Genomic DNA, 57,671 nt, shown 5'->3' with positions numbered 1-57,671 from the left:
GCGCCCTGATGCTGATTCGGTCTTACCGTGTGCGGGGGCATCTCAAGGCCAACCTCGATCCGCTCGGCCTTGAGATTCCAAAGGAGCATCCAGAGCTTAATCCCACGACCTATGGTTTTACGGAAAAAGACTGGGACCGTCCCATATTCCTCGATAATGTTCTCGGTCTTGAGACGGGCAGCATTCGCGAAATTCTTGCCATCGTAAAACGCACCTATTGCTCAACCATTGGTGTTGAGTTCATGCATATTCAGGAACCTGACCAGAAGGCCTGGATTCAGGAACGCATCGAAGGGCGTCATAAGGAAATTTCCTTCACTAAGGAAGGCAAGATCGCGATCTTGCGCAAATTGATTGAAACCGAAGGTTTCGAGCATTTTATGAATGTGAAGTACACAGGGACTAAACGTTTTGGTCTTGATGGCGGGGAATCACTTATCCCGGCTATGGAGGGGATCATTAAGCGTGGCGGCCAGCTTGGCGTTCAGGAAATTGTCCTCGGCATGCCTCATCGTGGGCGTCTCAACGTGCTAACCAATGTGATGGCAAAGCCATTCCGGGCGGTCTTCTCGGAGTTTCAGGGTAATCCCGCCAATCCGGAAGACGTTGAAGGATCTGGGGACGTGAAGTACCATTTGGGGACTTCTTCAGATCGGGAGTTTGATGGCAATAATGTACATATGTCGTTGACGGCGAACCCGTCCCATCTGGAAGCCGTCAATCCGGTTGTTCTTGGAAAGGCCCGGGCGAAACAGGCACAGATCGGTCCAGATGTCGGCGGTCAGGTCATGCCGCTTCTGATGCATGGTGATGCAGCATTTGCAGGTCAGGGAATTGTTGCGGAATGTTTTGGGCTCTCGGAGCTTAAAGGGTACCGGACATCGGGAACTATCCATTTCGTTGTTAACAATCAGATCGGGTTTACGACGAGCCCGAAATACTCGCGCTCAAGCCCCTATCCCTCTGATGTCGGGAAAATGGTGCAGGCGCCGATTTTTCATGTCAATGGCGATGACCCTGAGGCGGTTTGTCATGTGGCAAAAATTGCTACTGAATTCCGTCAGCTTTTCCAAATTGATGTTGTTATCGATATGTTCTGTTATCGGCGTCATGGCCATAACGAAGGGGATGAGCCGGCATTCACCCAGCCGCTTATGTATCGTACGATTGCGCAACATCCAACAACGATGCAAATCTATGCGAAAAAACTTATCGCAGAGAATGTTACGACCGAAAAAGAGGTCGAGAGCTGGATCGCCGAATTCAAGGATTACCTTGAGAAACAATATGAAACGGCGAATAGTTTTAAGCCGAATAAAGCAGACTGGTTTGAGGGGCGCTGGCAGGGATTTGAACGGGCAGATGAAGGCGCTCGGCGCGGTGATACCGATGTACAAATAGATGAGCTAAAAGAAATCGGCGCAAAACTTACGGATATCCCGGAAGGCCATAATGTACACCGGACGTTGCAGCGGGTTCTCAAAGCCAAAAAGAAGATGATAGATACCGGCGAGAATATCGATTGGGCAACGGCTGAAGCGCTTGCATTTGGTACATTACTTAAGGAAAAAGTCCCGGTTCGACTCTCTGGTCAGGATTGCGGTCGGGGTACCTTTTCGCAGCGGCATTCCGTCATCGTCGATCAGGTAACGGAAGAACGCTATATTCCACTGGATAATTTGAGTGAGGATCAAGCCCGTTTTGAAGTGATTGACAGCCTTCTTTCCGAAGCAGCGGTGCTTGGGTATGAGTATGGCTACTCACTCGCCGAGCCGCGAGCACTTGTTTTGTGGGAGGCGCAGTTTGGTGATTTTGCCAACGGGGCGCAGGTCATCATTGATCAGTTCATTTCAAGCGGTGAATCCAAATGGCTTCGCATGAGCGGCTTGGTTATGCTGCTGCCGCATGGTTATGAGGGGCAAGGGCCGGAGCATTCATCTGCCCGTCTGGAACGTTACCTGCAGCAGTCTGCGGAAGATAACTGGCAGGTTGTGAACTGCACGACGCCTGCCAACTATTTCCATGTCTTACGGCGGCAGATCCATCGCAAATTCCGTAAACCCCTTGTTATAATGACGCCGAAGTCCCTGCTTCGTCACAAGCTGGCAGTGTCAACGCTTGAGGATATGGGGCCTGACTCTACCTTTCATCGCGTCTTGTATGACAACGAAAAACTCTGCGCCGACAAAGATGTAAAGCGTGTCGTTCTTTGTTCGGGCAAGGTCTATTATGATCTATATGCCCGCCGTGAAGAACTCGGCATCAAGGATACCTACTTCCTACGCTTGGAGCAGCTTTATCCCTTCCCGTATAAGGCATTGGAACAGGAAATGGAAAATTTTCGCCATGTAGAGGAGGTTGTCTGGTGTCAGGAAGAGCCCAAGAATATGGGAGCTTGGACATTCGTTGAACCGCATCTGGAAAAAGTGTTCGAAGATTTGAAGATGAAGAAGGTTTCACGGCCGCGATATGCAGGCCGAAAAGAATCTGCGTCAACGGCGACGGGGCTTCTGAAAAAACACAATCTGGAACAGAAAGCATTGGTAGATGACGCGTTAGGCGTCAAATCTGAATAGGAAAGTCAAATCATGACGGTTGAAATTCGTGTTCCCGTGCTTGGGGAATCAGTAACTGAGGCGACAGTCGGTCAGTGGTTCAAGAAAGTTGGAGAATCGGTTGCCAAGGACGAACCACTCCTGGAGCTTGAGACGGACAAAGTCACGCTTGAGGTAAATGCCACTGAAGCGGGTCGCCTGGAAGAAATTGTTGTTGCCGAAGGCGAAGACGTTGAAGTTGGCGCCTTATTGGGTCAAATCACGGAAGGTGCAGCGGGAAGCGCGCCGGAAGCAGCAAAGGAAGAGGCCGAAGAGAAACCGGCAGCAACTCCTGCTCCGGCTGCCAAGGCTGAACCCGCCCCTGCGACGTCGTCAACAGCTGCGACAAAAGTTGACGTCCTTCCGGCGGCGCAAAAGCTGATCGATGAGAACAACCTTGATGCCAGCAAAATTCAGGGCACGGGTAAAGATGGCCGGATAACCAAGGGTGACGTGCTCGAGGCGCTTGAGAATGGCGGTGCCTCTCCAGCGGCCCCGGCTGCAGCTCCCGCTGCTGCTCCGGTGTCAGCGCCAGCAGCTCCGTCAGGACCGCGTGCGGAAGAAGCGCGTGAAGAACGCGTGAAAATGACGCGGCTTCGCAAGAGTATCGCAGCACGACTTAAAGAAGCCCAGAACACGGCAGCAATGCTGACCACCTACAATGAGGTGGATATGGCCGCAATGCTGGATTTAAGGACCGAATACAAGGAACTGTTCCTGAAAAAGCACGGCGTGAAACTCGGTTTTATGTCCTTTTTTACGAAGGCATGTGTCGCAGCTCTTCAGGAAATTCCGGCAGTGAATGCGGAAATCGATGGCGAAGACCTCGTTTACAAGAATTACTACAATATGGGTATTGCGGTTGGTACGGACTCAGGCCTTGTGGTGCCAGTGTTGCGCGATGCGGATAAGCTCAGCTTTGCCGAAGTGGAAAAAGGTATTGGGGCTCTCGGCAAGAAAGCACGTGACGGTAAGCTCAGCATGGCTGAGCTTCAGGGCGGCACATTCACCATCACCAATGGCGGTGTTTACGGATCCCTGATGTCGTCGCCAATTCTGAATCCGCCGCAGGCCGCTGTTCTGGGTATGCATAAAATCCAGGAACGGCCAATGGTGATCAAGGGTGAGATTAAGGTCCGCCCAATGATGTATCTCGCACTGACTTATGATCACAGAATTATTGACGGCAAGGAAGCAGTGACATTTTTGGTTCGCGTGAAAGACGCCCTTGAAGATCCGCAGCGTTTGTTGCTGGATCTTTGATCATTCCAAAAAGATACGAGGAATAAAATGAGCGACGAAACATTTGATCTGGTCGTTGTGGGCGGTGGCCCCGGCGGTTATACGGCGGCTATTCGGGCAGCGCAGCTTGGCATGAAGACAGCCTGTGTTGAAAAACGCGGAACATTGGGTGGTGTCTGCCTGAATGTTGGTTGTATTCCCTCGAAAGCACTTTTGCAATCCTCAGAACTGTTCGAGGAAGCGCAGCATAGCTTTGAAGGTCGCGGCATATCGGTTGGCTCCCTCAAACTTGATTTGAAGAAGATGATGGGCCAGAAAGACACGACCGTCGAAGGCCTGACGCAAGGCATCGAATTTCTGTTCAAGAAAAACAAAGTCACCTATATCAAAGGCACGGCGACGCTGGAAGGCGGTGGTCGGATCGAGGTAACGGGCGATGAGTCAAAGACCCTGAAGGCGAAAAATATCCTGATCGCCACAGGGTCCGAGGTAACACCGCTTCCCAATGTCGAGATTGACGAGAAACAGATCGTTTCCTCTACTGGCGCGCTGGAATTACCGAAGGTGCCCAAGAAGCTTGTGGTTATTGGTGCGGGTGTGATCGGGTTGGAACTCGGCACTGTCTGGCGTCGACTCGGTGCGGAGGTTACCGTGGTCGAGTTTTTGGATCGCATCCTGCCCGGTACCGATAATGAGGTTGCCAAAAACACCCAACGGATTTTGAAAAAGCAGGGCATTAATTTTATGCTCGGTAAAAAAGTAACCGGTGCGAAAAAGACGAAAACCTCCGTTACTTTGACGATGGAGCCCGCGAAGGGCGGCGATGAAGAAACGCTTAAGGCAGATGTTGTGCTGGTCGCGATTGGCCGCCGCCCCTATACGAGTGGGCTGGGTCTCGATGATTTAGGCGTTGAGATGGATCGTGCCGGACGCATCGTTGTCGACAGCAACTTCAAGTCCAGTGTGGACGGTATTTATGCCGTCGGTGATGTGATCGACGGACCGATGCTGGCTCACAAGGCGGAGGATGAAGGCGTCGTCTGCGTTGAAAAACTTGCCGGACAGAAACCGCATATTGATTATAATCTCATCCCCGGCGTGATCTACACCTGGCCTGAAGTCGCCACCGTCGGCAAGACGGAAGAGCAACTAAAAGAAGATGGGGTCGAGTACAACGTCGGTAAGGTGCCGTTCATGGCAAACAGCCGCGCGCGGGCCAACGGATTTACGGACGGCTTCGTTAAAATTCTTGCCGATAAGAAAACAGATAAGATCCTCGGGGTTCATATCATCGGCCCGGATGCGGGTACAATTATTCACGAATGCGTTCTGGCGATGGAATTCGGAGCGTCATCAGAAGATATCGCCCGGACCTGCCACGCACACCCAACACTCAATGAAGCGGTGAAGGAAGCTGCGCTCGCTGTGGCCGGACGCACAATAAATAGTTGACGTATTTCTAAATAAGCTACCACAATGAGGGGTTGGAATTTCCAGCCCCTCTTTTTTTATAAACGACATCCCCAAGGAGACGCCATGAAGCTCTGTTATAACGCTCTTTCTCCCTTTGTTCGCAAGGTCAGAGTTACGGCAATGGAACTTAACCTGATGGATAAAATCGAAATTGTCGATTCTGACCATAGCGACATGTTCAAAGGTATCAATCCGGCGAATCCTCTTGGCAAAGTGCCCAGCCTAACGTTGGAGAACGGGGATGTTCTTTTTGATTCTTTTGTGATCTGCGAGTATCTCGACAGTATTGGGAGTGGCCCGTCGCTGTTTCCTGCGGCAGGACCCGAGCGGTGGCAGGTATTGACACTTCATGAAATGGCGAACGGTATGACGGATGCGGCTTATCAGCGGCGTATGGACAGTATCATGCCGGCAGGAGAAGGATCTCCAAGCTGGTGTAACCGATTGAAACTCTCCATGGAGAATTGCCTGGATGAGATGGAACGGCAGGCGGAAAGCTACGGCGATAAAGTTAATATCGGTACCATCGCCGTCGGATGCGCGCTCGGCTACCATGATTTTCGGTTTGGTGACGAACAATGGCGCAATGGCCGACCGACGCTGACCAAATGGTATGAGCGTTTCGCCGCTCGCACCTCTATGGCGCAGACAGCTCCGGCCTAACACATGAGTACGGCCATTAGCGGGCCCCGGCTGACGTTTGCACTCTGCATCGCGGAAATAGTGGCGATGTCATCCTTCGCCACCTTTCCGGCATTGACCCCCTTTTTCTTTGATCACTGGCAGTTGTCAGGGGAAGATGCGGGCTGGATAAATGCGGCCTTTTTCTTTGGCTTTACGTTAATTGGCCCGTTCGCAACGTCGTTGACTGATCGTCTTGATGCGCGTCAGGTTTTTCTAACGGGTTGTGTTTTGGCTCTTGTCGGGGCTTATGGTTTTGCTTTTTATGCGGATGGATTTTATTCATCCTTACCCTGGCGGTTTATTTCAGGCGCCGGACTTGGCTGTACTTATATGCCGGGCTTGAAACTGCTTACGGATAGACTGCCGTCAGGCGATCAATCTCGCGCTATTGCATTTTATACAGCGAGTTTTTCAACGGGCTCCGCCGTCTCTTTTCTTCTTGTCGGGCAGGTTGAACTCTGGCTGGGATGGGAAAAGGCACTAGTTTCGGTTATTGCAGGCCCGCCGATCGCGATAGCGATCATATACATCGCAACTTCACCGAAGCGTCTTTTGACACAAAGGCCCTGGTCGCAAATTTTTAATTATGCACCGGTGGTAGCGAACCGTTTCAGTATGGGGTATGTCCTGGCTTATGTTTGTCATACGTGGGAACTGGTTGCGATGCGTTCCTTTATGCTCGCCTTTCTTGCGTATTCTCATGCACTTACTGATGCGCCGGGCTGGATGGATGTGTCAGTGATAACGGCGGCGGCGGTGTTTCTTGGCCTTCCGTCAAGCGTGCTTGGGAATGAGCTTTCTCTCAAAATTGGGCGGCAACGCTCTATAACGCTGATTATGATTTGCTGTCTCGCATTTTCATTCACCATCGGGTTTACGGCAAATATGCCTTTTGTTTTTGTTGTGGCGATGGCCGCTCTCTACGGCATTATGATCACGGCTGATTCTTCGTCCCTTACGGCTGGTGCAGTGAGTAGTGCGCCTGCCGACCTTCGGGGAGCGACCATGGCGGTACATAGTTTCCTCGGATTCGGCGGTGGCATGATCGGGCCGGTTGTTGCCGGTATTGTGCTTGATAAGGCAGGCGGTCCGGAAACCACCATGGGCTGGGGCCTGATGTTTATCTCCATGGGGGCGATAACCTTGCTTGGCCCATTCGCCCTTCGGCTGACAAAGAAATAGCAGGCTTAAGCTTTGGGATGCGCCTTGTCATACACAGCCAGCAGCTTTTCCGTATCAAGATCGGTATAACGTTGAGTGGAAGAGAGTGACGCATGGCCCAACAGATCCTGAATAGACCTTAAATCACTACCGCCACCAAGTAGGTGGCTGGCAAAGCTGTGCCGTAACGCATGCGGCGTTGCCGTTTCCGGAAGACCGAGGTTACGGCGAAGTGTTTGCATCTTCAACTGAATGCTCCGGGCGTTCAACCTTTTACCCTGACGGCCGACAAAAAGAGGCCCTGAACCGTACAGGGGAAATGGACATTCCTTGATATAAAGGGAAAGGGCATCTCGGACTGCCGGCAGAACCGGCACCATGCGCTCTTTGTTTCCTTTACCGATAACTCTCATGATATCGCTAGTCGGCCTCTCACTGAAATTAAGCGACAGCGCTTCACCAATACGCAAACCGCAACCATAAAGCAATGTCAGGACAGCCAGATCCCGATAACGTATCCAGTTGGTCTCAAGGGAGTTTGAAGTATCCTCAAGTAACTTCTTGGTATCGACAACGGAAAGGGGGCGGGGCAGCTTGTTGCCCGCCTTAGGCGTTCGCAGGGATTTAAGATATGGATTATGTAAAAATCCATCCCGTTCTTGGCGCTTGAAAAAGCTGCGGATTGAGGAAAGCACCCGCCGGAGGGAAACTGCGGTCAACCCTTCTTGCCGTCGATATGCCAGATAAGCACGAAAATCAGCAGCACGCAGTTTTTCCAGATCTTTCAGGTCAGGCTCATTACCAATATGTCCGGTGATAAAGCCCAAAAAATCCCGCATATCCCTTTCGTAAGCCTGGACAGTGTGGGGGCTAGCTTTCTTCTCATGAACAAGCCAGTCGATCCAGTTGTTAAAAGCATGACTGAGGGGCGGGGTTGTTGCCATGCCTATGCCGGTTTCTGCTCCAGCCACATTTGCAGGCAGGATTGAATGGCAATAGCGAGGAACAGGAGCAAGTCCGTTGCTTGATCTTCGTGAAAATGACCTTCCTGACGACTGCCGAAGGCGATCATTGCCTGGGCATGAAGAGACGGAACTTCGAGTTTTATCAGGGCATCAGATTGAACAAGATCCTTGGCGGGCCCGAAAATTGCCTTTGATTTTGGGGCATCCGGCCGCAGAAGTATGACCTGGTTACGCCACGGAGCCCGATCGATACTACCTTCTTTCAGGCGCTGCAATCCGGTCATGTCAGGAAGTGGGATCGGGCCATCTTCCACACAGAGCGTGATGACATCGATCTCCAATAACTCCGGTAGATCCTGAGTAAGTATATGGACAAAATGTGCCAGGCTGGACGCACAGAGGATCGCCTGTATAGAGGCATGCACCATATCCTGTGTGTGCATATTGATGCGCGCAGCTTCAACAAAATCGTCCTGAAGCATCGTTAGGTGAGTTACTTCTTTTTGAAGGCGATTTACAAGAAAGGACTGCATATCGACAACGCTATCACCTGAAACGCGCTCTGGTGGGATCACGGTAGTGAGCAGATCAGCATTATTTGTGAGGAAGTCCGGATGATTGATCAACCAGTTCCGCACCTCCTCTTCTGTCAACTGACGGGTTGCGGTATCACCAGCGCTGACTTTCTTGTCTGAAGTTTTCGTCACAAAATCCACTCACTCTTGACTGTTACCCGAGGATAGTTTGGCCTGTTTTCTCCCAGTCCGCAAGAAAGGCAGCGAGTCCCTTATCCGTTAGCGGATGTGAGACCAGCTGTTTTAATACACTAGGTGGAATGGTGCAGACATCCGCTCCCATCAGGGCGGCATCTACGATATGAGTTGGGTTGCGGATAGACGCGACCAGAACTTCGGTTTTAAGATCCGGATAATTGTCATAGATTTGGACAATATCGCCAATGAGATCCATACCAGTCTGGCCAATATCGTCCAGGCGTCCAACAAAAGGAGAGACAAATGTGGCGCCAGCTTTTGCCGCCAAAATGGCTTGGGCCGCGGAAAAGCATAGGGTTACATTTACCTGTGTGCCCGCCCGGCTGAGTTCGGCGCAGGTTTTAAGGCCAGCCATGGTCAAGGGTACTTTGACGGCAATGTTTCCTGCGAGGTCAGCGAGCTTTTTCCCTTCTTCCAGCATGTCCTTGAATTCAGTCGCCGCAACTTCGGCACTTACCGGACCATCGATGAGGCCGCAAATCTCCCGTATAACTTCAAAAAAATCGCGACCAGTCTTTGCGACGAGCGATGGGTTGGTTGTCACGCCGTCCAGAAGGCCGGTGTCGGCAAGCTCGCGAATTTCTTCCGTATCCGCTGTATCAACAAAAAATTTCATGGGTAATTCTTAAATCCTAATCCTAATCACTGGTTCAAAATGCCAGAATAGTCTATCGCATAGATATGAGCAGCACAATTAAACATCGTCGCGTCCGCGTTCTTCTACCTCTTTCAATTGGGGACGTTTATGATTATCGCGCGCCTGCCTCTCTGGATGTAGAAATCGGGCATTTTGTGACCGTTCCTCTTGGTCGGAGAGAAGTGACGGGGGTTGTCTGGGAAGAGGCGATTGATTCTGATCTTGCAGAAGAGAGGATGAAAGATATTCTTGCCGTTCTTCCTTGTGCAAAACTTCCACAACAAAGCCTGAAGTTTATCAATTGGGTTTCCCAATACACGATGCAGCGTCGGGGCAAGGTGCTCCGTATGGCAATGAGTGTGCCGGATGCTCTTTATCCTAAAGCACCGCGCACCGGATACCGTTTTACAAATAAGGTCCCGGAAAAGCTCACTGCAGCGCGGAGGCGGGTTCTGGACATTGTTTCCGAAAGCGGGGCGCAAACAGCGACCGATATCGCCGCCATCGCAGGCGTAAGTGTCTCTGTGATCAAGGGGCTCGCAGAAAAAGGCGTTTTGGAGACTGTGGATTTGCCAGCGGAAAGCCCAATCGAGGTACCCGACGGACAATTTGCCGAAGTTGAGTTATCGCCCGATCAAGTATCGGCTGCAAATTTTCTTGCTTCTGCTGTCGGAAGTCATGAATTTGGGGTTTCCTTATTGGAAGGGGTGACGGGATCTGGCAAGACAGAAGTTTATTTTGAGGCCATCGCCGCCTGTCTCAAAGAGGGGCGTCAATCACTGGTGCTCCTCCCGGAAATCGCTTTAACGGCTCAGTTGCTCGCTCGGTTCGAGGAGCGCTTTGGTGTCAGACCGGTGGAATGGCATTCGGACCTTGGCCAGTCCGCGCGTCGCCGTAACTGGCGCGCTGTGATTGAAGGGCGGGCGGGTATCGTCCTCGGGGCCCGTTCCGCCTTATTCCTGCCCTTTGCAAAGCTCGGTCTCATTGTCGTAGACGAAGAACATGAATCTTCTTTCAAGCAGGATGAAGGCGTCCCTTATAACGCTCGCGATATGGCTGTGGTGCGCGGCAAAATTGGAAGCTTTCCGGTGGTTCTCGCTTCGGCAACGCCGTCACTTGAAAGTTTGATGAATGCAAAAATGGGCAAGTATGAACATCTCAAACTTCCCAGCCGCTATGGCGGGGCGACACTCCCCAACGTTAACGTCATTGATCTGAAGCTAAATAGCCCCGGATCGCAGCGTTGGATTTCTGAACCTCTCCGCGTCGCGATAGAAGAAACACTTTCTAAAAAGCAGCAGGTGATGCTGTTCCTTAATCGGCGCGGCTATGCGCCGCTCACGTTATGTGATTCTTGTGGGCATCGCCTGCAATGCCCGAATTGCAGCGCCTGGCTGGTTGAGCATCGCCTGATGAACCGATTGCAATGTCATCATTGTGGGTATTCAACCGTTCTACCTAAAAGTTGCAGTGAGTGCGAAGCCGAAGAAAGCTTCAAAGCCTGCGGCCCGGGTATCGAACGCTTGGTAGAGGAGGCGGAGGCACTTTTTCCGGACCGAAAAATTGCGATGATGGCGAGTGATACGATTTCAAGCCCGCGTGCTGCATCGGAATTTGTCGCTGCGATGGAGAGTGGTGAGATTGAAATCCTGATCGGGACGCAGATCGTCGCAAAAGGATATCATTTTCCAAACCTGACCCTGGTCGGGATCATTGACGCGGACCTGGGGCTCTCGGGTGGAGACCTGCGCGCTGCGGAACGAACTTATCAGCTTTTGTCTCAGGTTACCGGGCGGGCGGGTCGGGAAACCAATCCTGGGACAGTATATCTGCAATCCTATCTTCCGGAACATCCTGTAATAGACGCCATTGTCCATCAGCAGGGGGATGACTTCTTCGCGCTCGAGGCTGAGGGCCGGGAAAGTGCAGGGATGCCTCCATATGGTAGGCTGGCGGCTCTGATCTTGTCAGGGGCAAATGCCGAATCAGTTGCAAGATTCGCTGCCGGTCTGGCGAGACGGGCGCCAATGGGGGAAAAAATTACGGTGTTGGGCCCGGCACCAGCGCCTTTATCGATGATCCGTGGACGGCATCGCTACAGGTTTTTAGTAAAATGCGCGAGGGACATTAATATACAGTCAGTTCTCGGGAAATGGCTGCAAGGGTACAAAGTACCGAGTGATATCCGGATGCAGATTGATATTGACCCGTATAATTTCATGTAATGATGGGTTTTTTTGCTCATCCGACTCGTAAAAGAGGAAATTTGGTGAATAAACTGGTGTGCTGCATATTGCCACCCGGATTTCCCTGTGCTAATAACCCGATGCCTCAACGATGGGGACCCGAAAGGGGCCTTGTGCTTGAGGGGGAATTCAATTTAGTTGGACGTATTTCACGTCTTTTTTTTCAGGTCTGGGGATCGTTTCTTGTCAGCTGAGAACATAACAGTTTCCGGTATCGCGGGTCGTTATGCAACGGCTCTTTTTGATTTGGCTGTTTCAGCCAAAGAGCTCGATGCCGTAGCCGCCGATCTGGCGACAATCAAGTCCATGATGGACGAGAATGAAGATCTCGCCCGTCTGGTTAAGAGTCCGATAGTCAGCCGTGCCGAGCAGGCGCGTGCGATGGGGGCTGTCCTTGAAAAATTAGGGGTAGGCGATCTGGTTCGCCGGTTCATCGGAACCGTCGCACAGAACCGCCGGCTTTTTGCGCTGCCCGGCATGATTGGAGCCTATGGGCAGTTGCTTGCTGCTGAACGTGGTGAAGTTGTCGCCCGGGTCAGTTCCGCAAGGAAACTCACTAAAAGTCAGCTAAACGCTGTGTCATCGGCCCTAAAATCTGCCATTGGCAGTGATGTCAGTCTCGAATCAGATGTTGATGAGAGCCTGATCGGGGGCCTAGTAATAAAGGTTGGTTCACGTATGGTCGATAATTCGATCCGGACTAAACTTCAGAATCTTAAGTTTGCGATGAAAGGGGTTGGGTGATGGACATCCGCGCCGCAGAAATTTCCGAAATTCTTAAACAACAAATTGCGGGTTTCGACACGCAAGCTGAAGTCTCAGAAGTTGGTCAGGTGCTTTCCGTCGGTGACGGTGTGGCCCGCGTATATGGCCTGGACAATATTCAGGCCGGTGAAATGGTCGAATTCCCTGGCGGTATTAAGGGGCTGGCCCTGAACCTTGAAACCGATAACGTCGGTGTCGTGATTTTCGGTTCCGACCGTGACATTCGCGAAGGCGATACGGTGAAGCGGACTGGTGCGATTGTTGAAACCGGTGTCGGCAAAGGCCTTCTGGGTCGCGTCGTTGATGGTCTCGGTAATCCGATCGATGGCAAAGGCCCGATCGATGCAACGGAAACCCGTCGTGTTGATGTGAAGGCACCCGGTATCATGCCGCGTAAGTCAGTGCATGAGCCGATGATGACGGGTCTCAAGGCAATTGACAGCCTTGTCCCGGTTGGTCGTGGCCAGCGTGAATTGATCATTGGTGACCGCCAGACTGGTAAGACGGCTGTTGCGGTTGACGCCATTCTCAATCAGAAATCTGTTAATGCAACGGATGATGAAAGCAAGAAGCTTTACTGCGTTTATGTGGTGATTGGCCAGAAGCGTTCTACCGTTGCTCAGGTTGTGAAAACATTGGAAGAAAACGGCGCGCTGGAATATTCCATCGTCGTTGCGGCAACCGCGTCTGACCCGGCGCCGCTGCAGTATCTCGCACCTTTTACAGGCTGCGCCATGGCGGAATATTTCCGCGATAATGGAATGCATTCACTGATTATCTATGATGATCTGTCCAAACAGGCCGTTGCCTATCGTCAGATGTCTCTGCTGCTTCGTCGCCCACCAGGACGTGAAGCATATCCAGGCGACGTTTTCTATCTCCACTCTCGTTTGTTGGAGCGTTCAGCTAAGTTGAACGAAGATAATGGGTCCGGTTCGATGACGGCATTGCCGGTTATTGAAACACAGGCAGGTGACGTTTCGGCCTATATCCCGACAAACGTGATCTCGATTACGGACGGACAGATCTTCCTGGAAACAGAATTGTTCTATCAGGGTATTCGTCCTGCAATTAACGTTGGCCTGTCGGTGTCTCGTGTGGGTTCTTCCGCGCAGACGAAAGCCATGAAGCAGGTTTCTGGCTCTATTAAGCTGGAATTGGCGCAGTACCGTGAAATGGCTGCTTTCGCGCAGTTTGGTTCTGATCTTGATGCTGCTACACAACGGTTGCTGGCACGTGGTTCACGTCTGACTGAATTGCTGAAACAGCCACAATACAGCCCGCTTACCATGGAAGAGCAGGTTGTTGTGATCTTCGCCGGTGTGCGGGGGTACCTTGACCGGATCGAAGTTGCCCAGATTGGTGACTTTGAAAAGCAGCTTCTCTCTGAAATGCATGCCAAACATCAGGATCTTCTGGATACTATCCTGAAAGAAAGCGCGCTTTCCAGTGATAGTGAAGCGAAGTTAAATGATATTCTTGACGGCTTCTCGAAGACGTTTGCGTAAAAGTTGAGCTTAGGAAAGGGATAGCCGTAACATGGCGAACCTTAAAGAACTCAAAAATCGGATCGGCAGCGTTAAATCAACGCAGAAGATCACCAAAGCCATGAAGATGGTGGCGGCAGCGAAACTCCGCCATGCGGAAGAAGCTGCCAACGCTGCGCGTCCTTATGCTGAACGTATGGACAGCATGATGGCGTCACTTGCAAGCGGAATGGCGGGGCGCGATGATGCGCCGAAGCTTTTGGCCGGTACGGGTTCAGACCAGCGGCATCTGATCATTGCCGCTACTGGCGAGCGTGGCCTTTGCGGCGGGTTTAACAACTCTATCGCCAAAGCTGTTTCGCAGAGGGTTGATAAGCTTGTCGCCGCGGGTAAGGATGTTAAAATCCTTTGTGTTGGCAAGAAAGGGCGGGATGCGCTCAAACGGAAATATGGTCATCTGATCATTGATCTTGTTGACCTTTCCGGCTCCAAGCGGATTGGCTTTAACGACGCCCAGCCGATTGTTCAGCGTGTGTTGGGTATGTTCGATGCCGACGAGTTTGACGTTTGCACGATTTTTTATGCAAAATTTGTCTCGGTCATGACGCAAGAGGTTCAGGGGCAGCAGGTTATACCGGCGTCCATACCTGAAAGCGCAGCGACAGAAACAAATGATGTTGTCTATGAATATGAGCCGGATGAAGAGGAAATTCTTGCAGAATTGCTCCCTCGTAATCTAGCAGTGCAGATTTTCCGGGCACTCCTCGAAAACGCTGCCTCTGAACAAGGTGCGCGTATGTCAGCAATGGAAAACGCAACACGTAACGCCGGGGAAATGATTGATAAATTGACCCTGCAATATAACCGTGAGCGTCAGGCGGCGATCACGAGCGAACTAATTGAAATTATCTCCGGTGCGGAAGCCCTGTAGCTTCTCCATCGATTGTTAAGAACTGAAGTGACCCTGTAGGGAGCATGAAAATGGCAAAGAATGTCGGCAAAATTACCCAGGTATTGGGCGCCGTCGTAGACGTACAATTTGAGGGAGAGCTGCCCTATATCTTGAACGCGCTGCATTGTGAAAATAATGGCCAGCGGCTGGTGCTGGAAGTGGCGCAGCATCTGGGCGAGAACACCGTCCGGACAATTGCCATGGACGCAACTGAAGGTCTGGTCCGCGGACAGGAAGTAACGGATACGGGAGATGCTATCCGCATGCCTGTTGGTCCGGAAACTCTTGGCCGCATTATGAATGTTGTTGGCGAGCCGGTGGATGAGCGCGGTCCGATTAAAACGGACAAATCCGCTCCAATTCACGCGCAGGCACCGGATTTCGCTGACCAATCAACGGAATCAGAAATTCTTGTCACTGGTATTAAGGTTGTTGACCTTCTCGCACCTTATGCAAAAGGCGGTAAGATTGGCCTCTTCGGCGGTGCCGGTGTTGGTAAAACGGTTTTGATTATGGAGCTGATCAATAACGTTGCCATGGGCCATGGTGGTTATTCCGTGTTTGCCGGCGTGGGTGAGCGGACACGTGAAGGTAACGACCTCTACTATGAAATGATTGAAGGCGGTATTATCGACCTTGAAGGCGCTAAATCAAAAGTGGCGCTTGTTTACGGTCAGATGAACGAACCTCCTGGAGCACGTATGCGTGTTGCTCTTTCGGGTCTAACTCAGGCGGAATATTTCCGTGATGTTGAAGGCCAGGATGTGTTGTTCTTTATCGACAACATTTTCCGTTTCACGCAGGCTGGTTCTGAGGTGTCCGCACTTCTTGGTCGTATTCCTTCAGCTGTGGGTTATCAGCCGACGCTTGCGACGGACATGGGCGCGCTGCAGGAACGTATTACCTCAACAAATAAAGGGTCAATTACATCGGTTCAGGCCATTTATGTTCCTGCCGACGACTTGACTGACCCAGCGCCAGCTACGTCCTTTGCCCATTTGGATGCGACAACTGTTCTGTCTCGTCAGATCGCGGAGCTTGGTATTTACCCAGCTGTGGACCCGCTCGACTCCACGTCTCGTATGCTTGATCCGGCAGTTGTTGGTGACCGGCATTATTCAATTGCACGTGAAGTTCAGGAAACACTGCAAACATATAAGTCATTGCAGGATATTATCGCCATTCTGGGTATGGATGAGCTTTCAGAAGAAGATAAGCTTATCGTTGCCCGCGCTCGTAAGATCCAGCGTTTCCTCAGTCAGCCATTCCATGTGGCCGAAGTATTTACAGGGTCTCCTGGTAAATTCGTGAAGCTTGAAGACACGCTTGATGCATTCGAGAAAATCGTCGCCGGCGAGTATGATGAGTTGCCGGAAGCTGCCTTCTACATGTGTGGTGGTATCGAAGAAGTACTTGAAAAGGCGAAGAAGCTGGCCGCGGAAGCAGCCTAATTATCTTTGTCTGAAGGAAGAACGAAATGGCTGAAATGATCACCATGGATTTGGTATCGCCCGAGAAACTGTTGCTTTCGGATGAGTTTGAAATGGTTGTGCTGCCGGGCGCCGAAGGAGATTTCGGCGTGCTTGCTGGTCATTCACCTCTCACCTCTTCCTTGCGCCCTGGCGTGATAAGTATTTACGAAGGCGATACGGAAAAAGAACGTATCTTCGTCAATGGCGGCTTTGCCGAAGTATCTAATGACAAGTTGACGGTTCTCGCTGAAGAGGCCGTCTATGTGGCTGACTTGGACCGTGGAAATCTGGAACAGCGTATCCAGAATGCGCGCGAAGATGAGGAAGATGCAAAAGACGACGAAACGCGTCGTCGTGCGTCTGAGAATAAAGACCATTTGCAACAGCTTCTCGACGCAATGATGTAATCGCATTCGGGAAATTATACGAAATAAAGGGGCCTTCTGGCCCCTTTGTTGTTGGTAGGGTCAAGGCATGTTAAGGTCATCGAAGGGTGATGGGGACTGTTTCAGTTTGTTTGACGAAGTATAAAACGTGATGACTAGGACCGTAATCATTGCAGGCGGCAGTATTGCCGGGTTGGCCACCGCAAAGGCTCTTGCCACAAAATTTGATAGAGTTTTGATCCTAGAGCCGGATCAGATTGGATGCGGCCAAAAAGTACGGAAAGGAACGCCTCAGGCGAACCATGTCCATGGGCTGCTAAAAGGTGGCGGTGATGCGCTTACCGAATTATTTCCTGATTTACCGCGTCGTCTGGAGGAGGCAGGTGCTGTCTCCTGTAATTTTTCCCGCGAAGTTCGTTGGTATATAAATAAAAACTGGATGCCGCGTTTCGATGGGGCGCTTACTATCTATTTCCAGACACGCCCGCTGCTCGAAAGCTGTATACGAGAAGAAGTCAGGGCGCTGCCGAATGTAGAGTTCAGAACCCAATGCCGGGTTAAGGACTTCATTTTAGATGATATGGGGAACAGAATTTCGGCGGTTATTGTTCAGCATCCAGCCGGGAATGATGAGACAATATTCGGAGATTTTTTTATTGATGCGATGGGGCGGGGCAGTATCCTTCCACGCTGGTTAAAACGGAATGGGTTTGGCGATGTTCCTGAAGATCACATTAAGGTTGATCTCGGGTATGCTAGTTGTCAGTTGGAGCTTCCCGCAGCGGATCGTGATTGGAAAAGTATTCTGGTTTATCCCAAGGGACCGTCCGAAATACGGGGCTGTACCCTTGTCCGTGTGGAGAATGGCAAATGGTTGCTCACCTTAGCTGGATATCATAATGAACATCCTCCGGCGGATGTGGAAGGATTTATTGATTTCGCAAAGTCCTTACCACAGCCGGATATATATGACGCGATCAAGGACGCCAGGTTACTTAGCGAAATCCGTCTTCATAAATTTCCCCACGGGCAATGGCGCCATTATGACGAACTACCAGCATTTCCATTGGGGATATTGCCTGTTGGTGATACCAACACCAGCCTAAACCCATTGTTTGGTCAGGGAATGAGCGTTGCGGCCTTATCCGTTGTCTCGCTTAGTCGATTGAGTAAAGCGACTAACTTCTGCAACGCTGATGATCTGGAAATTCTCAAGAAATCCTATTTTAAGGCTCTTCGCAAAATATTTGCAACACCTTGGGATTTGGCTTTAGGGCAAGATTTTCGATACCCGATGACAGTCGGTGAGAAACCCTATGGGCTCAGGTTAAAGAATGGCCTGAAGAGCTTGGTAATGGCGTCATCTTCCACTGATGTGATTGAACGATTTTACCAGATTGTGCATTTGGTAGAGGAGCAAAAATCGCTTTATCATCCGAAATGGCTTTTTAAGTACATTGTTGGTAAATCCGCTAAGTAATAAAGTGCTTAGAATTGAATTATGTAAATAATATCAATGATTGTTTTTCGGTGTTGCTGCTAGTTAAGCTCTTATTTAAGAGAATATTAACCACCATTCAGTATCTTTTTACTAAGATCTTTTTACGCGCAATCAGGAATGGCAGCGAAAGTGCATTTACTAGGACATTTTGCGACGATTCAATCCGTATTCGACGGAACGGAGCTTAATAGGTTCTCTTTGCGTTTTATAGATCGCGAGGTCGAAAGTGATTATAACGACGCAGCGGTCGGACGCTCACTGGTCGTGATGCGCTTGTCTTTGTTATCTGCTGTCGTTATCTACGCCTGTTTTTCAATTCTTGATTATTATGCAATTCCGGAAGTATTTGAAACTGCCTTTTTTATCAGGTTCTGCGTGGCAATTCCAATATTCCTGATTACTTTTTTCCTGACATATACTCGGTACTATGTGACCGTTGCCCAACCAGGTGCGGCATTCTGCATGCTTGCTTCAGGGGTAAGCATCATCGTCATGACCGCGATTGCGGATGAGCCGGGAAACTATCTATACTATGCGGGCCTGACGCCACTTATCATATTCTGCTGTTGCCTGCCACCAACGCGATTTCTCTATGCAACATTCGTAACGGCTTTTCTTATCGTTACATATCATATTTCAGCAATCTGGCTTAATCCGATTCCGTTACTCATCCTGATGGCTAATGACTTCTTTCTTTTGACCGCTGCCGGTATGGGGGTATTTGCTGCATATTTTCAGGAACTTGCGCAGCGCCGAGATTTTATTAATATGAAAACGCTCGACGAAGAACGGGTGAAGAGTGATATCCTGGCTGAGAAAGCACAGGCAGCTAACCACTCTAAATCTGAATTTCTCGCGATCATGTCCCATGAATTGCGGACACCGCTCAATGCCATTATCGGCTTCTCTGAAATCCTTGAAAAAGAGATGTTTGGTCCGCTTGGCAGGGACCAATATAAAGAATACTCAAAGGATATTAATGTTAGCGGGCAGCATCTCCTCAGCATCATAAACGATATTCTCGACCTATCGAAGGCGGAGGCCGGTAAATTGATGTTGCAGGAAGAGGAAGTATCCATTGTCGATATCGTCAATTCGACCTTGAGGATTATTCGAGACCATGCTGCAGAACGCGGTGTGCGCCTTGCATTTGATGTTCCAGTACAAGACTATCACATGGTTGGTGACCCGCGTCTTCTTGCTCAGGTGTTTCTCAATCTCTTCTCCAATGCCGTGAAATTTACCCATAAAGGCGGGTCGGTTGCTATCAGCTTTGAAGAAATGCCATCGGGTAATCTTTCTATTCGGATCAAGGATACCGGGATTGGAATAGATCCTGAGAACATAGAGAAAGTTTTTGCACCTTTCGTACAAATCGAAAGCTCAATGGCTCGAAACTATGAAGGAACAGGCCTGGGCCTGCCTCTCACCAAAAATATAATGGAGTTGCACAGTGGTACCGTTACTCTTGAAAGCCGACTGGGTGAGGGTACGGTTGCCATCGTAGAATTCCCAAAAAAGAGATTGGTACATCAATATTCAGGCGGAGAAGACAAGATACTGCGCGCGCGCGGATAAGGGACAGCAAAATCCTTAAAATTCTGCCGCCCCCCTCAGTTAAGCAACTATAGCGGCTTGGTGACAATCAAAAGATGGCAATGACCTGTTGAATCAATAGCTATTTCGCGCGTAGCTTCTTTTTCAAGATCATGCGCGAGTTCCAGCATTTCTTCTTCGTTGCGGTGAACCAACGTCCAGTCTACGGCATACTCGACTTGCCATTCCAAGCTTGTATCCGACGTTCTCATGCAGCCAATAATGAGTGTTCCGCCAGGTGCGAGGTTGGCATACAAGTCATTAACCATTCTCGTCGCCCTTTTCTTGCCAAGATAATCGGCAAGGCCAACAGCATAGATAAGATCCTGCTTTTCCAGTTTACGGAAAAGTTTTCCTGTCGCGAGAAACTCCAGGAAAGTTGCGTGCAGGCATTTGACAGATGCCTTGCCTTCCAGTCGGGCGACTTGAGGATACGTACTGTTATAGGCATAAGAGAGGGCATCATGATCCTGATCAATCAGGGTGAATTCCATTGTCAACGGTAGGGACATTGATCTCAGAAAGTTCGCTACTTCCTGGGCCGGGCCGCAACCGAGACTTGCAACCCTAAAACTTTTCTGGCCTCGTTCTGCCGCCTTGTTACTCAGCTTGGCGATGGCCTGTTTCGTCATGGTCATGCGCGTCGTGATAAACTCGCCCGTAGATGTCCCCAGTCGATGGCAGAACTTCGCATACGCGGTATCCCCTTCTAGGGCCAGGTTGTAGGCATAATTCATAACCTGGTAATCGCCCGGATATCCAAGCGGTTTCATATAGGACCTATTCCAGCTTGCACCGGGAAGTAGCTCCGGCGTTAAAACCAGCTCCGTATACTTTTTGGTGGCTGCTATTGCAGCGCTGTCGTCGCCAAGTTCTTTCGTGATTTTAAGGCATTTTTTGGAGATTTCTGTCCATCGGGCCAGTGCTTTTGTCTCGCAAGCGAGGATAATATCTTTTATCCGTTCGTCCCGACGGGAATCTTCCTTGTTAAGGTCTGTTTCGACTTTATCCAATACTTTATGAATAGAGCGGAGCATATAGACAGCGTCGCCTATTGCTTCTTTATACGCCGCTGGAACCAGATGTGACTGATCTGAAAGTCCAGCGGTAACGGCCTGTTGTAGGGCCAGATCATCGTGCTGATCCAGGATTCTCCGTATGTCAAGAAATCCCTTTGTGAGCTCAATAGCTACTTTATGTTGATTCTCATGCGGTTCGATACGGCGGATCTTGCCATTGCCCACAAATATTTCTGTTGCCCCAAGATTAAGCTTTAGCGGGACATCCTTATTCATCTCTTCGAGCCAGGAGAAGTTCTGCGGACTTACAAAGCTAATTCCGCTCATGCTGATGTCAAAAAGGTCAAAGGCTTTATCGTCTACCTTGACGACCGGAGAAATACTGCTCATCAGGGTTTTTGCTTCGAACCGTTCGGCGCGATAAAAAACCCGTCTTCCCTCACCCCCGGTAAGTTCTTCATAATGTTTCATGTTACGCTCACTAAACGATTACTGGATAAAATTAAATAAACCTAAATGTAGTATTCACTTTTTTCAATCGGTTAAGAATATGAATTCAACGGACTATCTAAGAAATAACAGGTAGCCGCCTGCGTATTCAAAAATTAACCATTACTGTTAACCTTAACAATTAATTACGGTTAACAATTAGTTAAGATTATAATCGTATCTTAAATGGAAAGACAACCAGATAAGATATTATTTATTAACCAAGGATATGAATACTATATATGGATATTTTTAAGCGCATATTTAAAAAATTCACCACAAATTGTAGTGGCGGGGTGCCTTGCCAGGGGGTAAGGGTCAGACAAAAGGGGAAAATTTTTCTAAAATTGTCTCATAAAGATCACGCTTAAATGGCACGATTAAGCTCGGTAAATCTGAAAATTCGGCCCACTTCCATTCAGAAAATTCCGGGTGATCCGTTTCAATATTGATGTCCTGGTCCTCACCTAAATAGCGAAACAGGAACCATTTTTGCTTCTGACCCCGATATTTTCCCTTCCAAACCTTACCAATCAGATCGTCAGGCAAATCATAGGTCAACCAATCTTCGAGTACCCGAATAAGCTCGACATTTTGTGTGCCAATCTCTTCATCAAGCTCGCGTATGGCAGCTTCTAATGGTTCCTCCCCGGGGTCGATGCCGCCTTGCGGCATTTGCCAATGTTCAGTGACCATATCGAGACGTCGACCGACAAATACCTGGCCTTTTTTGTTAAGGAGCATCATTCCCGCGCAGGGACGGTAAGGAAGATTTTCATTAAAAACTGTCGCAGTCATTTGACGTCCTTATCTTTTGGTAAGAGCCGAAACCGGCGCAAGGACCAGTCCTTTTTGATCCAAATTCTTCGCCCAAGCCATGAGGCGTCGGTATGTTTCACTATGGGGATAGGCTATCCCGATTGCTGATCCTGTCTTGTGGGCGATTGCCTCCAGTTCGGCAAGGCGTGTATCGATAAGCGCGCCATCTGCCTTATGATCCAGAAAACGGTTGTTAATGGCAACAGGAATATCGAGCTGTTCTGCAATTTTCGCGGCAACACTATTTCTTGCCGTACGGCTATCAAGATAAAGGAACCCTTGTTCCTTAATTATAGTCAAAATCGGATAAATACTCTCCGCATCCGCGGTGAATTTAGAACCCATCTGGTTGGTTATTCCCGCGTACCCAGTGAACCGGTTAAGAGCCCAGTCCAGGCGTTTGCGATTTTCGTCTTCGCTTAAATCAGTCCGCATGGCTTGTGGTCCCGGATTGATGTTTGGATAGCCGACGGGTTCCATCGGGAGCTGGAGCAGCACTTCGTGACCGGCGTCGCGCGCTTGATCGACGAGAGTTTGGAGGTTTCGTCCATAGGGATTGAAGCCGAGTGTTACGGCGGCAGGAAGATTTTCAATGGCCTCCCTTGTCCGAGATGCATTCATGCCAGCTTCACTGATTACAATCGCAATACGTGGACGGTCATCAAGAAGATTAAAGGGTGCCGCAAATTTCTGCCAGGGAGGTAATATTTTTGTGGGTGAAACTTCCGCCGCGCGCTCTGTAATTTCGGTATCTGCCGTATTCACCGCTTCAGAGGAGCTGTCTACTTCTTCTTCTTCTTCTTCTTCTTCGGGTGCCACGTCTATTCCCGGCGGAGAAAAGTGCGGCGATCTGTTCAATATGCTGACGTCAGTATGTTCCGTCTTTTCGGACGCCCCATCTGTTTCTTCTGAAATTCTCCCTGAACTCTCGGGTTCAGCATCTTCCACTGAAGATACCGGCGGTTCCATGATCTCTAAATCAGAGCTAAACGGCGTATCGGGCTCCACATCACCCTCGGATAAATCACGGGACATGTCCTCCGGCACTCCGGATTCTTGGTCTTTTTCCTCTTTTTCTAGCGATTCTGGAAGAACGGTATCCGTAGTCTGTTGCAAAGGCGGAAATGTACTGGTCTCAATTGGTGCTTCTTCTGTTAAAATATGCGGTTTTTCTATTTCTTCTGGCATCTCCGTTTGGGATGGGGTGACAGTATCCCTGTCATTAGGGGCTTCAACATCCTGCACGGGCTTGTCAGGTGGCGTGAGCTTTTCCGGGGTTTGGGATGGGATGATTTCCGGTGTAGTTGTTAATTCAGGTGCTTTGGTATCGTCCTGGTGTGCAGGCGGCTCTAAACCCGCTTCCGACATTTCGGTAAAATTGCTTTTGGCCGTTGGTGTTTTGTCAGCTTCATCCACCGTATTGTCATTATCTGCATTAGCGGGAATTTCCGGAGTGGAGGGGGTCGTATCCGGTTTTGAAGCTGACTCTGTTTCCAACTCAACTTCGCGGTCCGCAGGCTCTGGCGGAATTTGAGGCTGAGGCTCAATCGCCTTAGGCATTTCGGGAGCGGGAATCCGATCCGGCAGTACCTCGACCGGCGCCTCAATCGCTGTGCTGGCTGTTGTGACAGGGGGTATTTGTTGGGTATGTTTACCGAAGAAACTCCAGCTTATAACGCCAACAATAGCCAGGATAACCGCCAAGGCGCCTATAAATAAAACCGACACCTTGTTTTTAGGTGCCGGTTTAGAAGTATCGTCTTTAATCAGATTTCCCAAAGTAATCCGCCGGTATTTTCGATCCTGCCGGCGCAAATGATTTTGCCGGACCCTGACTAAGTCGCCGGAAGGACTATGGTTTACATGTATTTATTTGCCATCCTTTTTGGCAAAAAGCCAGACACCTTTTAAGAGATCTTTCGCGCGAAGTAGCTGATAGTCGAGTATTTCCGGCTCAGTATCACCGTCAACCTCACCGCTTATTGGCAGTTCAGTCTCGTTTCCATTTTCCAGATGGTTGCGTAGATCGGCTTCTGATCGGCCTCCAGCTTGTTCCAGCACTTCAAGCTTTGCTTGCTCTACCTCAATGTCAGGTACAATTCCTTTCGCCTGAATAGACGTGCCGGACGGTGTATAATAGCGAGCGGTAGTCATCCGCATTGCCCCGTTGCCCTGAAGAGGAACAATAGTCTGGACAGATCCCTTGCCAAAACTCTTGGTACCAAGAACAACAGCGCGGCCATGATCCTGAAGAGCACCCGCAACAATCTCCGATGCACTCGCCGATCCTCCGTTTATCAAGACGACGATCGGTTTGCCGTCGACGATATCATCAGGCTTGGCATTATAGCGTTGGGCATCATCAGATTTGCGTCCGCGGGTGGAAACAATCTCGCCCTTCTCCAGGAAGTCATCGGAGACAGCAATTGCCTGATCAAGTAGGCCACCGGGATTATTGCGAAGGTCGAGAATCAGTCCCTTGAAGTTATCTCCCGATTCGTTCTTCAGTCGTTCGATTGTCTTGCGAAGTCCATCGTCGGTCTGTTCGGTAAAACTTGAGATCCGGACATAAAGGATATCGTCACCTTCTAGCCGGCCACGAACGGATTGCACCGTGATAATGGCGCGGGTCAGAGTAATATCGAGCGGTTCTTTTTCGCTCGCGCGACGGATCGTAAGTTTGAGATCGGTATCGACAAGCCCGCGCATTCTCTCCACCGCTTCGGCAAGGGTGAGGCCAAGAACCGGTTCATCGTCAAGATGCGTGATATAGTCCCCCGCGAGAATGCCGGCTTTCGCGGCCGGAGTTTCGTCAATTGGGGCAACGACTTTAACCAAGCCGTTTTCCATAGTCACTTCAATGCCTAGCCCGCCAAACTTGCCGCGCGTCTGCACTTTCATGCCGTCATAACTTTTTGGATTAAGGTAACTCGAATGGGGGTCGAGTGAACTGAGCATCCCGTTAATAGCCGCCTCAATCAATTTCTCATCGTCGACTTCTTCTACATAATCTTCGCGAATTTTTGCAAACACGTCACCGAATAGATTTAATTGGCGGTAGGTTTCGGAACTGGCCTCAACGCGGGTCTCTGGTGTCGTAATGATGGCTATCGACAGCACTAGTACCGCCGCGGCCAACACACCTGTTACAACATGTCTCATTATCCGCTAACCTTTCTATTCGCCGCCATTAACCAGGGGACAGGGTCAATTGGCGCACCGTTGTTTCTAAGCTCCATATAGAGCTTTGGTTTTTCTTTACTACTCTTTTTCATTTGCCCAACCGGTTCCCCGGCAAGCAATAGTTGGCCTACTGTTCCGTCGATAGATCCCATACCAGCCAACAGTGTATGATATCCATCGCCATGGTCAATAATCAGCAGTAATCCATAATGCCGGAATGGACCAGCAAAGGCGACCTGACCGTCAAAAGGTGAGATTACGGCAGCCTCGGGCCGGGTTTCAATAACAATCCCCTTTTTGTGGCCCGCCTGGTCACTTTCATCAAATTTTGTAACAATTTTTCCACCTACGGGAAATGGAAGCAATCCTTTGGCGTCCATAAAGCGGGGCGCCGGGCCAAGGCTGGCCAATTTTGGCGATATACTCGAAGGGGCGACCGCTATTTCCTTTGATTTCTCTGCCTCTGCCGCCTCCCGGGCGGCCAAAGCCTGTTTCTCTTTTTCAGCGATTTCACGCTGAAGCCGTGCTTGTTCGGCAGCCCGCTGACGAGCCCTGTCTTCTTCCAACCGTAACATGAGCGCTTCGGTATCGCGTACATCCGCGGTCAGTTTTTGCAGCCTTTCTTGCTCAGTCTGGCGTGCATCTGCAATTTTTGCCTGTGCATTGCTTTTTTCGGCGAACAGTTGGTCAAGTTTATCCTGCTCCGCAATGCGCTCCTCACGTAGCGCACTGAACTCCGCTTTTTCTGCTGCATATTGTTTGCGTAAACTGGCCAGTGTATCCAGCTGCACCGAGAGCTGGTCCGCCTCTTTCTTAAGTTTAGGTAGGATCGATTGCAGGAGTGAGGAGGCTCGCAGGCTATCTACAAGGCCGCTTGGGTTCCCCATCAAAGTTCCTTCCGGCTGGCGGCTGAGATTGATTAGGGCAGAGAGAGTTACGGCAAGATCTGCGTTTCTTTTGGAAAGATCGTCAAGCGTCTCTTCCTCAACCTGCTGGATATGATCAAGGCGCTCTTCAACGTCGACAAGGTTTTGATCGAGAAGAGTCAATTTCTGTCCGGCCGTTACGAGTTTACGTTTAAGAGCCTTGATTTCACCGTCAAGATTTTCGAGCTGGCTTGCAAAGGTTTCCTGTCGGCTCTCCGACGCGGTCAATGCATCCCGTAATTTTCTGAGATCGTTATCCGGTGAAGCCGCGCCAGCGAGCGCAGGCATTACTAATGAAAGGCCTATATAACCGAGAGCAACTGGCCGAAAAATCCTACAAAACCGGGATATACTGAACTCAGGAAGCAACACGGTCGTTTACCAGCCCCCCCGCTTCATGCACAAGATTTTTACCGGTCATTTCTGATGGAATGTCCAGCCCCATCAAGGTCAAGACTGTCGGAGCCAGATCAGCCAGGGTTCCTTTGCTTAACTTGGCATCTTTTTCGCCAACAGCAAGGACGAGCGGTACAAGATTTGTCGTATGGGAGGTATATGGGGCATCTGTGGCCGGATCACGCATCACTTCAATATTGCCATGATCCGCCGTAATCAGCATTGCACCGCCGACGGCTTCTATTGCCTCAGACAGCTTGCCTATACACTCATCGATCACTTCTACGGCCTTGATGGCGGCGTCCATTACGCCAGTGTGCCCTACCATGTCCGGATTAGCGAAATTGACGACGATCAGATCGAACTTATCAGCCTGTATTGCTTCTATCAGCTTGTCCCGGACTTCGTACGCGGACATTTCCGGCTTTAAGTCATAGGTCGCAACTTTAGGGCTTGGTACGAGTATGCGTTCTTCACCGTCATATTCCTGTTCTTCGCCGCCATTGAGGAAGAAGGTTACATGGGCATATTTTTCGGTTTCCGCTATGCGTAGCTGCGTTTTGCCCGCCTTTGCCGCGACTTCCCCTAAAGTATGTTTAACGTCGACTGGAGGAAAGAGGGCCGGGACAGCGTCGGCAAGAGCCGTTGAGTATTCGACCATACCCTTGACAGCGGCGAGTTGCGGCCGCTTTTTGCGATCAAAATCACTGAAGCCATCTTCGGTGATGGCTGTCAGTATCTCCCGTGCACGGTCGGCACGGAAATTAGCCATGATGAACGCGTCTCCATCCTGAATTCCCTCATACCCATTGACTGTATGCGGCTTGAAGAATTCATCTGTATCACCAGCCTCATATGCGCTTTCAAGCGCCGCAACAGGATCGCTGAAGATCTCTCCTTCACCTAGGAAAATCGCGTTGTAGGCCTTTTCAACGCGGTCCCAGTTGGTGTCGCGATCCATCGCGAAATAGCGCCCAACAAGCGTTGCAATCTTTGCATGTTTGAGGGCGGCAAGCTCTTTCACCACATCTTTTGTATAGCCCGCGCCGCTTGTCGGCGGCGTGTCGCGGCCATCCATAAAGCCATGCAGGTAAACTTCAATACCGGCGTCATCCATGATTTTGGCGAGTGCCACCATATGATCCTGATGGGAGTGCACGCCGCCTGGCGACAACAAACCCGCAATATGGCAGCGACCGCCTGATGCTTTCAGCTTTGCAATAACATCCAGAAGGTCTGGATTTTGCGCGAGCGCGCCGGTTTCAATCTCGTGGTTGATCCGCGGCAGGTCCTGCAGAATAACGCGGCCACTACCGATGGTCATATGTCCGACCTCAGAATTGCCCATCTGCCCTTCCGGTAATCCAACATCTGCGCCAGAAGTGCCAAGCAGACTATGTGGCCGGGTCGCCAGCATGTGATCCCAATTTGGTGTATCGCCGGCTGCGATTGCGTTGTTGAGGTCTGTTTCGCTATGGCCCCAGCCGTCAAGAATGCACAGCATAACGGGGCGTGGTGTGGATGAATGATCAGAATGGCTTTTCATAATCGTCTTTATAGTCCCGTTAAAATTAAGATTCCATTATAATTATGCACGATGGTAAGGATGGTTTGCCAGAATAGCCGAGGCCCGGTAAAGCTGTTCCGCCAACAGGCCGCGGACCATCAGGTGAGGCCACGTCATGGCGCCCAGGGATAACAATCTGTCAGCGTTTGCCAAGGTATCTGCGCTATGCCCATCCGCGCCGCCAATCAGGAAAGAGACCGTCTGCACGCCGTCATCGGCATATTGACCGAGCATTCTGGCGAATTCCGGGCTTGTCATGTTTTTGCCCTTCTCATGAAGGGCGATTAGGGTTGAGCCGTTGGGAACGGCTCCCATCAAAAGCTCTGCTTCGCGGCTTTTGCGCTTTTCCCCTTTGAGCGGTTTTTTCTCCTCGACTTCCTTCAGGTCGAGGGGCCAGGGCAGACGGCCTGCATATTCAGAATACATCGCCTGCAGTGGGCCGCCCCGAAATCTGCCGACACTGGCAATAACAAGGCGCATCCACTTTCCTTCGAGCGTAGAAACTAACCCCTTTAAAGGGCTTAGTTGATCATTTCCATCGGAATATCGGGGGCCCAGATCTTCTCCAGGTTATAAAAATTCCGAACTTCCGGTCTAAAAAGATGCACGACGACATCACCAGCGTCGACCAGTATCCAGTCACCACCGGTTTGCCCTTCCATACGAACCGAACCGAAGCCTTCCTCCTTGATCCGCGTTTTCAAATGATCAGCCATCGCCGCCACCTGACGGGTGGAACGGCCATTAGCAATAACCATGTAATCAGCGAAGGAGGTTTTTCCGGCAAGGTCGATAGAGACGAGATCTTCCGCTTTGTCATCGCTCAAAGTTTTTTCAACGAGATCGCGGAGTTTAGCAACTACAGCTTTGTTAGCTTTCATAATAGGGATCAATTATTCTCCAAAAGTGATATTCACGTTTCGTCCTCACATGCCTAATTTGGGAATTTTTTGCCTCAAGAGCAAGTATTTCCTGTAGTGTCATGATAATTTCTTATTTGCGTACTGCTTAGTTTGATCGTCGTTTCCGTCAGGAATGTCCAGGCTGGCGGAGGGATGTCTGCAAGCTGTCGACGGTGGTCACCGGTCAATCCGTTAAGGACGCGCTGGTTTCGATACTTGTAAGCAACCTTTCCATTCAAAGCTTTATAGGTATAACCGGGTCGGTTGAATATGGCGACCGGAACCAACTCCATGATCCGTTCCCAATGCTGCCATTTAGGAAGCTGCACCATATTATCGGCCCCCATTAGCCAGACGAACCTATGTTGCGGAAAAGTCACTTTGAGAGCCGCAAGCGTGCGTACTGTTCGCTGTTCGCCGATACGGGCTTCAAAATCGGAGACGCGAATTCTGCTATGATGGGCGATTTTCTCTGCCGCAGCTAACCGTTCCTCATACTCCGCCATGCCCTCTGCCGACTTTAGTGGGTTTTGAGGAGATACCAGCCACCATATCTGATCAAGATCTAGAAGACGGAGCGCCGCCAGACTGATCTGGCGGTGCCCGTCATGGGCGGGATTGAATGATCCGCCGAGCAAGCCGATTTTCTGAGCTCTCATTGATACATCAGGGCCGCGTCTGGCCAGTGCCCTTAACGATATATTTGAAGCTGGTGAGCTGCTCGACACCGACCGGACCGCGGGCATGCATTCTTCCGGTGGAAATACCGATTTCCGCGCCCATGCCAAACTCCCCGCCATCCGCAAACTGGGTTGAGGCATTGTGAAGGACGATTGCGCTATCCACCTCCTGCATGAAAGTCGTGACCGCGGTTTTATCCTCGGTAATGATACAATCTGTATGATGAGAGCCATAGGTTTCAATATGATCGATGGCTGCCGCCAGATCATCGACGATACGTATCGACAGAATTGGCTCCAGATATTCAGTCCGCCAGTCATCTTCAGTTGCAGGAACGACACGGTTGTCCAGCGCCTGGACATCTTTATCGCCGCGCACTTCACAGCCTGCCGAGATCAAATCATCAAGTATTTCAGGCAATAACTCGCGGGCAACAGCGCGATTAACGAGCAGGGTCTCAAGGGCGCCGCAGACGCTGACCCGCCGCATTTTTGAATTAAGGACAACATCACGTGCTTTTGCAGGGTCGGCCTCTTTATCGATATATATATGAACCAGCCCTTCCAGGTGGGAGAAAACAGGAATACGGCTTTCACTTTGCACTCGCTCGATCAGGTTACGTCCGCCGCGGGGAACGATAACGTCCACATAGCTGGTCATCGTCAGCAGTTCCCCAACCGCCGCGCGATCGGTTGTCGGGATCATCTGGATTGCTTCAACGGGAAGGCCTGCGGCGGTTAGCCCATCTTGCAGGCAGGACCAGATTGCGCGGCTGGAATAATAGCTTTCCGATCCGCCGCGCAAGATACAGGCATTCCCGGATTTAAGGCAGAGACTGCCCGCGTCCGCCGTCACGTTGGGGCGGGATTCATAAATAATCCCGATAACGCCCAATGGCACGCGGACACGGGATATTTGAAGGCCGTTTGGCCGGTCCCAACTGGCCATGACATCGCCGACAGGGTCCTTAAGCTCTGCAATAGCATCAAGGCCCTCAGCCATCGCTTCGATCCGTGCGTCGTTTAACTCCAGCCTGTCGAGAAGCGCCGCCGAAATTCTCTTGGTATTGGCAGCGGAGATATCCTTGGCATTGGCAGCCATGATATCACTCTTTCGAGAGCGAAGGGCGCTGGCAGCTTCCAGAAGTGCCTTGTTTTTTATGTCCGTTGGGGCGAGCGACAGTATTTTCGCAGCTTTACGTGCACCGCGACCCAGTTCTTCCATCATTTCAGCGATATCGCCATTGTTTCTGATCTGAGGTTGTGCTGTCATTTTATGCTTCCCGTTTATCGGTTTAGTTCAACGCAAGTTCGTCCCGGTGAATCATCTCATCGCGGCCAGAATAACCGAGAATTTCGGCAATCTCACCACTTTTATGCCCGATGATGCATTCCGCGTCCTCGGAGGAATAGGCAACCAGGCCCCGCCCGAGTTCCGCGCCCTCCATGTTCACAACCGTCACAAGGTCTCCTCGTTCAAACGGGCCTTCAACCTTTGTGACACCTGCAGGGAGGAGGCTTTTCCCTGATCTGAGAGCTTTTTCCGCTCCTTTGTCGATTACCAGCTGTCCGCGCGAAGTCAGGCTTGCTGCGATCCATTTCTTGCGGGCCTTGCGGGGCGTTTCTTGGGCGATAAAGCAGGTTGAAGGGGCGCCGTTTTCCAGTGCTTTTAACGGATGCAGGACCGTGCCGCTGGTAATGAACATATTACAGCCTGCCGCCATGGCAATCTGCGCGGCTTTCAGTTTGGTTTCCATGCCACCCCGGCCAACATCGGTTTTTGTCTTGCTGGCCATAGCAAGGATTTCGCCATCGAGGTCTTTTACTTCCCGAATGAATTTTGCATCCGCGTCACCTTTTGGGTCAGCGGTATATAATCCATCAACATCGCTCAACAGAACCAGGCAGTCCGCCGATATCATCTGCGCGACCCGCGCCGCGAGGCGATCATTATCCCCATAGCGGATTTCACTTGTCGCAACGGTGTCATTCTCATTCACGACGGGCAGTGCACCGAGGGAGAGGAGGGTCGTAACGGTGCTCCGGGCGTTAAGATAGCGACGGCGTTCTTCCGTATCTCCAGGTGTAAGCAGGATTTGCGCAACCTGGATGTTTTCAAGCCCGAGAATTTCCTGATAGGCGTGTGCAAGCTGGATTTGACCCGTTGCCGCAGCGGCCTGACTCTCTTCAAGCCGAAGCGGGTTGTTTTTTAAGCCCAGTACATGTCGACCAATGGCAATGGAGCCGCTGGAAACGATCAGGGTTTCCTGACCGCGTTCACGCATTTTGGCAATATCCTGGCCAAGTGCAGTCAACCAGTCGCGGCGTAGCTGACCGGTGGCGCTGTCTACAAGAAGGGAAGAGCCAATTTTGATGACGACGCGCTTTGCACGGGTAAATCGGTTAATCAGGGGCGCCATGTTGTCGGTTCTTCTCCGGCAAGTGTTCTTTCCTCAGCTTCCTGTTTCGCCCGTTCCTCTGCCTTGCTTTCATCAATGATCTTGAGAAGCGCAAAAAGTAGAGGTTCAACATTTTCGCCGATCACTGCGGAGATAGCAAAAACGGGTTTTCCCGACACCTTCTTGATCGCCTCGATCTTCGATTCCAGCTCTTCATCGGTCACCGAATCCATCTTGTTGAGAGCAATAATCTCTGGCTTTGCAGCAAGGCCCTCATCATAAGTGACAAGCTCGTGGCGGATCGTCTTGTATGAGTCAACTACATCTTCTTCGGTCGCATCAATCAAATGCAACAGAACGCGGCAACGCTCCACATGGCCCAAAAAGCGGTGGCCAAGGCCGATTCCTTCAGAGGCGCCTTCAATCAGTCCTGGAATATCCGCCAGCACGAATTCTCGTTCGCCTACGGCAACGACGCCAAGTTGGGGAACTAATGTTGTAAAGGGATAATCGGCGATTTTTGGTTTCGCGCGGCTGGTAACGCTCAAAAATGTAGATTTGCCGGCATTCGGCAAGCCGACCAATCCGGCATCGGCGATCAGTTTGAGGCGCAGCCAGACCCAGCGTTCCTCCCCCGGCCAGCCGGGCTCGATTTTACGCGGAGCGCGATTGGTTGATGTCTTGAAGGCGGCATTGCCCCGGCCGCCATCGCCGCCCTTGCAGAGTGTGATACTCTGGCCCACTTCGGTAAAATCGGCAATCAGGGTTTCGTTGTCTTCCTCAAGTACCTGGGTCCCGACCGGGACTTTAAGAATGACGTCAGTCGCTGCCGCGCCGGTGCGATCCCGGCCCATGCCATGGCCGCCACTTTTCGCCTTGAAATGTTGTTGATAACGATAGTCAATCAGCGTGTTCAGCCCCTCGACGCATTCAACAATGACAGACCCGCCGCGACCGCCATCACCACCATTCGGGCCACCGAACTCGATAAATTTTTCACGCCGGAAGCTAAGTGCGCCGGGCCCTCCGTTACCGGAGCGAAGATAAACTTTCGCTTGATCGAGAAATTTCATAACGCTGTCGCTAGCCTTTGTCAGACATCGAACTTAGTTCGCATGTCAATTAAAACAAAAAAGGGGAATGGCCGGACCATTCCCCTTCTTCAATCTTCTAACCGTATGAAGCGGGCGTTACGCCTGCTGCTCCACGGATACATAGATTTTTCCGCCACTTTTCTTGGTAAATTTTACATTACCATCAATAACGGCGAAGATGGTGTGGTCCTTGCCCATGCCTACATTGTCGCCCGGGTACCATTTGGTGCCGCGCTGGCGCAGGATGATGTTGCCTGGAATAACTTTTTCGCCACCATATTTCTTGATGCCGAGGCGGCGACCAGCTGAGTCGCGACCGTTACGGGATGAACCGCCAGCTTTTTTATGTGCCATCTAGTTTACTCCTCGGTTTTCTTAGCGGCTGCCTTCTTGGGCGCTGCTTTCTTCGCAGGTGCTTTCTTTTCGGCGGTAGCCTTTGGGGCTGCCTTCTTGGCGGCTGCCTTTTTAGGTGCGGCTTCGGCCTTTTCTTCCTTTGCAGGAGCGTCGGCCTTTACCTCGGCTTCCTTCTTCGGAGCGGCTTTCTTAGCCGTGGCCTTCTTTGCGCCTTTCGCGGCAATGTCCGTGATTCTAAGAACGGACAGGTCCTGACGGTGCCCGGCCTTGCGGCGGTAATTCTGCCGACGCTTCTTCTTGAACACTACAATCTTATCGGCACGTGCCTGTTCCAGCAGCGTTGCTGAAACGACGGCACCATCGAGAAGCGGTGCGCCAATCGTTAAAGCTCCGTCTTCACCGGAGATAGCAAGAACCTCATCAAGCTGCACACTATCGCCTGCTTCGCCAGCGAGGCGCTCCACCTTGATAACATCGTCTTTGGCGACTTTATATTGCTTGCCGCCGGTTTTGATCACTGCAAACATGGCTGATCCGTTTCGAACATGTTAAATAGGCCGCCAAGACTAATTTCTTTGCGCACCACAATTGAAGGCCGCAATATATCCATGGCCCGGGCGAAGTCAACCTGATTCAAGCGTTGATTTGAAGTTTTTGGCGCAATCCGCTCTTGCGTCGCCAAATACCATGCGCTACAAGCCGTTTTCCAGAGATTTTGGGCACTCAGATGCTTAGTTATAGCGTCATCCGCCTAAATTTCCAAGCGGTCGGTTGGCAGAGTGGTTGAATGCGCCGGTCTCGAAAACCGGTAAGGGTGAATGCCCTTCGAGAGTTCGAATCTCTCACCGACCGCCATTTCCGTCATACTTAACCGTTGACGGGGTATAAAGCATCTACTATTCATGATATATGGATTAATTCAGTTTTATTTATCTCAATCAAGCGCATGGTCATTCAATATGGCCGGATATTTTTCCGCTTTTAACAGAAGCGAGATAAGAGGGTACATGTCTATCGTCATTTATCATAACCCAGAATGCGGCACGTCACGCAATGTGTTGGAAATCATTCGTGCCTTTGCCGAAGAACCTGTTGTAATTGACTATCTGAACACAGGGTGGACACGCCCGCAATTACTGGGCCTGTTTGCCGCTGCCGGCTTGACACCGCGCGAGGCATTGCGGATTTCAAAATCACCCGCTGAGGAGCTTGGATTGACTGACCCTGCGGTCTCCGATGATGCACTTCTGGAGGCAATGGTGGAACATCCTGTGTTGGTAAATCGTCCCATCGTCTGTACCCCGAAGGGTGTAGGACTTTGCCGTCCATCAGAAACAGTCTTCCGGTTAATTGACGCTGCATCCGGAAAAACCTACACAAAAGAAGATGGGGAGGTCATTGCGGTACCATGAAGACCGTTCTACCGAATATAGTTGCCGAGCATTTTCATGCAATTCAAACAGACAAACTGGCACTTTCAGGCGAGCCAACTCATCCGCCACGTATCTTGATGCTCTATGGATCCCTTCGTGAGCGATCCTATTCCAGACTCATGACCGAAGAAGCTTCGCGAGTGCTTCGCCAATTCGGGGCGGAGGTAAAGATATATGATCCCTCAGGATTACCCCTTGTCGATGACGCTTCTGAAAGCCATCAAAAGGTGCAGGAGTTACGAGAACTATCGCTTTGGTCTGAAGGGCACGTCTGGTGTTCGCCTGAACGTCATGGCGCAATGACGGGGGTTTTGAAAACACAGATAGACTGGCTCCCCTTGGCCCCAATTGGTGGGGTCAGGCCCACACAAGGGCGCACTCTCGCACTGATGCAGGTGTGTGGTGGGTCACAGAGTTTTAACGCCGTCAATCAAATGCGCATATTAGGCCGATGGATGCGCATGATTACGATTCCCAATCAATCATCTGTTTCAAAAGCGTTTTTGGAGTTTGAAGACGATGGCTCCATGAAGCCATCTCCGTTCTACAATCGTATGGTTGATGTGATGGAAGAATTGGTGAAATTCACCCTTCTTACGAGAGGACGGGCTTCCTATCTGGTGGATCGATATTCGGAACGGATTGAAAGTGCAGAAGTCTTGTCGAAACGTGTAAATCAGAAATCAATGTGATTGCGCCGAGCCTATGGAGTAGGTCAGGCAGACTCTGATTCGACATCGCCTTGCTAATTTTTTACGCGATCCACGACGGCACTTTGATAGTCGACCGACTACAATCGTGTCATCAAGTCCTAATCCGATAGGGTTGACCCGCTGCAGAGTGTCCTCACCAAGCTAAATGTGAATAGTAAATCGATGCGATGTTTTTGAACCATCTGGTATTGGGAATCGGCCGGATGGATTGGAATTCCCATCGATCTTGATGCCCAAGAAATTTTGGTAAATGAACATCTATAAACATGGACGGTTTCCCTATCTATTATCCAATTTACAGAGACGGGCGACAAAACATTCGCGAGACTTAATGTTCTGTTTATCCATGATTCCGTTGCCCTGGGAGTGAACGTTCATGAGCCATTGCGGGATATTTATCTTGCCCGGAAATCACGCATTTAACCGATATATTAGAAAGGGAGACAGGTTTTTTCTTGTGTCCTAATTTTATATCTATATGAAATACATGAAATATTCCGTATGCGCGACAAATTCTGTTTGAAGCAGCTACATAATAATAACCTCTGCAGAGGAGTAAAACATAAATGGCTGACGTTCACGAATCACTTGATCCAATTTTTTCCGAGGTACTCCGGCGGAATGCCGGGGAAACGGAGTTTCATCAGGCTGTTCGAGAAGTTCTGGATAGTATCGGTAGGGTAGTCGTAAAGAATCCGACATACGCGAGCAATGCCGTCATAGAAAGAATATGTGAGCCAGAACGTCAAATCATATTCAGGGTTCCGTGGGTGGATGATCAGGGGGATGTTCAGATCAATCGCGGGTTCAGGGTCGGGTTTAATTCCGCTTTAGGCCCTTATAAAGGGGGCCTGCGGTTTCACCCTAGTGTAAACTTGGGCATCATTAAATTTCTTGGATTTGAACAGATCTTCAAGAATGCCCTTACGGGCCTTCCAATTGGTGGGGGAAAGGGCGGCGCTGATTTTGATCCTAAAGGGCGCTCCGAAATGGAGATTATGAGGTTTTGTCAATCATATATGACAGAACTCAGCCGACATATTGGTGAGTATACAGATGTTCCCGCAGGTGATATCGGCGTTGGACAACGTGAAATCGGTTTTATGTTTGGCCAGTATAAGCGGATGACAAACCGATATGAATCGGGCGTGCTTACGGGTAAAGGCCTGACTTGGGGTGGCTCTCGGGTACGCAAAGAAGCAACCGGATATGGAGCGGCTTTCTTCGTGGAGCGGATGCTGGGCACCCGATCAAATAGCTTTGATGGTAAGAAAGTAGTCGTTTCCGGCTCAGGAAACGTGGCAATTTATACCATTGAGAAAATCACACAGCTGGGGGGACGGGTAATTGCCTGTTCTGATTCGGACGGCTTCGTTGTTGAAGACGAAGGTATAGATTGTGAACTTCTAAAAGAAATAAAGGAAGTTAAGCGCGGACGACTCTCCGATTATGCGAAAGAACGAAATGCAACAGCGGCATACAATTCGTCTGGCAGCATCTGGAATACACCCTGCGATGTCGCAATGCCATCCGCCACCCAAAATGAACTGAATGGGAAAGATGCCCAGGCTCTCATAAACAACGGCGTTATTGCCGTTGGAGAGGGAGCGAATATGCCGTGCACACCGGAGGCCGTTAAAGCGTTTTTGGATGCCGGTGTGTTGTTTGCACCCGGAAAAGCTGCGAACGCGGGCGGTGTCGCTACAAGCGCTCTTGAAATGCAGCAAAATGCCTCCCGAGATTCCTGGACATTTGAGGAAACGGAACAACGACTCGCGGCTATAATGCGAAAAATTCATGATCGCTGTGAACGGACAGCCGAAGAGTACGGGCTGGAGGGTAACTATGTTGCCGGAGCGAACATTGCCGGGTTTATCCGTGTTGCAGAGGCAATTCGTGCTTTAGGGGTGATTTAAACTAAACGCTTTCGGTCACTGGATTTCTATAATGGCTTGCGGCAGAAAGTAGCAGGATGAGTAATTTTACCTGACATGGCCCGAATAAATGCTAGTCTGTGGCCATCCTGATATATGCGGAGTAAGGCAGCATGTTTGGCATTGATGCAATTGATCTCGCCCGAATGCAATTTGCCTTTACTGTGTCCTTTCATATTATTTTTCCGGCTTTCTCCATCGGATTGGCCAGCTACCTTGCCGTCCTGGAAGGCCTATGGCTCTGGAAAAAGGAACAGAAATATATCGAGGTCTTCAACTACTGGAAGACCATCTTTGCGGTCGGCTTCGGGATGGGGGTCGTCTCGGGAATCGTGATGGCCTATCAGTTCGGCACGAACTGGTCCGTATTTTCCGACAAGGCCGGGCCAGTGATAGGGCCATTGATGGGTTATGAGGTTATGTCCGCCTTTTTCCTTGAGGCAGGCTTCCTCGGCGTGATGTTGTTTGGCCAGAAACGGGTCGGGCCAAGGCTTCACTTTTTTGCGACATTGATGGTTGCTGCAGGAACACTGTTCTCTGCCTTCTGGATACTTTCCGTAAATTCCTGGATGCAGACCCCCACCGGGCACATAATCAATGCGGCCGGACAATTCGTCCCTGACGACTGGTTTAACGTGATTTTCAATCCCTCCTTTCCATATCGGTTGGTTCATATGGTGTTGGCGGCGTATTTGACCACGGCCTTTGTCGTTGGCGCCGTCGGAGCCTTTCATCTGTTGAAAGACAAGTCCAATAAAAACGCCCGACTGATGTTTTCGATGGCAATGTGGATGGCGGCGATAGTAACCCCGATCCAGATAATCGCAGGCGATCAGCACGGATTGAACACGCTTGAGCATCAACCGGCAAAGATTGCGGCGATAGAAGGACATTATAAGAATGTGAAAGGCGCACCGCTTCTACTTTTCGGTATGCCGGATAATGACGAGGCGAAGACCCTCTACACCGTTGAAGTACCAAGGTTGGGATCGCTTATCCTCACCCATAGCTGGGATGGCGAATTACAAGGTCTTGAGTCATTCCCGAGAGAAGATTGGCCGAATACGTTCCTGATTTTCTGGACATTCAGGATCATGGTGGGAATGGGCATGATCATGCTCTTCATTGGGCTTTGGAGTTCGTTGCGTCGGTATCAGGGGCGCCTTTATGAGGATCGTTGGCTTGCTCGCGCCGCAGTGGCTGCAGGCCCGATCGGCTTCATTGCGGTGCTTTGTGGCTGGGTCACAACAGAGGCGGGCCGGCAGCCCTGGACGGTATATGGGTTGCTGCGAACTTCGGAGAGCGCGTCCCCCCTAAATGGGGTCGAGGTCGGCGGCACGTTGATCGCCTTCATTCTCGTCTATTTTGTCCTGTTTGGTACCGGCGTGTATTATATGTTGCGGCTGATGGCGAAATCGCCCGAACCCGTTCCCGAGACCACAACGGCGAGCCTAAAGAGGGCGTCCGGAATGACAGGGGCCCCCTCAACTTTTGATCACTCCCAATCTTGACGCAGGGGAGGAAAAAACATGCTGGAATTTGATCTACCTCTTATTTGGGCCGCAATTATTGCGTTCGCAATTCTTGCCTATGTGTCGCTCGACGGGTTCGATTTGGGGGTCGGTATTCTGTTTCCACTGGTTCCGGAGGAATCAGGTCATCGCGATGTGATGATGAATTCGGTTGCGCCGATCTGGGACGGCAATGAAACCTGGCTCGTTTTGGGCGGCGGCGGTTTGCTCGCCGTCTTTCCGCTTGCCTATGCTGTTGTTCTGCCCGCCCTTTATATCCCTATTATTGTTATGTTGCTGGGACTTATCTTCCGCGGGGTTGCCTTTGAGTTCCGCTGGCGGGCGTCTGAAAAAAGACGCATCTGGTGGGATCGTTCCTTTGCCTTTGGGTCCATAGTAGCGACTTTGGCGCAAGGCATATGTCTTGGTGCGCTCATTCAGGGAATTGAGGTTGTTGATAGGAGTTTTGCCGGCGACCGTCTCGACTGGTTAACACCTTTCTCATTACTGACCGGATTTTCCCTTGTAGTCGGGTATACTCTTTTGGGAGCGACATGGCTGGTCATGAAAACGGAAGGAGAGCTGCAAAATCTAGCGCGAAAGTATTCCATGATTTCAGGTTTGGGCACCCTTATTCTCGTCGGAATTGCCAGTTTTGCAACCCCGTTCCTTGATGCGCAATATCATCACCGCTGGTTTGAAGGAACAAATCTGTTATTCAGTATTACGATCCCGTTCCTGTTAGCAATTTGCGCGGCCATTCTGTTTATTGGACTTAAACGCCATCACGATATCAGACCTTTTTTTGCGGCTCATGGCATTTTTCTGCTTTGTTACATCGGAATTGGAATCAGTTTCTATCCCCGTATGGTGCCGCCTGATATTACGATCTGGGCCGCGGCAGCGCCTGAAAAAAGTTTGCAATTTCTATTAGTTGGGACCATTTTTCTTGTTCCCATAATTCTTTCCTACACCATATACAACTATTGGGTGTTCCGGGGGAAGGTCGATAAGGAAGGTGGATATCACTGATGTCTGTTCGATTGCGGCAGTATCTCTGGTTCGTCGCTTTGTGGGTGTTGGGGGTTTTAGCGGTTGGTGCCGTAGCGCTTCTTATTCGGCTTGTCCTAATGCCATAACCAAGGCTAAGTATTGAAAATCAGCAGTTCCGACAAATTCTCTAATTTCTAAGATGTCAATTTGTGACAATTAATCCCTCTTGCGTCTGTCAAATGTCTGTCATACGGTAATAAATTGGGAGATAGGGGGCTGCTTTTTTGGATGGGAGGCGGCCTTATATCCACAACGTCAGTGATAGCTGACGAAAAAAAGATTGCTTGGCATTGCGACAGGTTTTTTCATCGAGGGGAGGCGAATGGAATATTTTTTGCAGCAATTGATCAATGGTATTACGCTGGGATCGATTTATGGTCTTATCGCGATCGGTTATACCATGGTTTACGGAATCATCGGCATGATCAATTTTGCTCATGGCGACATTTTCATGGTGAGTTCGTTTATCGCGCTGATTGTTATAACGGCTCTTGGGTTGACGATATCAACCGGGCTCGGATTGACTATACTGGCGCTCATACTCGTGCTTGTGACGGCTATGGTAATTGCGTCGGTATATGGGTGGACAACAGAACGGCTAGCCTACCGTCCGCTTAGGGGTTCCTTCCGGCTTGCCCCGCTGATCACGGCCATTGGCATTTCTATTGTACTGCAAAACTATATCCAGATCACACAAGGCGCCCGGGTTAAGCCGCTCCAACCCATAATCGCGGATGGCTACACCTTGATGACGCGGGTTGACGCGAATGGCGAATTTGCCGTTCAGATTTCCAATATGCAGATCCTGATCATTGTCGTGACGATTATCTTGATGACGATTTTTTCCCTTATTATCGCCAAGACATCTCTTGGCCGGGCGCAACGGGCCTGTGAGCAGGATCGTAAGATGGCCTCACTCCTCGGCATCAATGTAGACCGGACAATCTCCATGACCTTCGTGATGGGTGCCGCGCTTGCGGCGGTTGCTGGTTTGATGTTCCTTCTGTATTACGGCGTAATTGATTTCTTTATCGGCTTTGTTGCTGGTGTGAAGGCATTTACCGCCGCTGTATTGGGCGGGATCGGGTCGCTTCCTGGGGCAATGCTTGGGGGGCTGGTTATCGGACTGATTGAAACATTGTGGTCCGCCTATTTCTCAATTGAATATAAGGACGTCGCCGCCTTTTCCATGTTGGCGATTGTGTTGATCTTTCTGCCGCAAGGCTTGCTCGGTAAGCCGGAGGTGGAAAAAGTATAATGGCAGATACGGAAAGCACCCCCTCGCGCCCAGCTCGACATCTGGATTTTAGCAAAGTCGTAAAAGACCTCATTGTTACGACACTGATAGCAACGGCAGTTTTTGGCTCCACGATCGCGTTCCGGACCGTGTCCGCAGCGGGTGGTCTCGGGCTAGAAGTGCGCTATGATATCGCCTTTTATGTGATTGCCGCTGTGGTTATTGGCCGGTTGTTGCTTTGGATCTTCGTTTGGAGCAAGCCTCCCGGAACATCCGCCGTTGAAATGCCGGTGAGTATAAAGTCCGGCCTTGCGAAGGTATCCGCGAAAGTAGGTAAGGGGTTCGGGCCAACGATGCTCTTGTTTGCCTTGGTTTTCCCCTTCCTGCCCTTTACCGATCGTTATCTCCTTGACCTGAGTATCCTGATTCTGACGTATGTCATGCTTGGCTGGGGCCTGAATATTGTAGTCGGCCTTGCCGGGCTTCTGGACCTTGGCTATGTGGCGTTTTATGCCATCGGGGCCTATTCTTATGCACTGTTAGCCCAGTATTTCGGATTCTCTTTTTGGATGTGTCTTCCGCTCGCCGGGATTCTTGCGGCGTTTTGGGGAATTATTCTTGGGTTCCCGGTTCTTCGGCTGCGCGGGGACTATCTCGCGATTGTGACGCTCGCTTTTGGCGAGATTATTCGCATTGTATTGCTCAATTGGTATCAGTTTACGGGCGGGCCTGACGGGCTTTCCGGGATACCACGGCCAAGCTTTTTTGGCCTTCCCTTTAACCGTAGTGAAGGGGGCTTTGCTGATTTCTTTGGTCTCGATTATTCTTCGATACATCGCATCATGTTCTTGTATTTCCTGATCCTCGCTTTGGCGCTACTCACTAATTTTGTGACTAATCGCCTCCGCCGCCTGCCAATCGGTCGTGCCTGGGAAGCCTTGCGTGAAGATGAGATCGCCTGCCGGTCACTTGGCCTCAATACAACCTCCGTGAAACTGACAGCCTTCGCCATTGGCGCTATGTTCGCCGGTTTTGCGGGGTCATTTTTTGCCACTCGACAAGGATTTATCTCGCCAGAAAGTTTCACCTTTATTGAATCGGCCCTGATCCTAGCGATTGTTGTTCTTGGCGGCATGGGTTCGCAAACTGGTGTGGTAATTGCTTCCATTGCCATGATTGGTGGTTTTGAAATCTTCCGGGAGGCCGAACAGTTTCGAATGCTGATATTTGGTCTTGCCATGGTGATAATAATGATCTGGCGGCCGCGCGGCCTGATCTCGACACGTATCCCGTCCATCTTTCTTAAAGAGAAAAAGAAGGTGTCAGCAGATATGGTTGCACAAGGGGAGGGGCACTGACATGGCACATATTGTTGATGATCCGGTTCTGAGCGTTGAACATCTGAATATGCGTTTTGGCGGATTGCTTGCCGTGGACGAGTTGTCTTTTGATGTTGGCAGGAGGGATATTACCGCGCTGATTGGTCCAAATGGAGCCGGGAAAACGACGGTTTTTAACTGTATCACTGGCTTTTACAAGCCGACAGAGGGCAGGATAACAGCCCGTCATGAGACAGGTGAGACTTTCCTTCTTGAACGTATGGATGATTTTAAGATTCCGAAAATTGCCAAAGTTGCGCGAACTTTCCAGAATATCCGCCTGTTCGGGGGCATGACCGTTCTCGAAAATCTGATGGTGGGACAGCACAATACGCTCATGGTCGCATCGAATTATACTTTCGGCGGTATATTCGGGTTGAGTGGATATAAAAAGGCCGAAAAAGAAGCGGTGGAGCTTGCAAAATACTGGATGGAGCAAGCAGGCCTTACCAAACGTGCTGATGATGCAGCGGGGGACCTTCCGTATGGAGATCAGCGGAAACTCGAAATCGCCCGCTCCATGTGTACGAAACCGAAGTTGCTGTGTCTTGATGAGCCAGCTGCCGGCCTGAACCCGCGTGAATCTGAAGAGCTGAACAAGCTGTTGCTTTTTATTCGTAAAGAACGGGATACCGGTGTTCTGCTGATTGAGCATGATATGAATGTGGTGATGGGTATTTCCGATCATATTATTGTACTCGATTATGGCAAGAAAATTGCCGACGGCACACCGGAAGAAATCCGCAACGATCCAAGTGTTATTGCTGCCTATCTCGGGGTAGCAGATGAAGAGGTTGAAGAAGTCGAGCATGAGATTGAGGAGGGAGCGTCCTAATGAGCGAACAGCCTCTTCTGGAAGTAAAGGATGTTGAAACCTTTTATGGGAAAATCCAAGCCCTGAAAGGTGTCACCATGGAGGTGAATTCCGGTGAAATCGTCACCCTCATTGGTGCGAATGGTGCGGGGAAATCCACCCTGATGATGACTATTTGTGGTAACCCGCGGGCGGCTGCCGGCCAAATCATTTTTGACGGACAGGACATTACCAATCTACCGACCCATGAAATCACCCGGATGAATATCGCCCTGTCGCCGGAGGGGCGGCGGATTTTCCCCCGTATGACGGTTTATGAAAACCTGATAATGGGGGCAACCACTTCCGATCCGGCGTATTTCGACAAGGATTTGGCCCATGCATTCGAACTGTTCCCGAGACTGAAGGAGCGTAAAGATCAACGCGGTGGCACCCTGTCGGGTGGCGAACAGCAGATGCTGGCAATTGCCCGGGCCCTCATGGCCCGACCTCGACTACTTCTGTTGGATGAACCGTCGCTTGGTCTGGCACCGCTTGTTGTGAAGCAGATTTTTGAAGCGATCAAGATGCTCAATGAACAAGATGGCCTGACTGTCTTTCTCGTTGAGCAAAATGCGTATCATGCTCTCAAGCTTGCAAATCGTGGGTATGTCATGGTCAATGGCACTGTAACCTTAAGTGGTACTGGCAAGGAGCTGCTGGCAAGTGAGGAAGTCCGAGCGGCATATCTGGAAGGGGGGGCGCACTGATGGGAATTCTGTGGGAAAACAGTTTCACGACTTTCCTGTTCGTTACAGTCATAATTGGCGGTGGCGCGGGATATCTTGCGGGCAGGTCACTTGCGACTAACTGGCGCCCAATTCCGCAACTGATTCTCTTTATGCTGTTGCTCGGGCTTGCTGTGAGATTTTTTCACTTTGCACTATTCGAGGGGACACTGCTATCCATTCACTATTATGTCGTTGACGCGTTGGTGCTGATCGGCATTTCTCTATTGGGTTACCGATTACGGCGTGTGCGGCAAATGGTGACACAATATCGCTGGCTTTATGGACGGGCAGGACTTTTTTCCTGGCGTGAAAAGAAGAACGCCGGAGGTTGAATTCAGCCCGTCGAATTCCCTTTTATATTTGTTTAAAAGTTTGATATAATTTTGAAAAAGCAGCGTGACTTACGAGTTTGCATTCTATCAACAGGGAGTTTGAAGATGAAAAAAATGTTACTTGCCGTATCGGCTATGTCGATGGGCTTGATGGTCAGTTCAGGCGCTGCCTGGGCAGATATCACAATTGCGACGGCGGGTCCGATGACCGGTCAGTATGCCAGTTTTGGCCAGCAGATGAAGGCGGGCGCGGAACAGGCTGTTGCTGACATCAACGCTGCCGGTGGTGTGAACGGTGAAATGCTGAAGCTTGAGATTGGCGACGATGCCTGCGATCCAAAACAGGCTGTGGCTGTTGCCAACCAGATGGCTTCAAAAGGCGTTGTTCTCATGGCGGGTCATTTCTGTTCCGGTTCTTCCATTCCGGCTTCTGCCGTTTATGAGGAAGAAGGGATCATTCAGATTTCCCCAGCTTCCACCGCCCCGAAGCTGACCGATGAAGGCGGCCCGAACGTATATCGCGTTTGCGGTCGCGATGACCAGCAGGGCAAGGTTGCAGGTGCTTATCTTGCAGATCAAACCAAAGCTGGCAAGAAAGTTGCTATTCTGCATGATAAAACCGCCTATGGTAAAGGCCTTGCAGATGAGGCCAAAGCCTCATTGGAAGCAGCCGGAGGCGAGGCAACTATGTATGAGGCCTACACCGCTGGTGAAAAAGACTACACTGCTCTTGTTTCAAAAATGAAGCAGGAAGGTATAGATATCGCCTATATTGGTGGTTACCATACTGAAGCAGGATTGATCGTTCGCCAGATGCGCGATCAGGGCATGAGCACACAGCTCGTCTCAGGTGATGCAATGGTGTCTGCGGAATATTGGTCGATTACGGGAGATGCTGGCGAAGGAACGCTTTTTACTTTCAGTCCTGATCCTCGCTTAAATCCAAAGGCGGCTGATGTTGTAAAAGTCTTTCAAGCTAAGGGTATAGATCCCGAAGGTTATGTCCTTTATACCTACGCAGCCATTCAGGCTTGGGCGGATGCCGCTAGGGCAGCAAAATCAGTAGAACTTGAACCTGTCATGGATTCCCTCAATTCAGGCACATTTGATACGGTTCTTGGCTCCCTATCTTTCGATGACAAGGGTGACGTGACCCTGCCGGGCTATGTCTGGTATGAATGGAAAGATGGCAAATACGCCTATAAGTAAATCCGTTTAGTACCGTAAAAAAAATACCCCGGAAGTTGCGGCTTCCGGGGTTTTTTGTTGGGAACGTTCTACAGGAGATTCTTTAGGTCGAAACGAATATTTTCATATCGGCGTTTAATCAGTTGATAATCAGTTTCTTCTGTTGCGGCAAGACCAGACAGAAGAAGCGTATCCTGCAGGTCGGACGACAGGGAAGCGATGGCCTCGACTACCGCATGATGAATGCGATCAACTTCCTTTTCCGGCCGCTGCGCTGTTATCAAGGGAAGCCCAGGTGTCGGATCGGTTCGTGCAATGACCGTTAGTTTATCCGTCGCGGACACAAAACGCTTTGCATGTTCCCACGTTATCGCATCAATAGAGGCAAGATCTATGTGCCGTTCTGCCAATTCCGTGATGGCGTTGCGGTGACTCATCACCTGTTTATATTGACGGATTTTATTCAGGGATATTCCTTCTGATGCCAAATGAGAGAAAAAAGCAGCAACACCGGATTGCGAAAGGGGGTCATTATATCCGAAGATTGCCGAATCTAGGTCGGTAAGTTCTTCGATGCCACTGTCTTTATGGACAACAATCACGCTGAAATAGCAGCCAGCTCCACAATCGATATCATAGGCTGGCGTGCCAACTAGTGAAACATCCACTGCCAGTTTTTCTACATATGGCAGTCCGCAGGTTTGGCCGAGGAGGAGGTTAGGATGCTGCCAGAACGGCAAAGGATCCTCTGTCCGGGTCAGTTGTGTCGGCGGCGAAAAGCCTGCATCGCTGAGGCTATCATGAAGGGCGGACCAATAGGCATCCGTTGCATCACGGATTTCCGGCCAATCATACATGGGAAGAAGTGCAATGGGCGCAGGCATGGAAGGGGTCAAAACTAAGACTTAAACAGGATCGAGAGGGTAAACCACCGGTTCTTTTTGAACAAAGCCATATGCGCGGAAAACCTCAGTATAATTCTTATAAAAATAACCTTTGTTCATTTCGATAAGCCGGTCCCGGTGAAGTCTGAACAAACCCGGCAATCGATACCATGCGACGGAGGGAAACGCGTGATGAACCGCATGCAGGTTATTGTTCAGGAACAAAAAACGCAACAGTCCTTTATCATCGATCAGGACAGAACGAGCACGCCGGTCTGGGTGGGCCTGATGTTCAAGGAACGTGCGGATCATCAAAAGCGACATACTGAAATAGGTCGCAATCAAATAGCCCACAATTGAAATATTGCTGAAATTCTCAATAATCACAAGGAGTGTGAAAGCCAGCACAAGATGCATAGTCCAAACGCCGAGAAGTTGCCAATTGCTCTTTCTGATTTTCTGAAAATCCGCATAAATAAGGCTAATTATACTCAGCGCTGGACCAATAATCATGCGACCAACCAGAATATTGTTTGCATTCCGCATTAGTTTCTGGAAACGGCTGAAGTTTGCCCATTCCCGCCTTGTAATGTACCAACTCTCTGGATCCTCTGTTGGATTGGTGATCCGTGCCCGCAGATGATGGGTCAAATGTAATTCCTTAAAACGTGGATAAGGCAGGAATAATCCAATCGGCGGCGAAACGATCAGGTCATTGAGGCGCCTGTCAATAAACGGATGCCCATGAATGCACTCATGTTGAAGCGAAGAATGAAAAGTAATTGTGGGAATAAGGAGCAGGGCCATCAGCCAAACCGGTAAGGATACCGGGCCAAACAGAACGAGTCCCCAAATTCCATAGCATGATATAATCAGTGCCAGAGTTTTAATCTCCTGCCGTTCACGCAACAACAATTCGTACCATCTCCTTCAACTATATCTAGAAGGTCGAAGTATGATCTTTAAGCAAGGGAATATACAATGCGAGACTTCGCTAATTTATATGCTAATATAAAACTTAAGTTGTAAGCTGTTACTTAATATGGAATATGATGTGAATACACAACATTTTGACAGTGAGAATGTCGATAAACGGGATATGGCCGAGATTTTCAGGGATCGCATGGCGCTCCTTCTGGCGCGCAAGGGATTTAACCTGAGCCAGTTTGCAAGCAGTGTTGGCATCGACCGTTCCGCCCTCAGCCAGTTTCTCGCGCCAGGCTCTACACGCTTACCACGCGCCGAAACCCTTTGCGCCATTTCACGCACTTACGGCGTCTCCATCGACTGGCTGATGGGTTTGATCGCAAATGACGAGAGTACAAGCGAAGCCGTTCCCATGATTGAAATTGAGCGGGTCACAGAGGCGTCTGCCAGTGTGAAGTTGGCGAAATGGCATCAGGAAGCCATGGGGTATAAAATTCGCTATGTGCCCAGCACATTGCCGGATCTCCTGAGGACAGAGGATATTGGCGCCTATGAGTTTGGCGATTTTTCGACCATAGAGCGTGAAGCAAAAGAACGACGAATGCATGATCAGCTAAACTATAGTCGGCGCCCTGAAACGGATATGGAAGTATGTATGCCGCAACAGGTGATTGAACAACTTGCAAAAGGAGAGGGGATCTGGCGCCAGGTGCCTGTTTCCATCCGGCGTGACCAGGTGAACAATATGATCCGCCTGACTGAGGAGCTTTATCCTACCTTTCGGCTGTTTCTGTTTGATGCGCGGAAGATCTACTCCGCCGCCTACACGCTCTTCGGCCCGCTTCGCGCCGCCATTTATATTGGAAACATGTATCTTCTGGTGAACTCCGTCGAGCATATCCGCGCGCTGACGGCACATTTCGACGGACTTATCCGGATGGCGGAAGTCGGGCCGGACAAGGCGTCTCAAATGATCACGGAATACCTGAAAGCGTTACGTTAAGGCAAGGCCCAAAGCGATTGGCGCGGAAGATGGACAGACACTGTTGATCCTTCTAGAAGAGGCGCCGCGATTAGTGGCGGTAGCGATGCGTCGAACGTGGTGCCTCCTTTAGATAATCTGAGCTGTGTTTGGTTTCCAAGAAATTTCTTTGATTCTATTGTGGCGTGAAAGCTGTTTTCAGCGCTATCCGTAACTCCAATAACGACATTCTCCGGGCGAAAGGTTAGCATCGAACCGTTAGAATTAGCCGTAACTGGAAGGGTAAGGCGGCCCAAAGCACATTCGAAATGGCCTGAGCTACTGATACCTGGAATGAAGTTCTTTGCGCCGAAAAATTTTGCGACATCCAAATCCTCAGGTTGGCCATAGAGAGTGGCGGCATCGGCGTACTGACGAAGTGTCCCATCTAGAATAAGGGCAATTTTACTGGACAATGCGACAGCTTCTTCCTGGTCATGGGTGACAAACAACATGGTCATTCCCATTTCCTGATGAAGTGATTTAAGAAGCTGCTGCATTTCAAGCCGCAGATTCGCATCAAGACTGGAAAAAGGTTCGTCCAGCAGCAGTATTTTTGGTCGGAGTATCAGGGCCCGCGCGAGGGCGATACGCTGTTGCTGTCCGCCGGATAGCTGGTTTGGCTTGCGTGTAGCCATGCCGTCGAGCTTTACAAGCTCCAGCATTGTGCCTACCGCATGAGATATTTCTGCTTTCGGTCGGCGGCGCATTTTCAGACCAAAGCCAATATTTTCCGCCACTGTCATATATGGGAAGAGAAGATGATCCTGAAATACCATAACAGCATCCCGCTTTTCCGGCGGTAATCGCAGTATGGAATGGTCACCAAATCGAATATCGCCAGAGGTTGGGGCGAGGAGGCCGGCGATCATTTTTAAAATGGTGGATTTGCCGCAAGCTGAAGGACCCAGAAGCGCTGTGAGTGATCCGGTTTCGATGAGCAAGGAGACATCCTTCACCGCAGGGACAGATCGTCCCGGATAGAGCTTAACCAGATTTTCGATACTAACGTTGGTCATATTTGCCGTAAACTTTCTGCCGCACTGTTCCGTCCCGTAAGGTGGCGCGCTCCAAGGAGGAGGAGAACCACTCCCGGCAGGATATAGATCATACTGATCGCCCCGGTGATGTCGTTTCGTCCGGCACTTGCAAAGTTAAATAGCAAAAGCGGAAGCGTCACAACACGCCCCCCTCCAATCAGGAGCGTCAGGATATACTGGCTCCAGGAGACCAGAAAAGTGAAGAGCGACCCGATCAATAATCCCGGCAGAATGGCGGGTAGGGTCACATAGTAAAAAGTCTGTATAGCGCTGGCGCCCAGACTGCGGGCTTGCGCCTCTGTATTAGGGTTATAATTGGCAAAGACTCCGGCCATGACCAGCACCATATAAGGTAAGGTCGGGATGAGATGAACAATCAGGACGCCAAGATAGGAACCAGCAAGCCCGATATTCAGGAAGACGACATGAAGCCCAAGAGCGACGGCAATCCCTGGCACAATCGTGGGCGCCAGAATCAACAGCTCTATCGCAGCTTTTCCCCGGAACTGATAGAGCCCGAGCGCTCGGCCTGCGGGTACGCCAATAACTGCGGAAACTATGGTGGCGCAAAAGGCAATCAAGGTCGTTACGCCAAGCGCGGGAAGAACCTCGGATGTGTTCGAAAATACGTAAGACCAGGCCCTCAAACTGTATGCGGATGGGGTGATATCCGGGAAAAACCAGCTTCGGCTTATGGACCAGACGGCAAGTGGTATCAGGGGAAGGATAAGCCAGCTTATCAGCAAGATAAGCGAAAACCATGTCAGCCAAGACAATCCTTCGCCGGATTCTATCCTTTGCCGTTTCACTTCCAGTTCCTTTTCAAGATCGCACATAACGGCGGGCAAGATGCGCATAGCCGAATATCATGATTACACTTAAGAGCGCTATGATCATTCCCATAGCGAGCGCTTCGGGCCGGGCATTTAAATCCACGTCGGTAAAAGCCTGATAAGCCAAAACCGGCAGCGCGGAGGGGTAGTTCTGCCCAAGCAGTGCCGGGATCTCGTAAGCCCCGAAAGTAAAGGCAAAAACGATCATGGCTGCAGCAAGAAGACCGGGGAATAGTAATGGCAGGAGGACATGACGAAAACATTGCCAGCGACTTGCGCCCAGGACGCGCGCCGCAGCCTCATAGTCACGGCCGATAGTTTGCATATTGGCGAGTAAGATCAACCCGATAAAGGGCACTTCCTTCCAGACATATTGCAGGATAATCCCAATAGCAAGCGGATCATAAATCAGTGCCGGAAATTCAGACGGCTTTGTAATAATCTCAAACTCATACGCCAAGCGAGCAAAAAATCCCGACTGGGAAAAAAGATAGAGGATTCCCACTGCACCCACTAAATGGGGCACGGTCAGATTTATCTGGAAGAGAAAATTGATAACAGATCGGCCGATAAAGCTCCGACGCAGGATCAATGCCGCGCCGATTGCAAGGAGCGAGGCGATCACAGTGGATGTGAACGCAATATAAAAGGTCAACAGAAAGGAGAGGTAAAACCTTTCAGAGGCAAGAATATTACGATAGGCGTTCAGGTTAAACTCTTCCCGGCCAAGGAGTGGCATGTATCCCAGGCTGCCAATCAGGCCAAGAATAAGCCCGCCCAGAAACAGTCCGGCGATAATGACCAACGCGGGTGACAGGAGCAGCACAATTTTCCAGCGTTCAAGCAAGGAATGCCCTTCTGTTTGATCGAAAGATGAGGTGGCCAATCAGGATTGTCATGTCATTTAGCGACATTATACTGCCAGCCTTTTTCGATGGCACTGATCCAATCTGGATGTAATTCAGGCAGTGCTTTGGCAGATAGCACTGACGGGGCGATGACAGAGGGGTGACGGGGTAACTTGGCGAAGAGATTGCGTTGATCTTCCGTTAGACGATCAATGTCGATGGCTGGTGCGGCGCCCCAGACATTGGTTTTTGCTTTTTCAAACTGGGCATCGAAGGACAAAAGGAAATTAGCTGTGACCATCGCTGCGGCCTTATTTGGTGAATTATAGGGAATAGCGACATAGTTGGTGTTGCCTATAGTCCCATCCTCAAGGACAAAGGATCGGGTCGTCTCAGGAAAGATCCCGTTCTCCACATTGATGCCGAAAATCGCCGGATCATAATCAAAGTATAGCGCGACCTCACGATTGGCGAAAAGCTGGGCGAGATTGGCGATGGAGTTGGGATATGTTTTCCCCTCACGCCAGAGATAGGGTTTCATATCATTCAGGATTGCCCAGGCTTTCGGCGCAATAGCATCAAATTTCTGTTGATCAAAATCGCCGAGAAGCGAGCTAGGGCCACCGGCGGCATGATAAAAGACATGGCGTATAAAAACGCTACCATTAAAGTCCGTCGCCGCCGGATAGGTGAATTCACCCGGGTTTTTCTGAGCCCACTCTATTAATGCTGGAATACTCTCTGGCGGGTTCTTCGTGCGGGCGCTATCGTAAGCAAACGCGAACTGAGCCCGGTTCCACGGCACTTCGCATTCGTCTACCGCAAGGCCAAAGTCATTGGCGATGGACTGATCCTGCCAATTAACCAATTGATTGTTGGGGAGCAGGTCATGATAGCCGCAAAAGAGCAAGTTACCCTGTTTCATCGTGCGGAAATTGCCGCCGTTAATCCAGATTAGGTCGACAGAACCATCATCGTTGACCCCCGCTTGCTTTTCACCAAGGACGGCATTAACTGCCTCTGCTGTATCGTTAATACCGATGCGCTTTAAGGTGATATCATAGCGCTGTTTCAGTGCTCCGCCGATATATTCGGATACATACTGATTGATATTGTCCGCACCGCCCCACATGAACCAGTTGACAGTGCCACCTTTCGCCGCAGCGATAACTTCATCCCAGTTTTTATAGTTGGCCCTTTCTGTGGAGTGGGCAGAAAGGGGAAGGAGAACCGCAAAGAACGTCGCCAATAGAAAGAGGCGTGACCAAATAGTGAGCTCGGTTGACTGATAGCGTGACATATTCTCCGGTTCCGTTATTTGTAAGTCAGGGCTTTTCGGCGGCTATCCTAACCAAAAGCATTGGGTCCGTCCGCCAAATACTCGTCAAGTTACTACAATTTTTCGAGATCAGGCGCCGCAGCCAGGTAAAATGAATGCCAGAAAATTGTTAGGCGATAAGTTGTGGTTTGGCGTACAGTAGGTTGTTGTGTTTAGGCTATACGATAGGTTTTTATCATGGTGTCGCAGCCATTGGACAGAACAGATTATCGAATTTTGCGTGAAATTCAGGCAAATAGCCGTATTTCCATGGTTGAGCTTTCCCGCCGCGTGAACTTGACCAAAACCCCCTGTGCCGAACGGGTGAAACGTCTTGAAAAATCGGGAGTCATCAAGGGATATTTTGCTGCCCTCGAACCAGAGGCCGTGTCTGCCGGTCATGTGGTTATGGTGCAGGTCCAGCTTTCAAGAACGACTGCGGCGGAACTGGAAGAATTCAATGCTGCCGTCCAGCGTGTTCCGGAAATTCAGTCCTGTATGATGATGGCAGGGGGCTTTGATTACCTTCTGAAAATCCGTACGCGTGATATCGCAGCATATCGGGAATTACTGGGAACAGCTATTTCGCAATTACCACATGTGATGCAGACCCATACCTATGTGGTGATGGAAGTGGTCAAGGATGAAGTTACCCTATCGTTACCGGCGCTACCAGGAAAACGGATGAAATGAAAAAGGCAATTCGGGGTCGCTATCTATCCTATAGGGATAATCCTTTTACGAAGCCAATTAAAGATTGCCTTCAGTATGAGGAGGATGGGCTTATCGTCATGGATGAGGGGCATATCACCGCGATTGGACCTGCCAACGATTTATTGCCTACTCTTGATGAAAAAGTGTCCGTAACGCGATATGAGGATGCCTTGATCTTTCCTGGCTTCATTGATTGCCATGTCCATTATCCGCAAACTGAAATAATCGGCGCGTTTGGCATGCAGCTGATTGACTGGTTGAATAATTACACCTTTGTTGCTGAGCAGAAGTTTGCCGATAAAGAGTATGCGCGGGCGGCATCAGATGTCTTCCTGAGGGAAATTCTGCGCGCGGGCACAACGACAGCTACTGTTTTCTGTACTGTTCACCCGCAATCCGTTGATGCCTTTTTTGAGCAATCAGCAAAGATAAATATGCGCAATATTGCAGGCAAGGTACTGATGGATCGACATGCGCCGTCTGCCCTTACGGATACCGCTCAGAGCGGATATGACCAGACAAAAAGCCTGATCGAGAAGTGGCATGGCGCGGGGCGGGCGCTCTATGCGGTTACGCCGCGCTTCGCACCGACAAGTACGGAAGAGCAGATGGAAATGACGGGCGCTGTCTGGAAGGAGCATCCGGGCACATATCTGCAATCGCATATATCAGAGAATAAAGCGGAAATTGAATGGGTGCGGAAGCTTTACCCAACCCAAAAAAGCTATGTCGATGTCTATGATCATTATGGGCAACTCGGCCCTCGAGCAATCTACGGTCATGGCGTTCATTTTACGGAAGAGGATTTTCGCATTTTTTCAGAGACAGGAACTGCGATTGCCCATTGTCCGACGTCAAATCTCTTTTTAGGGAGCGGTTTGTTCAAGCTTGAAAGAGCGATGACCGGCTCCACCTCTATACTCACCGGCCTCGCTACTGATCTTGGTGGCGGGACAAACTTTTCTCAACTCGTCAGTATGAACGAGGCGTACAAGATTGCCCAGTTGAACGGTTTTGCGCTGGATGCCTACAAGGCTTTTTATCTTACCACCCGTGGTGCGGCGACGGCCCTCTACCTGGAAGATCGTATAGGAAGTATCGAGCCAGGATATGAAGCCGATATTACGATTTTGGATTTGAAGGCAACACCACTTCTTGCCTATCGGCTTAACTATGCCGAGAATCTGGAAGAGACGTTGTTTGCCTTGATAACATTAGGCGATGACCGGGCCGTGCAGGCGACCTATATTGCCGGCGAATGTGTGTATAATCGTGACCGTGAGACAGGAGAAGAACAGTTCTATGGTCTTTAGCGCAGTCGATTTCTAGGCGGGCAGGCGACCGCCAAGGGCGGCTGTAACTTCGGTCGCAATTTCCACTGTAATCCTGCCAAGCTCGATCAGTCGATCTTTTGATATTCGAGCGGCGGGCCCGGAGATGGAAAGGCCGGCCAATGGTTCAGCGTGTTCGTCATGGATGATTGCTGCGGCGCAGCGAAGGCCAACGGCGTGCTCTTCATCGTCAATTGCAAAACCGCGGATACGAGACTTTGCAAGTTCGTCATACAGAATTTCGGGATCCGTTATGGTTTTATCTGTAACTTTTGTCAGGCTCTGATTCTCAATAATCCGCGCCACATCCGGCCCGTCCATCGTCATCAAAATTGCTTTTCCGACACCGGAGCAGTGCATCGGAACGCTATTTCCCGGTTTGGAAAAGACCCGCATCATTTCGCGACTTTCAACCTGGGCGAGGTAGATCGCCTTGTCGCCATCTGCAATCGCAAGATTCACCGTTTCGCCGCTTAACTCCATCAACCGGCGCATATACGGGCGGGCAACTGTAGAAAGATCGCGTGAGACCAGAAAGCCATTCCCCGTAACAAAAGCCTGCATGGCAATCTGCCACCGGCTCGCGTCCCGATCATATTGCACATAGCGTTCCTCCTGCAGGGTCGTCAGCAGGCGATGAGTCGTCGACGGGGCGAGTGACAGGGATTTGGCGATTGCGGTGAGGGACAGGCCCGGCGGATTCTTTGCAATCACATTTAGAATAGACAGGGCCCGCGTCAGGGATTGTACCTGACCCGTCCGGGTAGAAGCTGTGTTGGCTGGTTTCGTCTTCGCCATTCTAATTTTTCCATAATGCGAAATTAATTCCATTTTAGTTTATTCTCTTTGCCCGACCTGTCAATGTCAGGTGAATATTTAGCCGACAATCGGGTTCTTCCAGGATTGTCAAAATCGCTTTTGACTAAACAAAGAAAGTAAGCTGATGACGATGCGAGAGACTAAAGCCGGGCTACAGGTTGCAACGGAGATTGTAGAGTTGGTGGAAAAGGAAATTCTGCCAGGTCTGAACGTGACAGCGGATACGGTCTGGAATCTTCTCGCCGATCTTGTCGCCAATTTTGGTCCGCGGAACAAGCAGCTATTGTTAAAGCGTGAGGAGTTGCAGGCCAAGATTGACGCTTGGCATCTCGCTGCCAAAGGCAAGCCACATGATGCTGTTACCTACAAGGCCTTTCTTGAAGAAATTGGCTATCTGGTGCCCGAAGGACCTGCATTCAATGTCACCACAGCCAATGTCGACCCTGAGATTTCAGATGTTGCCGGGCCGCAACTCGTCGTACCGGTCATGAATGCCCGCTACGCCCTCAATGCAGCTAACGCACGTTGGGGAAGCCTTTATGATGCTCTCTATGGTACCGATATTCTGCCCGAGTCGGATGGCTGCGAAAAAGGAAGTAGTTATAATCCAAAGCGGGGACGTAAAGTTATTGAATATGGATTTGGAGTTCTTGATCGCGCGGCGCCGCTTGCCAAGGGCAGTCACAAGGATGCAAAGGCCTATCAGTTGAAAGATGACGATGGCGGCAAGCTGCTGGGAGTAGAGCTTGCTGATGGTTCACTGACGTCTTTAGCCGATCCCGCACAGTTTGTTGGTTACCTTGGGGACAAGGCGCCAACTTCCATCCTTCTAAAAAAGAACGGCCTGCACCTGGATATCCAGATTGATCCCGCGCATCCGGTCGGGAAAGACCATCCCGCGGGTGTGAAAGACATTTTGATGGAGTCGGCACTTTCCACCATTCAGGACTGCGAAGATTCGGTTGCCGCTGTTGACGCGGCGGACAAGGCCTTGGTCTATCGAAACTGGCTTGGTCTGATGAAGGGCGATCTTGAGGATCGTTTTGAAAAAGCCGGAAAGACAGTGGTCCGGACACTGAACCCGGACCGGACATATCTTGATCCGATCGGTTCTGAAATGACACTTCACGGCCGCAGTTTGTTGCTTGTCCGGAATGTGGGCCACCTAATGACGATAAATGCAGTACTCGATCCTGACGGAAATGAAATACCCGAAGGCATTCTCGATGCAGTGTTGACCACTGCGGGAGCACTGCATGATCTGAAAAAGTTAAGTCGTTATTCCAACAGTCGTGCTGGCAGCCTTTATATCGTGAAACCGAAAATGCATGGACCGGAGGAAGTAGCCTTTACAAACGATCTTTTTGCTGCAGTAGAGGATGGCTTTAATCTTCCCCGCAATTCATTGAAAGTAGGGGTCATGGATGAGGAGCGACGGACCACGGTTAACCTGAAGGAGTGCATCCGAGCTGTATCGGAGCGGATTTTCTTTATCAATACAGGTTTCCTCGATCGGACGGGTGATGAAATACACACAAGTATGGAAGCGGGTGCGTTCATGCGCAAAGATGATGCGAAGGGTGAACCATGGATTGCCGCCTATGAGGACTGGAACGTGGATATAGGCCTGGAAACCGGTCTTCCCGGGCATGCCCAGATTGGTAAGGGCATGTGGGCGATGCCCGATGAAATGGCCAAGATGATGGATGCAAAGATCGGTCATCCGATGGCGGGGGCCAATTGTGCCTGGGTTCCCTCACCAACCGCAGCAACACTCCATGCGATGCATTATCACGAGGTGTCCGTTAAA

At 50.3% G+C, this 57,671-nt stretch carries 52 protein-coding genes and 1 tRNA gene (2 of these 53 running past the window's edge); 29 read left to right on the top strand and 24 right to left on the bottom strand.

Going from position 1 to position 57,671, the window contains the following annotated elements:
- The 5 genes from GQE98_RS02225 to GQE98_RS02205 form a co-directional block, all read left to right on the top strand.
- Nucleotides 1-2,576: the 3' portion of a 2-oxoglutarate dehydrogenase E1 component gene (locus GQE98_RS02225; RefSeq protein WP_161313913.1), read on the top strand. The gene continues 313 nt to the left of window position 1, outside the view; the window shows 2,576 of its 2,889 coding nt (coding positions 314-2,889); its start codon lies off the left edge, out of view; its stop codon occupies nucleotides 2,574-2,576.
- Between the two features lie 12 nt (nucleotides 2,577-2,588).
- A complete protein-coding gene (odhB, locus tag GQE98_RS02220) occupies nucleotides 2,589-3,857 on the top strand; it encodes a 2-oxoglutarate dehydrogenase complex dihydrolipoyllysine-residue succinyltransferase (protein ID WP_161313912.1) in 1,269 nt (422 codons plus the stop codon).
- Between the two features lie 27 nt (nucleotides 3,858-3,884).
- Entirely contained in the window at nucleotides 3,885-5,288 is a 1,404-nt protein-coding gene (lpdA, locus tag GQE98_RS02215; protein WP_161313911.1) for a dihydrolipoyl dehydrogenase, read from the top strand.
- Nucleotides 5,289-5,372: 84 nt separating this feature from the next.
- Nucleotides 5,373-5,972: a glutathione S-transferase family protein gene (locus GQE98_RS02210; RefSeq protein ID WP_161313910.1), complete on the top strand. Its 600-nt coding sequence runs from the start codon at nucleotides 5,373-5,375 to the stop codon at nucleotides 5,970-5,972.
- 3 nt (nucleotides 5,973-5,975) lie between these two features.
- On the top strand, nucleotides 5,976-7,175 hold the full coding sequence (locus GQE98_RS02205) for an MFS transporter (protein WP_161313909.1): 1,200 nt from the start codon (nucleotides 5,976-5,978) through the stop codon (nucleotides 7,173-7,175).
- Between the two features lie 5 nt (nucleotides 7,176-7,180).
- On the opposite strand, the gene GQE98_RS02200 is transcribed toward GQE98_RS02205, so the two are convergent.
- Genes GQE98_RS02200 through fsa form a run of 3 tightly spaced genes read right to left on the bottom strand, consistent with a single transcriptional unit; the run spans nucleotide 7,181 to nucleotide 9,508 of the window.
- Nucleotides 7,181-8,098: a tyrosine recombinase XerC gene (locus GQE98_RS02200; protein ID WP_161313908.1), complete on the bottom strand. Its 918-nt coding sequence runs from the start codon at nucleotides 8,096-8,098 to the stop codon at nucleotides 7,181-7,183.
- Nucleotides 8,099-8,100: 2 nt separating this feature from the next.
- The gene (locus tag GQE98_RS02195; protein ID WP_161313907.1) at nucleotides 8,101-8,826 is read right to left on the bottom strand and encodes a DUF484 family protein; all 726 of its coding nucleotides are present in this window, start codon (nucleotides 8,824-8,826) and stop codon (nucleotides 8,101-8,103) included.
- Between the two features lie 22 nt (nucleotides 8,827-8,848).
- A complete protein-coding gene (gene fsa / locus GQE98_RS02190) occupies nucleotides 8,849-9,508 on the bottom strand; it encodes a fructose-6-phosphate aldolase (RefSeq protein WP_161313906.1) in 660 nt (219 codons plus the stop codon).
- Between the two features lie 65 nt (nucleotides 9,509-9,573).
- Between fsa and GQE98_RS02185 the strand changes: the two genes are divergently transcribed.
- The 8 genes from GQE98_RS02185 (at nucleotide 9,574) to GQE98_RS02150 (ending at nucleotide 19,916) form a co-directional block, all read left to right on the top strand.
- The gene (locus GQE98_RS02185; RefSeq protein WP_161313905.1) at nucleotides 9,574-11,754 is read left to right on the top strand and encodes a primosomal protein N'; all 2,181 of its coding nucleotides are present in this window, start codon (nucleotides 9,574-9,576) and stop codon (nucleotides 11,752-11,754) included.
- Between the two features lie 204 nt (nucleotides 11,755-11,958).
- Entirely contained in the window at nucleotides 11,959-12,519 is a 561-nt protein-coding gene (locus tag GQE98_RS02180; protein ID WP_161313904.1) for a F0F1 ATP synthase subunit delta, read from the top strand.
- A complete protein-coding gene (atpA, locus tag GQE98_RS02175; RefSeq protein ID WP_161313903.1) occupies nucleotides 12,519-14,048 on the top strand; it encodes a F0F1 ATP synthase subunit alpha in 1,530 nt (509 codons plus the stop codon). The genes GQE98_RS02180 and atpA overlap by 1 nt, the downstream gene beginning before the upstream one ends.
- A 31-nt stretch (nucleotides 14,049-14,079) precedes the next feature.
- Nucleotides 14,080-14,958 (top strand): F0F1 ATP synthase subunit gamma, encoded by an 879-nt coding sequence (locus tag GQE98_RS02170; RefSeq protein WP_161313902.1) that lies wholly within the window; start codon nucleotides 14,080-14,082, stop codon nucleotides 14,956-14,958.
- Nucleotides 14,959-15,008: 50 nt separating this feature from the next.
- Nucleotides 15,009-16,430 carry a F0F1 ATP synthase subunit beta gene (gene atpD, locus GQE98_RS02165; protein ID WP_161313901.1) on the top strand — a complete coding sequence of 474 codons (1,422 nt, stop codon included), beginning with the start codon at nucleotides 15,009-15,011 and terminating at the stop codon, nucleotides 16,428-16,430.
- 26 nt (nucleotides 16,431-16,456) lie between these two features.
- Complete coding sequence (locus GQE98_RS02160; RefSeq protein ID WP_161313900.1) at nucleotides 16,457-16,858, top strand: F0F1 ATP synthase subunit epsilon; 402 nt, start codon at nucleotides 16,457-16,459, stop codon at nucleotides 16,856-16,858.
- A 130-nt stretch (nucleotides 16,859-16,988) separates the two neighbouring features.
- Nucleotides 16,989-18,317 (top strand): NAD(P)/FAD-dependent oxidoreductase, encoded by a 1,329-nt coding sequence (locus GQE98_RS02155; protein WP_161313899.1) that lies wholly within the window; start codon nucleotides 16,989-16,991, stop codon nucleotides 18,315-18,317.
- 138 nt (nucleotides 18,318-18,455) lie between these two features.
- Nucleotides 18,456-19,916 carry a sensor histidine kinase gene (locus GQE98_RS02150; RefSeq protein ID WP_246157143.1) on the top strand — a complete coding sequence of 487 codons (1,461 nt, stop codon included), beginning with the start codon at nucleotides 18,456-18,458 and terminating at the stop codon, nucleotides 19,914-19,916.
- Between the two features lie 47 nt (nucleotides 19,917-19,963).
- Here the strand turns inward: GQE98_RS02150 and GQE98_RS02145 are convergent, their stop codons facing one another.
- The 14 genes from GQE98_RS02145 to rplU all read right to left on the bottom strand — a co-directional run bounded on the left by GQE98_RS02145 (nucleotide 19,964) and on the right by rplU (nucleotide 34,289).
- Complete coding sequence (locus tag GQE98_RS02145) at nucleotides 19,964-21,424, bottom strand: PilZ domain-containing protein (RefSeq protein WP_161313897.1); 1,461 nt, start codon at nucleotides 21,422-21,424, stop codon at nucleotides 19,964-19,966.
- A 336-nt stretch (nucleotides 21,425-21,760) separates the two neighbouring features.
- Nucleotides 21,761-22,240 carry an RNA pyrophosphohydrolase gene (locus GQE98_RS02140; RefSeq protein WP_161313896.1) on the bottom strand — a complete coding sequence of 160 codons (480 nt, stop codon included), beginning with the start codon at nucleotides 22,238-22,240 and terminating at the stop codon, nucleotides 21,761-21,763.
- Between the two features lie 9 nt (nucleotides 22,241-22,249).
- On the bottom strand, nucleotides 22,250-24,040 hold the full coding sequence (locus GQE98_RS02135) for a divergent polysaccharide deacetylase family protein (protein ID WP_161313895.1): 1,791 nt from the start codon (nucleotides 24,038-24,040) through the stop codon (nucleotides 22,250-22,252).
- Nucleotides 24,041-24,130: 90 nt separating this feature from the next.
- Nucleotides 24,131-25,423, bottom strand: a complete 1,293-nt coding sequence (locus tag GQE98_RS02130) for a S41 family peptidase (RefSeq protein ID WP_161313894.1) — start codon at nucleotides 25,421-25,423, stop codon at nucleotides 24,131-24,133.
- Nucleotides 25,423-26,658, bottom strand: a complete 1,236-nt coding sequence (locus GQE98_RS02125) for a murein hydrolase activator EnvC family protein (protein ID WP_161313893.1) — start codon at nucleotides 26,656-26,658, stop codon at nucleotides 25,423-25,425. The genes GQE98_RS02130 and GQE98_RS02125 overlap by 1 nt, the downstream gene beginning before the upstream one ends.
- Nucleotides 26,659-26,728: 70 nt before the next feature.
- Nucleotides 26,729-28,312 carry a 2,3-bisphosphoglycerate-independent phosphoglycerate mutase gene (gene gpmI, locus GQE98_RS02120; protein ID WP_161313892.1) on the bottom strand — a complete coding sequence of 528 codons (1,584 nt, stop codon included), beginning with the start codon at nucleotides 28,310-28,312 and terminating at the stop codon, nucleotides 26,729-26,731.
- 42 nt (nucleotides 28,313-28,354) lie between these two features.
- On the bottom strand, nucleotides 28,355-28,813 hold the full coding sequence (gene rlmH / locus GQE98_RS02115; protein WP_161313891.1) for a 23S rRNA (pseudouridine(1915)-N(3))-methyltransferase RlmH: 459 nt from the start codon (nucleotides 28,811-28,813) through the stop codon (nucleotides 28,355-28,357).
- Nucleotides 28,814-28,854: 41 nt separating this feature from the next.
- Complete coding sequence (gene rsfS, locus GQE98_RS02110; protein WP_161313890.1) at nucleotides 28,855-29,214, bottom strand: ribosome silencing factor; 360 nt, start codon at nucleotides 29,212-29,214, stop codon at nucleotides 28,855-28,857.
- A gap of 74 nt (nucleotides 29,215-29,288) precedes the next feature.
- Entirely contained in the window at nucleotides 29,289-29,894 is a 606-nt protein-coding gene (locus tag GQE98_RS02105) for a nicotinate-nucleotide adenylyltransferase (RefSeq protein ID WP_161313889.1), read from the bottom strand.
- Between the two features lie 7 nt (nucleotides 29,895-29,901).
- Nucleotides 29,902-31,188: a glutamate-5-semialdehyde dehydrogenase gene (locus GQE98_RS02100; RefSeq protein ID WP_161313888.1), complete on the bottom strand. Its 1,287-nt coding sequence runs from the start codon at nucleotides 31,186-31,188 to the stop codon at nucleotides 29,902-29,904.
- A gap of 22 nt (nucleotides 31,189-31,210) precedes the next feature.
- Nucleotides 31,211-32,335 carry a glutamate 5-kinase gene (gene proB / locus GQE98_RS02095; RefSeq protein WP_161313887.1) on the bottom strand — a complete coding sequence of 375 codons (1,125 nt, stop codon included), beginning with the start codon at nucleotides 32,333-32,335 and terminating at the stop codon, nucleotides 31,211-31,213.
- Nucleotides 32,323-33,387 carry a GTPase ObgE gene (obgE, locus tag GQE98_RS02090; RefSeq protein ID WP_161313886.1) on the bottom strand — a complete coding sequence of 355 codons (1,065 nt, stop codon included), beginning with the start codon at nucleotides 33,385-33,387 and terminating at the stop codon, nucleotides 32,323-32,325. The genes proB and obgE overlap by 13 nt, the downstream gene beginning before the upstream one ends.
- Before the next feature lie 117 nt (nucleotides 33,388-33,504).
- Nucleotides 33,505-33,762, bottom strand: a complete 258-nt coding sequence (gene rpmA, locus GQE98_RS02085) for a 50S ribosomal protein L27 (RefSeq protein WP_161313885.1) — start codon at nucleotides 33,760-33,762, stop codon at nucleotides 33,505-33,507.
- A gap of 5 nt (nucleotides 33,763-33,767) precedes the next feature.
- Complete coding sequence (gene rplU, locus GQE98_RS02080; protein WP_161313884.1) at nucleotides 33,768-34,289, bottom strand: 50S ribosomal protein L21; 522 nt, start codon at nucleotides 34,287-34,289, stop codon at nucleotides 33,768-33,770.
- A gap of 238 nt (nucleotides 34,290-34,527) precedes the next feature.
- Here rplU and GQE98_RS02075 point away from each other — a divergent pair.
- The 12 genes from GQE98_RS02075 (at nucleotide 34,528) to GQE98_RS02020 (ending at nucleotide 46,147) form a co-directional block, all read left to right on the top strand.
- Nucleotides 34,528-34,617 (top strand) — tRNA-Ser (locus tag GQE98_RS02075).
- A gap of 152 nt (nucleotides 34,618-34,769) precedes the next feature.
- Entirely contained in the window at nucleotides 34,770-35,174 is a 405-nt protein-coding gene (gene arsC, locus GQE98_RS02070) for an arsenate reductase (glutaredoxin) (RefSeq protein WP_161313883.1), read from the top strand.
- Nucleotides 35,171-35,887: an arsenical resistance protein ArsH gene (arsH, locus tag GQE98_RS02065; RefSeq protein WP_161313882.1), complete on the top strand. Its 717-nt coding sequence runs from the start codon at nucleotides 35,171-35,173 to the stop codon at nucleotides 35,885-35,887. Before arsC ends, arsH begins: the two co-directional genes overlap by 4 nt.
- A 587-nt stretch (nucleotides 35,888-36,474) precedes the next feature.
- Nucleotides 36,475-37,824, top strand: coding sequence for an NADP-specific glutamate dehydrogenase (gdhA, locus tag GQE98_RS02060; RefSeq protein ID WP_161313881.1), 1,350 nt, complete (start codon nucleotides 36,475-36,477; stop codon nucleotides 37,822-37,824).
- Between the two features lie 131 nt (nucleotides 37,825-37,955).
- Nucleotides 37,956-39,353, top strand: coding sequence for a cytochrome ubiquinol oxidase subunit I (locus tag GQE98_RS02055; RefSeq protein ID WP_161313880.1), 1,398 nt, complete (start codon nucleotides 37,956-37,958; stop codon nucleotides 39,351-39,353).
- A gap of 21 nt (nucleotides 39,354-39,374) precedes the next feature.
- Nucleotides 39,375-40,385: a cytochrome d ubiquinol oxidase subunit II gene (cydB, locus tag GQE98_RS02050; RefSeq protein ID WP_161314770.1), complete on the top strand. Its 1,011-nt coding sequence runs from the start codon at nucleotides 39,375-39,377 to the stop codon at nucleotides 40,383-40,385.
- Nucleotides 40,386-40,728: 343 nt separating this feature from the next.
- Nucleotides 40,729-41,664 (top strand): ABC transporter permease subunit, encoded by a 936-nt coding sequence (locus GQE98_RS02045; RefSeq protein WP_161313879.1) that lies wholly within the window; start codon nucleotides 40,729-40,731, stop codon nucleotides 41,662-41,664.
- The gene (gene livM / locus GQE98_RS02040) at nucleotides 41,664-43,001 is read left to right on the top strand and encodes a high-affinity branched-chain amino acid ABC transporter permease LivM (RefSeq protein WP_161313878.1); all 1,338 of its coding nucleotides are present in this window, start codon (nucleotides 41,664-41,666) and stop codon (nucleotides 42,999-43,001) included. Before GQE98_RS02045 ends, livM begins: the two co-directional genes overlap by 1 nt.
- 1 nt (nucleotide 43,002) lies before the next feature.
- Complete coding sequence (locus tag GQE98_RS02035; RefSeq protein WP_161313877.1) at nucleotides 43,003-43,857, top strand: ABC transporter ATP-binding protein; 855 nt, start codon at nucleotides 43,003-43,005, stop codon at nucleotides 43,855-43,857.
- Nucleotides 43,857-44,585, top strand: a complete 729-nt coding sequence (locus tag GQE98_RS02030) for an ABC transporter ATP-binding protein (protein ID WP_161313876.1) — start codon at nucleotides 43,857-43,859, stop codon at nucleotides 44,583-44,585. The genes GQE98_RS02035 and GQE98_RS02030 overlap by 1 nt, the downstream gene beginning before the upstream one ends.
- Nucleotides 44,585-44,938: a DUF6867 family protein gene (locus GQE98_RS02025; protein WP_202526035.1), complete on the top strand. Its 354-nt coding sequence runs from the start codon at nucleotides 44,585-44,587 to the stop codon at nucleotides 44,936-44,938. Before GQE98_RS02030 ends, GQE98_RS02025 begins: the two co-directional genes overlap by 1 nt.
- Nucleotides 44,939-45,043: 105 nt before the next feature.
- Nucleotides 45,044-46,147: a branched-chain amino acid ABC transporter substrate-binding protein gene (locus GQE98_RS02020; RefSeq protein ID WP_161313875.1), complete on the top strand. Its 1,104-nt coding sequence runs from the start codon at nucleotides 45,044-45,046 to the stop codon at nucleotides 46,145-46,147.
- A 68-nt stretch (nucleotides 46,148-46,215) separates the two neighbouring features.
- Here the strand turns inward: GQE98_RS02020 and GQE98_RS02015 are convergent, their stop codons facing one another.
- Together GQE98_RS02015 and GQE98_RS02010 are read right to left on the bottom strand one after the other, a co-directional pair.
- Nucleotides 46,216-47,010 (bottom strand): phosphate/phosphite/phosphonate ABC transporter substrate-binding protein, encoded by a 795-nt coding sequence (locus GQE98_RS02015; protein ID WP_161313874.1) that lies wholly within the window; start codon nucleotides 47,008-47,010, stop codon nucleotides 46,216-46,218.
- 21 nt (nucleotides 47,011-47,031) lie between these two features.
- Nucleotides 47,032-47,925, bottom strand: a complete 894-nt coding sequence (locus tag GQE98_RS02010) for a fatty acid desaturase (RefSeq protein WP_161313873.1) — start codon at nucleotides 47,923-47,925, stop codon at nucleotides 47,032-47,034.
- 139 nt (nucleotides 47,926-48,064) lie between these two features.
- Here GQE98_RS02010 and GQE98_RS02005 point away from each other — a divergent pair, with 139 nt between their 5' ends.
- A complete protein-coding gene (locus GQE98_RS02005; protein WP_202526034.1) occupies nucleotides 48,065-48,940 on the top strand; it encodes a helix-turn-helix domain-containing protein in 876 nt (291 codons plus the stop codon).
- On the opposite strand, the gene GQE98_RS02000 is transcribed toward GQE98_RS02005, so the two are convergent.
- The 4 genes from GQE98_RS02000 to GQE98_RS01985 are packed head-to-tail and all read right to left on the bottom strand — an operon-like array spanning nucleotide 48,937 to nucleotide 52,979.
- Complete coding sequence (locus tag GQE98_RS02000) at nucleotides 48,937-49,977, bottom strand: ABC transporter ATP-binding protein (RefSeq protein ID WP_161313871.1); 1,041 nt, start codon at nucleotides 49,975-49,977, stop codon at nucleotides 48,937-48,939. The genes GQE98_RS02005 and GQE98_RS02000 overlap by 4 nt on opposite strands.
- The gene (locus GQE98_RS01995) at nucleotides 49,974-50,855 is read right to left on the bottom strand and encodes an ABC transporter permease (protein ID WP_202526033.1); all 882 of its coding nucleotides are present in this window, start codon (nucleotides 50,853-50,855) and stop codon (nucleotides 49,974-49,976) included. The genes GQE98_RS02000 and GQE98_RS01995 overlap by 4 nt, the downstream gene beginning before the upstream one ends.
- Nucleotides 50,821-51,717: an ABC transporter permease gene (locus GQE98_RS01990; protein WP_202526032.1), complete on the bottom strand. Its 897-nt coding sequence runs from the start codon at nucleotides 51,715-51,717 to the stop codon at nucleotides 50,821-50,823. The genes GQE98_RS01995 and GQE98_RS01990 overlap by 35 nt, the downstream gene beginning before the upstream one ends.
- A gap of 14 nt (nucleotides 51,718-51,731) precedes the next feature.
- Nucleotides 51,732-52,979, bottom strand: coding sequence for an ABC transporter substrate-binding protein (locus GQE98_RS01985; RefSeq protein ID WP_161313870.1), 1,248 nt, complete (start codon nucleotides 52,977-52,979; stop codon nucleotides 51,732-51,734).
- Between the two features lie 231 nt (nucleotides 52,980-53,210).
- Here GQE98_RS01985 and GQE98_RS01980 point away from each other — a divergent pair, with 231 nt between their 5' ends.
- Both GQE98_RS01980 and guaD read left to right on the top strand, forming a co-directional pair.
- Nucleotides 53,211-53,690 (top strand): Lrp/AsnC ligand binding domain-containing protein, encoded by a 480-nt coding sequence (locus tag GQE98_RS01980; protein ID WP_161314766.1) that lies wholly within the window; start codon nucleotides 53,211-53,213, stop codon nucleotides 53,688-53,690.
- A complete protein-coding gene (guaD, locus tag GQE98_RS01975) occupies nucleotides 53,687-55,024 on the top strand; it encodes a guanine deaminase (RefSeq protein ID WP_161313869.1) in 1,338 nt (445 codons plus the stop codon). Before GQE98_RS01980 ends, guaD begins: the two co-directional genes overlap by 4 nt.
- A gap of 12 nt (nucleotides 55,025-55,036) precedes the next feature.
- Here guaD and GQE98_RS01970 read toward each other — a convergent pair whose 3' ends face one another.
- Nucleotides 55,037-55,840 carry an IclR family transcriptional regulator gene (locus GQE98_RS01970; protein WP_161313868.1) on the bottom strand — a complete coding sequence of 268 codons (804 nt, stop codon included), beginning with the start codon at nucleotides 55,838-55,840 and terminating at the stop codon, nucleotides 55,037-55,039.
- A 145-nt stretch (nucleotides 55,841-55,985) separates the two neighbouring features.
- Between GQE98_RS01970 and GQE98_RS01965 the strand changes: the two genes are divergently transcribed.
- Nucleotides 55,986-57,671 carry the 5' portion of a malate synthase G gene (locus tag GQE98_RS01965; RefSeq protein WP_161313867.1) on the top strand. 492 nt of this gene lie beyond the right edge of the window, so the window shows 1,686 of its 2,178 coding nt (coding positions 1-1,686); its start codon is at nucleotides 55,986-55,988; the stop codon falls past the right edge of the window.

This window comes from Sneathiella litorea (assembly GCF_009882915.1).
Taxonomy (GTDB): domain Bacteria; phylum Pseudomonadota; class Alphaproteobacteria; order Sneathiellales; family Sneathiellaceae; genus Sneathiella; species Sneathiella litorea.
Note: the sequence above shows the minus strand (reverse complement) of the source record. Positions and strands in the feature narration are given on the sequence as shown.

What these genes read in the sequence shown, in the direction of transcription:
- odhB (WP_161313912.1), top strand. Translation starts at nt 2,589, where the DNA reads ATGACGGTTGAAATTCGTGTTCCCGTGCTTGGGGAATCAGTAACTGAG.
- lpdA (WP_161313911.1), top strand. Translation starts at nt 3,885, where the DNA reads ATGAGCGACGAAACATTTGATCTGGTCGTTGTGGGCGGTGGCCCCGGC.
- GQE98_RS02210 (WP_161313910.1), top strand. Translation starts at nt 5,373, where the DNA reads ATGAAGCTCTGTTATAACGCTCTTTCTCCCTTTGTTCGCAAGGTCAGA.
- GQE98_RS02205 (WP_161313909.1), top strand. Translation starts at nt 5,976, where the DNA reads ATGAGTACGGCCATTAGCGGGCCCCGGCTGACGTTTGCACTCTGCATC.
- GQE98_RS02200 (WP_161313908.1), bottom strand. Translation starts at nt 8,098, where the DNA reads ATGGCAACAACCCCGCCCCTCAGTCATGCTTTTAACAACTGGATCGAC.
- fsa (WP_161313906.1), bottom strand. Translation starts at nt 9,508, where the DNA reads ATGAAATTTTTTGTTGATACAGCGGATACGGAAGAAATTCGCGAGCTT.
- GQE98_RS02185 (WP_161313905.1), top strand. Translation starts at nt 9,574, where the DNA reads ATGAGCAGCACAATTAAACATCGTCGCGTCCGCGTTCTTCTACCTCTT.
- atpA (WP_161313903.1), top strand. Translation starts at nt 12,519, where the DNA reads ATGGACATCCGCGCCGCAGAAATTTCCGAAATTCTTAAACAACAAATT.
- GQE98_RS02170 (WP_161313902.1), top strand. Translation starts at nt 14,080, where the DNA reads ATGGCGAACCTTAAAGAACTCAAAAATCGGATCGGCAGCGTTAAATCA.
- atpD (WP_161313901.1), top strand. Translation starts at nt 15,009, where the DNA reads ATGGCAAAGAATGTCGGCAAAATTACCCAGGTATTGGGCGCCGTCGTA.
- GQE98_RS02160 (WP_161313900.1), top strand. Translation starts at nt 16,457, where the DNA reads ATGGCTGAAATGATCACCATGGATTTGGTATCGCCCGAGAAACTGTTG.
- GQE98_RS02155 (WP_161313899.1), top strand. Translation starts at nt 16,989, where the DNA reads ATGACTAGGACCGTAATCATTGCAGGCGGCAGTATTGCCGGGTTGGCC.
- GQE98_RS02150 (WP_246157143.1), top strand. Translation starts at nt 18,456, where the DNA reads ATGGCAGCGAAAGTGCATTTACTAGGACATTTTGCGACGATTCAATCC.
- GQE98_RS02145 (WP_161313897.1), bottom strand. Translation starts at nt 21,424, where the DNA reads ATGAAACATTATGAAGAACTTACCGGGGGTGAGGGAAGACGGGTTTTT.
- GQE98_RS02140 (WP_161313896.1), bottom strand. Translation starts at nt 22,240, where the DNA reads ATGACTGCGACAGTTTTTAATGAAAATCTTCCTTACCGTCCCTGCGCG.
- GQE98_RS02130 (WP_161313894.1), bottom strand. Translation starts at nt 25,423, where the DNA reads ATGAGACATGTTGTAACAGGTGTGTTGGCCGCGGCGGTACTAGTGCTG.
- GQE98_RS02125 (WP_161313893.1), bottom strand. Translation starts at nt 26,658, where the DNA reads ATGCCTGCGCTCGCTGGCGCGGCTTCACCGGATAACGATCTCAGAAAA.
- gpmI (WP_161313892.1), bottom strand. Translation starts at nt 28,312, where the DNA reads ATGAAAAGCCATTCTGATCATTCATCCACACCACGCCCCGTTATGCTG.
- rlmH (WP_161313891.1), bottom strand. Translation starts at nt 28,813, where the DNA reads ATGCGCCTTGTTATTGCCAGTGTCGGCAGATTTCGGGGCGGCCCACTG.
- rsfS (WP_161313890.1), bottom strand. Translation starts at nt 29,214, where the DNA reads ATGAAAGCTAACAAAGCTGTAGTTGCTAAACTCCGCGATCTCGTTGAA.
- GQE98_RS02105 (WP_161313889.1), bottom strand. Translation starts at nt 29,894, where the DNA reads ATGAGAGCTCAGAAAATCGGCTTGCTCGGCGGATCATTCAATCCCGCC.
- GQE98_RS02100 (WP_161313888.1), bottom strand. Translation starts at nt 31,188, where the DNA reads ATGACAGCACAACCTCAGATCAGAAACAATGGCGATATCGCTGAAATG.
- proB (WP_161313887.1), bottom strand. Translation starts at nt 32,335, where the DNA reads ATGGCGCCCCTGATTAACCGATTTACCCGTGCAAAGCGCGTCGTCATC.
- obgE (WP_161313886.1), bottom strand. Translation starts at nt 33,387, where the DNA reads ATGAAATTTCTCGATCAAGCGAAAGTTTATCTTCGCTCCGGTAACGGA.
- rpmA (WP_161313885.1), bottom strand. Translation starts at nt 33,762, where the DNA reads ATGGCACATAAAAAAGCTGGCGGTTCATCCCGTAACGGTCGCGACTCA.
- rplU (WP_161313884.1), bottom strand. Translation starts at nt 34,289, where the DNA reads ATGTTTGCAGTGATCAAAACCGGCGGCAAGCAATATAAAGTCGCCAAA.
- arsC (WP_161313883.1), top strand. Translation starts at nt 34,770, where the DNA reads ATGTCTATCGTCATTTATCATAACCCAGAATGCGGCACGTCACGCAAT.
- arsH (WP_161313882.1), top strand. Translation starts at nt 35,171, where the DNA reads ATGAAGACCGTTCTACCGAATATAGTTGCCGAGCATTTTCATGCAATT.
- gdhA (WP_161313881.1), top strand. Translation starts at nt 36,475, where the DNA reads ATGGCTGACGTTCACGAATCACTTGATCCAATTTTTTCCGAGGTACTC.
- GQE98_RS02055 (WP_161313880.1), top strand. Translation starts at nt 37,956, where the DNA reads ATGTTTGGCATTGATGCAATTGATCTCGCCCGAATGCAATTTGCCTTT.
- GQE98_RS02045 (WP_161313879.1), top strand. Translation starts at nt 40,729, where the DNA reads ATGGAATATTTTTTGCAGCAATTGATCAATGGTATTACGCTGGGATCG.
- livM (WP_161313878.1), top strand. Translation starts at nt 41,664, where the DNA reads ATGGCAGATACGGAAAGCACCCCCTCGCGCCCAGCTCGACATCTGGAT.
- GQE98_RS02035 (WP_161313877.1), top strand. Translation starts at nt 43,003, where the DNA reads ATGGCACATATTGTTGATGATCCGGTTCTGAGCGTTGAACATCTGAAT.
- GQE98_RS02030 (WP_161313876.1), top strand. Translation starts at nt 43,857, where the DNA reads ATGAGCGAACAGCCTCTTCTGGAAGTAAAGGATGTTGAAACCTTTTAT.
- GQE98_RS02025 (WP_202526035.1), top strand. Translation starts at nt 44,585, where the DNA reads ATGGGAATTCTGTGGGAAAACAGTTTCACGACTTTCCTGTTCGTTACA.
- GQE98_RS02020 (WP_161313875.1), top strand. Translation starts at nt 45,044, where the DNA reads ATGAAAAAAATGTTACTTGCCGTATCGGCTATGTCGATGGGCTTGATG.
- GQE98_RS02015 (WP_161313874.1), bottom strand. Translation starts at nt 47,010, where the DNA reads ATGCCTGCGCCCATTGCACTTCTTCCCATGTATGATTGGCCGGAAATC.
- GQE98_RS02000 (WP_161313871.1), bottom strand. Translation starts at nt 49,977, where the DNA reads ATGACCAACGTTAGTATCGAAAATCTGGTTAAGCTCTATCCGGGACGA.
- GQE98_RS01995 (WP_202526033.1), bottom strand. Translation starts at nt 50,855, where the DNA reads ATGCGCATCTTGCCCGCCGTTATGTGCGATCTTGAAAAGGAACTGGAA.
- GQE98_RS01985 (WP_161313870.1), bottom strand. Translation starts at nt 52,979, where the DNA reads ATGTCACGCTATCAGTCAACCGAGCTCACTATTTGGTCACGCCTCTTT.
- guaD (WP_161313869.1), top strand. Translation starts at nt 53,687, where the DNA reads ATGAAAAAGGCAATTCGGGGTCGCTATCTATCCTATAGGGATAATCCT.
- GQE98_RS01970 (WP_161313868.1), bottom strand. Translation starts at nt 55,840, where the DNA reads ATGGCGAAGACGAAACCAGCCAACACAGCTTCTACCCGGACGGGTCAG.